The sequence below is a fragment of the Allobosea lupini genome (genome assembly GCF_900109525.1).
GTDB classification, from domain to species: Bacteria; Pseudomonadota; Alphaproteobacteria; order Rhizobiales; family Beijerinckiaceae; genus Allobosea; species Allobosea lupini.
Genome location: NZ_FOAN01000003.1, coordinates 615,354 through 671,534 on the forward strand (window position 1 = coordinate 615,354; position 56,181 = coordinate 671,534).

The 56,181-nt window shown below is 66.0% G+C and carries 49 protein-coding genes and 1 tRNA gene (2 of these 50 running past the window's edge); 25 read left to right on the top strand and 25 right to left on the bottom strand.

Annotation, left to right across the window (positions count from 1 at the left end; translation table 11 throughout):
- A protein-coding gene (locus BMZ21_RS12270; RefSeq protein WP_091834034.1) for a CoA-acylating methylmalonate-semialdehyde dehydrogenase crosses the window boundary here: on the bottom strand, window positions 1–976 show its 5' portion. Its footprint begins 521 nt before the window's first position; only the first 976 of its 1,497 coding nucleotides appear in the window; its start codon is at window positions 974–976; its stop codon lies off the left edge, out of view.
- A gap of 121 nt (window positions 977–1,097) precedes the next feature.
- On the opposite strand from BMZ21_RS12270, the gene BMZ21_RS12275 reads away from it, so the two are divergent.
- The gene (locus BMZ21_RS12275; RefSeq protein ID WP_091834038.1) at window positions 1,098–2,036 is read left to right on the top strand and encodes a LysR family transcriptional regulator; all 939 of its coding nucleotides are present in this window, start codon (window positions 1,098–1,100) and stop codon (window positions 2,034–2,036) included.
- A 10-nt stretch (window positions 2,037–2,046) separates the two neighbouring features.
- On the opposite strand, the gene BMZ21_RS12280 is transcribed toward BMZ21_RS12275, so the two are convergent.
- From BMZ21_RS12280 to BMZ21_RS12290, 3 genes are all read right to left on the bottom strand, one after another.
- Window positions 2,047–3,351, bottom strand: coding sequence for a diguanylate cyclase (locus BMZ21_RS12280; protein ID WP_091834043.1), 1,305 nt, complete (start codon window positions 3,349–3,351; stop codon window positions 2,047–2,049).
- Window positions 3,352–3,535: 184 nt separating this feature from the next.
- A complete protein-coding gene (locus tag BMZ21_RS12285; protein WP_091834046.1) occupies window positions 3,536–5,281 on the bottom strand; it encodes an ABC transporter permease in 1,746 nt (581 codons plus the stop codon).
- Between the two features lie 33 nt (window positions 5,282–5,314).
- Complete coding sequence (locus tag BMZ21_RS12290; RefSeq protein WP_091834049.1) at window positions 5,315–6,301, bottom strand: ABC transporter substrate-binding protein; 987 nt, start codon at window positions 6,299–6,301, stop codon at window positions 5,315–5,317.
- A 310-nt stretch (window positions 6,302–6,611) separates the two neighbouring features.
- Between BMZ21_RS12290 and BMZ21_RS12295 the strand changes: the two genes are divergently transcribed.
- From BMZ21_RS12295 to tal, 4 genes are all read left to right on the top strand, one after another.
- Complete coding sequence (locus BMZ21_RS12295; protein WP_425285439.1) at window positions 6,612–7,982, top strand: ABC transporter substrate-binding protein; 1,371 nt, start codon at window positions 6,612–6,614, stop codon at window positions 7,980–7,982.
- Window positions 7,983–8,089: 107 nt separating this feature from the next.
- Window positions 8,090–8,977: a carbohydrate ABC transporter permease gene (locus BMZ21_RS12300; protein ID WP_091834056.1), complete on the top strand. Its 888-nt coding sequence runs from the start codon at window positions 8,090–8,092 to the stop codon at window positions 8,975–8,977.
- Window positions 8,977–9,813, top strand: a complete 837-nt coding sequence (locus BMZ21_RS12305; RefSeq protein WP_244543815.1) for a carbohydrate ABC transporter permease — start codon at window positions 8,977–8,979, stop codon at window positions 9,811–9,813. Before BMZ21_RS12300 ends, BMZ21_RS12305 begins: the two co-directional genes overlap by 1 nt.
- Window positions 9,814–9,941: 128 nt before the next feature.
- Window positions 9,942–10,925, top strand: a complete 984-nt coding sequence (gene tal / locus BMZ21_RS12310) for a transaldolase (RefSeq protein WP_091834061.1) — start codon at window positions 9,942–9,944, stop codon at window positions 10,923–10,925.
- Window positions 10,926–10,986: 61 nt separating this feature from the next.
- Here the strand turns inward: tal and BMZ21_RS12315 are convergent, their stop codons facing one another.
- The 5 genes from BMZ21_RS12315 to amaB form a co-directional block, all read right to left on the bottom strand.
- Window positions 10,987–11,496: a hypothetical protein gene (locus tag BMZ21_RS12315; protein ID WP_091834064.1), complete on the bottom strand. Its 510-nt coding sequence runs from the start codon at window positions 11,494–11,496 to the stop codon at window positions 10,987–10,989.
- A 115-nt stretch (window positions 11,497–11,611) separates the two neighbouring features.
- Window positions 11,612–13,282 carry a thiamine pyrophosphate-binding protein gene (locus BMZ21_RS12320; RefSeq protein WP_091834067.1) on the bottom strand — a complete coding sequence of 557 codons (1,671 nt, stop codon included), beginning with the start codon at window positions 13,280–13,282 and terminating at the stop codon, window positions 11,612–11,614.
- The gene (locus tag BMZ21_RS12325) at window positions 13,275–14,465 is read right to left on the bottom strand and encodes a CaiB/BaiF CoA transferase family protein (protein WP_091834070.1); all 1,191 of its coding nucleotides are present in this window, start codon (window positions 14,463–14,465) and stop codon (window positions 13,275–13,277) included. The genes BMZ21_RS12320 and BMZ21_RS12325 overlap by 8 nt, the downstream gene beginning before the upstream one ends.
- Before the next feature lie 121 nt (window positions 14,466–14,586).
- Window positions 14,587–15,804: an acyl-CoA dehydrogenase gene (locus BMZ21_RS12330; protein WP_091834073.1), complete on the bottom strand. Its 1,218-nt coding sequence runs from the start codon at window positions 15,802–15,804 to the stop codon at window positions 14,587–14,589.
- 127 nt (window positions 15,805–15,931) lie between these two features.
- A complete protein-coding gene (amaB, locus tag BMZ21_RS12335; protein ID WP_091834078.1) occupies window positions 15,932–17,452 on the bottom strand; it encodes an L-piperidine-6-carboxylate dehydrogenase in 1,521 nt (506 codons plus the stop codon).
- A 254-nt stretch (window positions 17,453–17,706) separates the two neighbouring features.
- Between amaB and BMZ21_RS12340 the strand changes: the two genes are divergently transcribed.
- The 3 genes from BMZ21_RS12340 to BMZ21_RS12350 all read left to right on the top strand — a co-directional run bounded on the left by BMZ21_RS12340 (window position 17,707) and on the right by BMZ21_RS12350 (window position 20,436).
- Window positions 17,707–18,621: a LysR family transcriptional regulator gene (locus tag BMZ21_RS12340; RefSeq protein ID WP_091834081.1), complete on the top strand. Its 915-nt coding sequence runs from the start codon at window positions 17,707–17,709 to the stop codon at window positions 18,619–18,621.
- Window positions 18,622–18,693: 72 nt separating this feature from the next.
- Window positions 18,694–19,914, top strand: coding sequence for an NAD(P)/FAD-dependent oxidoreductase (locus tag BMZ21_RS12345; protein ID WP_091834084.1), 1,221 nt, complete (start codon window positions 18,694–18,696; stop codon window positions 19,912–19,914).
- A 15-nt stretch (window positions 19,915–19,929) separates the two neighbouring features.
- Complete coding sequence (locus tag BMZ21_RS12350; RefSeq protein ID WP_091834087.1) at window positions 19,930–20,436, top strand: DinB family protein; 507 nt, start codon at window positions 19,930–19,932, stop codon at window positions 20,434–20,436.
- 15 nt (window positions 20,437–20,451) lie between these two features.
- On the opposite strand, the gene BMZ21_RS12355 is transcribed toward BMZ21_RS12350, so the two are convergent.
- Window positions 20,452–20,988 (bottom strand): hypothetical protein, encoded by a 537-nt coding sequence (locus BMZ21_RS12355; protein WP_091834091.1) that lies wholly within the window; start codon window positions 20,986–20,988, stop codon window positions 20,452–20,454.
- A gap of 176 nt (window positions 20,989–21,164) precedes the next feature.
- Between BMZ21_RS12355 and BMZ21_RS12360 the strand changes: the two genes are divergently transcribed.
- A complete protein-coding gene (locus BMZ21_RS12360; protein ID WP_091834094.1) occupies window positions 21,165–21,797 on the top strand; it encodes a LysE family translocator in 633 nt (210 codons plus the stop codon).
- Window positions 21,798–21,904: 107 nt separating this feature from the next.
- Window positions 21,905–23,095, top strand: coding sequence for a pyridoxal-phosphate-dependent aminotransferase family protein (locus tag BMZ21_RS12365; RefSeq protein WP_091834408.1), 1,191 nt, complete (start codon window positions 21,905–21,907; stop codon window positions 23,093–23,095).
- A 34-nt stretch (window positions 23,096–23,129) separates the two neighbouring features.
- On the opposite strand, the gene BMZ21_RS12370 is transcribed toward BMZ21_RS12365, so the two are convergent.
- Complete coding sequence (locus BMZ21_RS12370; protein WP_091834097.1) at window positions 23,130–24,596, bottom strand: methyl-accepting chemotaxis protein; 1,467 nt, start codon at window positions 24,594–24,596, stop codon at window positions 23,130–23,132.
- A 234-nt stretch (window positions 24,597–24,830) separates the two neighbouring features.
- On the opposite strand from BMZ21_RS12370, the gene BMZ21_RS12375 reads away from it, so the two are divergent.
- Complete coding sequence (locus BMZ21_RS12375) at window positions 24,831–26,039, top strand: M20 family metallopeptidase (protein ID WP_091834100.1); 1,209 nt, start codon at window positions 24,831–24,833, stop codon at window positions 26,037–26,039.
- Between the two features lie 172 nt (window positions 26,040–26,211).
- On the opposite strand, the gene clpB is transcribed toward BMZ21_RS12375, so the two are convergent.
- The gene (gene clpB, locus BMZ21_RS12380) at window positions 26,212–28,833 is read right to left on the bottom strand and encodes an ATP-dependent chaperone ClpB (RefSeq protein ID WP_091834102.1); all 2,622 of its coding nucleotides are present in this window, start codon (window positions 28,831–28,833) and stop codon (window positions 26,212–26,214) included.
- Between the two features lie 181 nt (window positions 28,834–29,014).
- Here clpB and BMZ21_RS12385 point away from each other — a divergent pair, with 181 nt between their 5' ends.
- Together BMZ21_RS12385 and BMZ21_RS12390 are read left to right on the top strand one after the other, a co-directional pair.
- Window positions 29,015–29,344, top strand: a complete 330-nt coding sequence (locus BMZ21_RS12385; protein ID WP_091834411.1) for a DUF2293 domain-containing protein — start codon at window positions 29,015–29,017, stop codon at window positions 29,342–29,344.
- A 103-nt stretch (window positions 29,345–29,447) separates the two neighbouring features.
- Window positions 29,448–30,236, top strand: a complete 789-nt coding sequence (locus tag BMZ21_RS12390) for an MOSC domain-containing protein (protein WP_244543816.1) — start codon at window positions 29,448–29,450, stop codon at window positions 30,234–30,236.
- Between the two features lie 56 nt (window positions 30,237–30,292).
- Here BMZ21_RS12390 and BMZ21_RS12395 read toward each other — a convergent pair whose 3' ends face one another.
- From BMZ21_RS12395 to BMZ21_RS12420, 6 genes are all read right to left on the bottom strand, one after another.
- Window positions 30,293–31,336, bottom strand: coding sequence for a DUF4167 domain-containing protein (locus BMZ21_RS12395; protein WP_167561617.1), 1,044 nt, complete (start codon window positions 31,334–31,336; stop codon window positions 30,293–30,295).
- A gap of 392 nt (window positions 31,337–31,728) precedes the next feature.
- Entirely contained in the window at window positions 31,729–32,613 is an 885-nt protein-coding gene (gene prmC, locus BMZ21_RS12400; RefSeq protein ID WP_244543817.1) for a peptide chain release factor N(5)-glutamine methyltransferase, read from the bottom strand.
- Window positions 32,614–32,641: 28 nt separating this feature from the next.
- A complete protein-coding gene (locus tag BMZ21_RS12405; protein WP_091834108.1) occupies window positions 32,642–32,887 on the bottom strand; it encodes a hypothetical protein in 246 nt (81 codons plus the stop codon).
- Between the two features lie 61 nt (window positions 32,888–32,948).
- Window positions 32,949–34,034 carry a peptide chain release factor 1 gene (prfA, locus tag BMZ21_RS12410; protein WP_091834112.1) on the bottom strand — a complete coding sequence of 362 codons (1,086 nt, stop codon included), beginning with the start codon at window positions 34,032–34,034 and terminating at the stop codon, window positions 32,949–32,951.
- Window positions 34,035–34,096: 62 nt separating this feature from the next.
- Entirely contained in the window at window positions 34,097–36,364 is a 2,268-nt protein-coding gene (ptsP, locus tag BMZ21_RS12415; RefSeq protein ID WP_199777405.1) for a phosphoenolpyruvate--protein phosphotransferase, read from the bottom strand.
- 118 nt (window positions 36,365–36,482) lie between these two features.
- Complete coding sequence (locus BMZ21_RS12420) at window positions 36,483–38,039, bottom strand: alpha,alpha-trehalose-phosphate synthase (UDP-forming) (RefSeq protein WP_091834115.1); 1,557 nt, start codon at window positions 38,037–38,039, stop codon at window positions 36,483–36,485.
- 225 nt (window positions 38,040–38,264) lie between these two features.
- On the opposite strand from BMZ21_RS12420, the gene otsB reads away from it, so the two are divergent.
- Both otsB and BMZ21_RS12430 read left to right on the top strand, forming a co-directional pair.
- On the top strand, window positions 38,265–39,053 hold the full coding sequence (otsB, locus tag BMZ21_RS12425) for a trehalose-phosphatase (protein WP_091834423.1): 789 nt from the start codon (window positions 38,265–38,267) through the stop codon (window positions 39,051–39,053).
- A 14-nt stretch (window positions 39,054–39,067) separates the two neighbouring features.
- Window positions 39,068–40,906, top strand: coding sequence for a glycoside hydrolase family 15 protein (locus tag BMZ21_RS12430; RefSeq protein ID WP_091834117.1), 1,839 nt, complete (start codon window positions 39,068–39,070; stop codon window positions 40,904–40,906).
- Between the two features lie 6 nt (window positions 40,907–40,912).
- Here the strand turns inward: BMZ21_RS12430 and metW are convergent, their stop codons facing one another.
- Together metW and metX are read right to left on the bottom strand one after the other, a co-directional pair.
- Window positions 40,913–41,536: a methionine biosynthesis protein MetW gene (metW, locus tag BMZ21_RS12435; protein ID WP_091834120.1), complete on the bottom strand. Its 624-nt coding sequence runs from the start codon at window positions 41,534–41,536 to the stop codon at window positions 40,913–40,915.
- A gap of 2 nt (window positions 41,537–41,538) precedes the next feature.
- Window positions 41,539–42,717 carry a homoserine O-acetyltransferase MetX gene (metX, locus tag BMZ21_RS12440; RefSeq protein ID WP_091834124.1) on the bottom strand — a complete coding sequence of 393 codons (1,179 nt, stop codon included), beginning with the start codon at window positions 42,715–42,717 and terminating at the stop codon, window positions 41,539–41,541.
- Between the two features lie 421 nt (window positions 42,718–43,138).
- Between metX and BMZ21_RS12445 the strand changes: the two genes are divergently transcribed.
- From BMZ21_RS12445 to BMZ21_RS12460, 4 genes are all read left to right on the top strand, one after another.
- A complete protein-coding gene (locus BMZ21_RS12445) occupies window positions 43,139–43,972 on the top strand; it encodes a chorismate mutase (RefSeq protein ID WP_091834127.1) in 834 nt (277 codons plus the stop codon).
- Window positions 43,973–43,995: 23 nt separating this feature from the next.
- The gene (gene hisC / locus BMZ21_RS12450; protein ID WP_091834130.1) at window positions 43,996–45,105 is read left to right on the top strand and encodes a histidinol-phosphate transaminase; all 1,110 of its coding nucleotides are present in this window, start codon (window positions 43,996–43,998) and stop codon (window positions 45,103–45,105) included.
- Window positions 45,102–46,046: a prephenate/arogenate dehydrogenase family protein gene (locus BMZ21_RS12455; protein WP_091834133.1), complete on the top strand. Its 945-nt coding sequence runs from the start codon at window positions 45,102–45,104 to the stop codon at window positions 46,044–46,046. Before hisC ends, BMZ21_RS12455 begins: the two co-directional genes overlap by 4 nt.
- Window positions 46,047–46,162: 116 nt before the next feature.
- Window positions 46,163–46,238, top strand: a tRNA-Thr gene (locus tag BMZ21_RS12460).
- Window positions 46,239–46,671: 433 nt separating this feature from the next.
- Here BMZ21_RS12460 and BMZ21_RS12465 read toward each other — a convergent pair.
- Window positions 46,672–46,875 (bottom strand): hypothetical protein, encoded by a 204-nt coding sequence (locus tag BMZ21_RS12465; RefSeq protein ID WP_091834137.1) that lies wholly within the window; start codon window positions 46,873–46,875, stop codon window positions 46,672–46,674.
- 1,446 nt (window positions 46,876–48,321) lie between these two features.
- Here BMZ21_RS12465 and BMZ21_RS31140 point away from each other — a divergent pair.
- The 5 genes from BMZ21_RS31140 (at window position 48,322) to BMZ21_RS12500 (ending at window position 51,981) form a co-directional block, all read left to right on the top strand.
- Window positions 48,322–48,444 (top strand): BrnA antitoxin family protein, encoded by a 123-nt coding sequence (locus tag BMZ21_RS31140; protein WP_091834147.1) that lies wholly within the window; start codon window positions 48,322–48,324, stop codon window positions 48,442–48,444.
- 227 nt (window positions 48,445–48,671) lie between these two features.
- Window positions 48,672–49,448 carry a hypothetical protein gene (locus tag BMZ21_RS12485; protein WP_167561618.1) on the top strand — a complete coding sequence of 259 codons (777 nt, stop codon included), beginning with the start codon at window positions 48,672–48,674 and terminating at the stop codon, window positions 49,446–49,448.
- Between the two features lie 127 nt (window positions 49,449–49,575).
- On the top strand, window positions 49,576–50,289 hold the full coding sequence (locus tag BMZ21_RS12490; RefSeq protein WP_091834153.1) for a hypothetical protein: 714 nt from the start codon (window positions 49,576–49,578) through the stop codon (window positions 50,287–50,289).
- A gap of 155 nt (window positions 50,290–50,444) precedes the next feature.
- Entirely contained in the window at window positions 50,445–51,176 is a 732-nt protein-coding gene (locus BMZ21_RS12495) for a TIGR02391 family protein (RefSeq protein WP_091834156.1), read from the top strand.
- Window positions 51,177–51,201: 25 nt separating this feature from the next.
- On the top strand, window positions 51,202–51,981 hold the full coding sequence (locus BMZ21_RS12500) for a hypothetical protein (RefSeq protein ID WP_091834162.1): 780 nt from the start codon (window positions 51,202–51,204) through the stop codon (window positions 51,979–51,981).
- 330 nt (window positions 51,982–52,311) lie between these two features.
- Here the strand turns inward: BMZ21_RS12500 and BMZ21_RS12505 are convergent, their stop codons facing one another.
- The gene (locus tag BMZ21_RS12505) at window positions 52,312–52,794 is read right to left on the bottom strand and encodes a helix-turn-helix domain-containing protein (RefSeq protein ID WP_091834164.1); all 483 of its coding nucleotides are present in this window, start codon (window positions 52,792–52,794) and stop codon (window positions 52,312–52,314) included.
- Window positions 52,795–52,859: 65 nt separating this feature from the next.
- Between BMZ21_RS12505 and BMZ21_RS12510 the strand changes: the two genes are divergently transcribed.
- Window positions 52,860–53,201: a hypothetical protein gene (locus tag BMZ21_RS12510; protein WP_091834167.1), complete on the top strand. Its 342-nt coding sequence runs from the start codon at window positions 52,860–52,862 to the stop codon at window positions 53,199–53,201.
- A 77-nt stretch (window positions 53,202–53,278) separates the two neighbouring features.
- On the opposite strand, the gene BMZ21_RS12515 is transcribed toward BMZ21_RS12510, so the two are convergent.
- The 3 genes from BMZ21_RS12515 to BMZ21_RS12525 all read right to left on the bottom strand — a co-directional run.
- Entirely contained in the window at window positions 53,279–55,051 is a 1,773-nt protein-coding gene (locus BMZ21_RS12515; protein WP_091834170.1) for a hypothetical protein, read from the bottom strand.
- Between the two features lie 2 nt (window positions 55,052–55,053).
- Window positions 55,054–55,602 (bottom strand): hypothetical protein, encoded by a 549-nt coding sequence (locus BMZ21_RS12520; protein ID WP_091834173.1) that lies wholly within the window; start codon window positions 55,600–55,602, stop codon window positions 55,054–55,056.
- A gap of 109 nt (window positions 55,603–55,711) precedes the next feature.
- Window positions 55,712–56,181: the 3' portion of a DUF4376 domain-containing protein gene (locus tag BMZ21_RS12525; RefSeq protein ID WP_244543819.1), read on the bottom strand. Its footprint extends 121 nt past the window's final position; the window shows 470 of its 591 coding nt (coding positions 122–591); its start codon lies off the right edge, out of view; it ends in the stop codon at window positions 55,712–55,714.

Consider the following 56,181-nt stretch of genomic DNA (forward strand, 5'->3'; position numbering starts at 1 on the left):
TGACGACCGGGCCGTAATCGGCCGAGGTGTCGGTCGAGGGGCCGATCTTCAGGCTCTCGACGCGGGGAATGAGCCGCTTGACCAGCTCGTCCGCGGTGGCCTTGCCGACCGGGACGGCGACCGAGATTGCCATGCAACGCTCGCCGGCCGAGCCGTAGCCGGCGCCGATCAGCGCGTCGACGGCCTGGTCCATGTCGGCGTCGGGCATGATGATCATGTGGTTCTTGGCGCCGCCGAAGCACTGCACGCGCTTACCATTGGCGCAGCCGCGAGCGTAGATGTACTCGGCGATCGGCGTCGAGCCGACGAAGCCGACGGCCTTGATGTCGTGGTCGTCGAGGATGGCGTCGACCGCCTCCTTGTCGCCGTTGACGACATTGAGGATGCCGGGAGGGCCGCCGGCCTCGATGAACAGCTCGGCGAGGCGCATCGGCACGCCGGGATCGCGCTCGGACGGCTTCAGGATGAAGGCGTTGCCGCAGGCGATGGCGGGGCCGAGCTTCCAGAGCGGGATCATCGCCGGGAAGTTGAACGGGGTGATGCCGGCGACGACGCCGAGCGGCTGGCGCAGCGAGTAGATGTCGATTCCGGGGCCGGCGCCGTCGGTGAACTCGCCCTTCATCAGGTTGGGCACGCCGAGCGAGAACTCGATCACCTCGACGCCGCGCTGGATGTCGCCCTTGGCGTCGGGAATGGTCTTGCCGTGCTCGCGGGCGAGCAGTTCGGCGAGCTCGTCATTGTTCTGCGCGATCAGGTCGAGGAACTTCATCAGCACGCGGGCGCGGCGCTGCGGATTGACCGCCGCCCATTTCGGCTGGGCCTCGGCGGCGTTCTCGACCGCGGTGCGCATCTCGGCGGCGGAGGCGAGCGCGACCTTGCCGATCACCGAGCCGTCCATCGGCTGGTAGACGTCGGCCGTGCGGCCCGAGGTGCCAGCGACGTGCTTGCCGCCGATGAAGTGACCGATCTGACGCATGGCATCCTCCCCTAAAGTCGTGTGACGCTGATTTGAGCTACCCCTATCATTATCGTTTGCGCACGGCTATAGGCGGATATCGGCGGGCGTCGTGCAAAAAAACAGATACGGGAGGAGCGCCATGGAACGGTTCGACTGGGACGACCTGCGTTTCTTCCTTGCCGTCGCCCGCTCGGGCCGGCTCACCGCGGCGGCGCGCCGTCTTGGCGCGGACCACGCCACCGTCTCGCGCCGCATCACCTCGCTGGAGGAATCGCTCAAGGCCAAGCTGTTCGAGCGCCGCCCGCAGGGCTATGCGCTGACCGGCCATGGCGAGCAGTTGCTGGCGAAAGCCGAAAGCATGGAAACCGAGGCGCTGGCGATCCAGAGCGAGATCGGCGGCGCCGACATGGCGCTCTCCGGCACGGTCCGGATCGGCGCGCCCGATGGTTTCGGCTCGACCTTCCTCGCCTCGCGTTTCGCCGGTCTCGCCAAGTCCTATCCCGGGCTGGAGCTGCAGCTCATCGCGATGCCGCGCCTGCTCTCATTGTCGAAGCGCGAGGCGGATGTCGCCATCACGCTGGCCCCCCCTAAGGAGGGCAAGGTCGTCGCCCGCAAGCTCTGCGACTACCGGCTCGGCCTTTACGCCGCGCAGAACTATCTCGACGCCATGCCGAAGATCACGGCAGCCGAGGATCTCTTCGGCCATCGCATCGTCGGCTATATCGACGACCTGATCTTCACGCCTGAGCTCGACTATCTCGACGAGGTCGCCAAGGGCTTGCGGGCCCATATCCAGAGCTCCAGCGTGCTAGCGCAGATGAACGCCGTCGCGGCCGGCGCCGGCATCGGCGTGATCCACCATTTCATGGCGGTCGACGAACCCAGGCTGGTGCCGGTGCTGCCCGAGAGCGTGTCGATCACGCGCTCGTTCTGGCTGCTCGTCCATGCCGACCTCAAGGACGTGGCCCGGGTGCGGGCGGTCGTCGACTTCATCGTGCGCGAGTCGAAGGCGAGCCGCGCCTTGTTGATGGGCGAGCTGGCGGCAGCCGGCGGCGCGCGCCTCGCCGCGGCAAGCTGACGCCGCGTGCTCAGCCCGCGAGGCGCACGCAGTTGCGTCCCTCGCGCTTGGCCGCATAGAGCGCCCGGTCCGCGGCGATCAGCTGCTGGTCGAAATTGCCGGCACCATCGATCTCTGCAACGCCGATCGACGCCGTCAGCGTGACCTGCTGACCGCCCACGGTCAGGGTCTCGTGCGAGACGTCGAGCCGGATGTGGTCGCTGAGCCGCATCGCCGCCTTGGCGTCGACACCAGGGAACAGGATGGCGAATTCCTCGCCGCCGATGCGGGCGAGCAGATGGCCGCTGCCTTCCACCGACTGGGCGAGGCAGCGCGCCACATTGGCGAGCGCCCGGTCGCCGAAATCATGACCGTGGCTGTCGTTCAACTGCTTGAAGTCGTCGATATCGAGGATGGCGACGGCACTCTTGCGCTTCTTCGCCTGCGCCTCCTCGATCAGCCTGCCGGCGTTGGCGAAGAAATGGCGGCGATTGAACAGCCCGGTCAAAGCATCGCGGGAGGCGAGGCTATGGAGTTGCTCGAGCTGTTCGAGCGTCTCGACATTGCTCGCGATCCGGCATTGCAGTTCTTCCGGGATGAAGGGCATCGAGATGAAGTCGTTGGCGCCGGCCTTGAGGAAGCCGACCGAGACCATGCGGTCGCTCGACGAGGAGACGCCGATCAGGCGCAGCCGGTCGGAGGCGAACTCGCGGCGAATGCGCCGCGTCAGCTCGTAACCATCCATATCGGGCATGTAATAGTCGCTGACGACCAGCTTGATGTCGGGATCGTCCTTGAGAAGGGCCAGCGCCTCGTCCCCGGAGGCGACCTCGATCACCTCGTATTGCTGGACCTTCAGCATATGGGCGAGCAGCTTGCGCGTTGCCGAGGTGTCGTCGACGACGAGGATGCGGGTCTGGCGGTTGCCGAGCGCACGCCTGGCGGTCCCGACCACTGTCTCGAGCGTGAAGGCGCTGTCCTTCGGGACGTAATCGATGACGTCGCGCTCCATGATCCGGTTGCGCGTCTCGATGTCGAAGCTGGCGGTGTGGACGATGGTCGGTATTCCGCGCTGGACGGTGAAGTCGATGGCTTCGCCGCGTGGCGCGTCGGGAAGGTTGAGGTCGACCACGGCCAGGGTGAAGGCGGCGCGATCCTCGGTGACGACCTCGTGCAATTCGTTGAGCGACTGGCAAACGACGATGGGCAGCTGAAGCTCGGTCTCGAGGCGGCGCGAGAGCGCCAGCGCGTAGGTCCGTGAATCCTCGACGAGAAGGACCTTGAGCTCCTGAGTGATGGGTTCGCTCTCGCGGCGTCCGGTTGCGCGATAGGCCATTGAGCTCACGAGTCCCTGGTCGATGCCAGCAGGGTTTGCGGCAGGTTTCGAGCTCTGCTTTGCGATGAAAAGGCGAACTCCATGCGGCAGACCTTCCTGCCGCAACGTTAATTTGGGTTTAACCAGCACCCTGTCGCCCGGGGGTGATAGGGGGTGCTTATCGGTGTTGCGGGAGTGCTGCAGTTCAAATCCGCCAGGGCAGGATGTTGGCCGGCAATTTGCGGCCGAGCGCGTCGAGCCCGAGCATGACCGCGAGGATCACCGCGCAGGCGCTGATCGCCACCGCCGCTGCCTCGCCGGCGAGCCCGGCTTCCTTCAGGCTGAACAGCACGACGCCGAGCGTCTCGGTGCCGGAGGACCAGAGCAGGGCCGAGACGGTGAGCTCGTTGAAGGCGACGAGGAAGACCATCAGCCCGCTGACGGCGGCTGCCGGCGCCAGGATCGGGGCGACGATGAAGCGCAGCATCTGCCAGAGCGTGACGCCGTCCAGCTTCGCGGCTTCCTCGTGATGCGCCTCGATCTGCGCCATCGCCGCGACCGGGGCCTTCAGCGCCAGCGGCAGGAAGCGTGCGACATAGGCGAACAGGATGATGAAGGGCGTGGCGTAGATGCTGACGCCGATCAGCGGCAGCGGCTTCAGGAACATCAGGATGCAGGCGATGGCCAGCACGACGCCGGGCAGAGCATAGGGCAGCTCGATCACCACCTCGACCACGCGCCGGAGCTTGCCCATGCGCCGCTCCAGTCCATAGGCGAAGGCGATCGAGAGGAGGGCCAGCAACACTGCGGCCGAGCCTGCAAAGAAGAAGGAGTTGCGGAAGGCGCGCACCGTCACGTCTTGCCGCAGCAGCACCTCGGCGAACTTGTCGAAGGTGAGGTTCTGCCAGGTCAGCGCGACGCCGAGTGCTGGCGTCAGCGCCTCGCCGAGCAGTGCCAGCAGCGGCAGGCCGAGCTTGAGCGCGATCAGCAGCCAGAGACCGGCGGCTACGAAGGGACGCGCGGCTCCCAGCTGCCAGAAGGGTTGCAGCGGCCGTTCGATCTCGACCTTGCCGCCGCCGCGCCGGGTTGCGAGCAGGCCGGCGACGATGCCGAGGCCGGCGACGAGCACGACCAGCAGCGAGAGCGCGGCCGCGTCCGGCAGCCCGGCCGGGCCGAAGCTCGACAGCCGGCGATAGATCAGCGTCGGCAGCGTGAGGTAGTTCACCGGCAGGCCAAGCAAAGCCGGGATGCCGAAATTGCCGATGCCGGCGACGAAGGCGAGCAGGGCCGCGGCCATGATCTGCGGCCGCAGCACCGGCAAAAGAATGCGCGCGACGATGGTGGCGGGCGCCGCCCCCTCCATCTGCGCGGCCTCGACCAGCGTATGTGGCACGCTGCGCAGACCGGTCCAGAGAGTGATGGCGACCAGCGGCGCATGATGCAGGGCCATCACCAGGATGATGCCGCCGCGTCCCAGCAGCGGATTGGGCGTGCCCGGCGCCGGCGCCAGCCCGAGTATGCCCAGCAGGGCCGAGTTCGGCGCGAACAGGCTGAGGAAGGCCAGCGCCGCCACCTGCGGCGCGACCATCATCGAGAAGACCAGCGCGAAGGCGAGCGGGCGCTTGCCGCGGACATCGGTGACGGCGAGCAGGATCGCCGCCATTCCACCGATCAGCAAAGCACCGAGCGCTGAAAGCCCGGCCGTCTCGAAGGTGTGCAGGGTCGCGTTGACCGCGGCGCGGCTGGAGATCTCGGCCAGGGCCGCTTCGGGTGCGAACTGCCAGCCCGGCGCGAAGGCGGCGACGAGCAGCCGCAGGAAGGGCAGGGCGCCGAACAGGGTCGCGCAGAGCAGGACCAGCGCCGGCAGGCCGAGGCCGGCCGGCAACGCGAGGCCGGGCAGGACCGGGCGGATGCCGGTCTGCCTCAGCTCGGCGGGGGCTGCGAGCGTCATCGTGTCGGCGCCTGGGGCTGGATTCCGTCGGGCTCAGCCTTCGAAGATCGCGCTGAAGCGCTTGCGGGCGGCCGGCTCGTCGGCCAGCGCCTTGGCCGCGTCGAAAGGCATCAGCTTGATCGCGCCGCGGGCCGGGTAGCCGGCCGGCAGGGCGACATCCGGATGGGCCGAGACATAGCCCTGCTTCAGCGCCAGCTCCTGGCCGTCCTTGGAGATCAGGAAATCGACCAGAGCCTTGGCGGCCTCGGGATTCTTGCTGCTCTTCAGGATCGCGACCGGCTCGCTCACCGCCGAGACGCCTTCCTTCGGGAAGACGAATTCGACCGGGGCGCCCTTGGCTTTCTCGCGGATCGGCATGAAGTCGACGATCATGCCGTAGAGCTTCTCGCCGGTGGCGACCTGGCGCAGGATGTCGCCATTGGCGCCGGCGGCGAGCGTGCCGTTCTCCTTCAGCTTCTCGTAGAAGCTCCAGCCGCCGGGCAGGTTGCCGGTCAGCGTGATCGTGTGGATCATCGCGGCGCCCGAATTCAGCGGGCTCGGCATGGCGAGCTGGTTCTTGGCCTCCGGCTTGGCGAGGTCGAGCCAGCTCTCCGGCTTCAGCGCCGCCTTGGTGTTGTAGACGATGCCAGTGGTGATCAGCTTGGTCGCGAACCACATCTTCGCGGGGTCGTGCACGCCGGCCGGGAAGGCCGAGACATCGGCCTTGTCATGGGCGAGCAGACGGCCTTCCTTCTTCAGGCCCTCCATGGTCACGGCATCGGCGATCAGCAGCACGTCGGCCTGCGGCGCGCCGGCCTCGATCTCGGCCCGGAGCTTGGCCATCACGCGCGGCGTGCCGTCGCGCACGAAGCTGACCTCGACCTTGGGATACTTCGCCTTGAAGGCGTCGATCGTCTGCTGGGCGTCGGTGTTGGGCTGGCTCGTATAGAGCACGAGCTTGCCTTCGACCGCGCCGGCGGTGTCGACCGCCGGCAGGGCCAGGCCGAGCGCAAGGACGGCGGTGATTGCGAGGGCGCGCATGTGAAACTCCGCAGGTCTGCCGCGCGGCGAGAGCGCGCGAACGTCAGGACATGGATCTTGCGGCGCGGGGTAAGCCGCGCGCATGACATATCAGTGACATCGTCCTCTTTGACGCGGCCGGGCTGCGCCGTCAAAGCAGATTCACGTCGGTGCGGCAGAAGGGAACGAGGACACGTCCGATCGAACATCGCATGAAAATCGTGCAACCCAGCCGCTTGTGAGTTGCATGGCTCATCGACTAGTGTTTATGAGGACTAGGGCACAAAAAGCTCAATCTAAACGTTTTAAATGGGAGGATACCATGAAATTCGTGCGTTCTCTGGCTGCCGGTGCAGCCTTGGCCGCAATCGCCGCCGGCTGGTCCGGAGCGGCCTTTGCCCAGGAGACGGTGACCGTCTGGTTCACCAAGGGCTTCTACAAGGGCGAGGACGACGCGCTGCTCGCCGTCGTAGACAAGTTCCAGAAGGCGACCGGCGTCAAGGTCGATCTCTCCCTTTATGCCACCGAGGACTGCGTCACCAAGTCGGTGGGCGCGGTCCAGGCGGGCACGCCGCCCGATGTCGGCTTCTGCACGACCTACGATTTCCGCACCACCGGGCAGTGGGCCTTCGAGGGCAAGCTCGAGGACGTCACCGACGTGCTGGAGCCGATCAAGGCGCAGATCCAGCCGCAGGCGCTGGCGACGACCTTCCTGATGAACGACAAGACCAAGAAGAAGGCCTACTACGCCTTCCCGGTCCAGCAGCAGATGATGCACATCACCTACTGGAAGGACATGCTGGAAGAGGCCGGCTTCAAGGAAAGCGATATCCCGAAGGGCTGGGATGGTTATTGGGACTTCTGGTGCGACAAGGTCCAGGGCGCGCTGCGCGCCAAGGGCAAGCGCATCTATGCCGTCGGCCATCCGATGGGCGTCGCCGCTTCCGACACCTTCTATTCCTTCCTGACCTTTGCCAACGCCCACAACGCCAAGGTCGTCGACGAGGACGGCAAGATCGTGCTCGACCAGCCGGCCAACAAGGCTGCGATGGTCAAGGCGGTGAAGGATTACGCCAACATCTCCCAGCGCGGCTGCACGCCGCCCTCCTCGGTGAACTGGCTCGACCCCGACAACAACGTTGCCTTCCACAACCGCACGACGGTGCTGACCCACAACGCCACGATCTCGATCGCGGCCAAGCACCTCGACGACATGAACAACCAGGCGCTCACCCAGGAGCAGCGCGACCAGGCCAAGAAGAACTATTACGACAACATCCGCACGGCCGAGTTCCCGAACAAGCCTGACGGCTCGCCGATGACCAACCTCGCCGCGGTCAAGACGGCAGTCGTCTTCGCCGATGGCAAGAACAAGAAGCGCGGCAAGGAATTCATGGCCTTCATGATGAAGGACGAGAACCTGCGTCCCTTCGTCGAGGGCTCGGTTGGCCGCTGGTTCCCGACCACGGTCGAGGCCGCCAAGGCCGAGTTCTGGACGGGTGCGGACCCGCACCGCAAGATCGTCTACAAGCAGTACACGGATGGCACCACGCCGTTCCAGTTCGTCTACAACTACAAGTTCACCACGGTGAACGCCGAGAACGTCTGGGCCAAGGCGGTCAACCGCGTGCTGGTCGACAAGGTCACGCCGGAGCAGGCGGTCGACGAGATGATCGCCCGCATCAAGCAGATCGCCGGCTGACGCCGGCATAAGGCAAGCCGACAAACAGGGCATCCCGCAGCGCAACCTCGCTGCGGGATGCCGACCCGTCTTCGACGGCGGGGCGCGTATCGAGGGAGAACACCAGAATGACCACGGCAGCGATGGCTCCCCCAGCAACCGCTTCGAGCGAAGCAACCTCCGGACAGGCGCGCGACCGCGTGTTCTGGGGCGTGCTCATGCTCGCACCCTATCTTCTCGTCTTCGCTGTGATGGTGGTCTATCCGGTTGCCTACGGCCTCTGGCTCGGCCTCAACTGGCAGTCCTACAAGGCGCTCTTCGCCGATCCGATCTTCATCCGCACGCTGGTCAACACCGTCGTCTTCCTGTTCATCGCGGTGAACCTGAAGTTCATCATCGCGCTGTTCCTCTCGGGCTTCTTCGTCCAGCAGCGTGCATGGGTGCGCTTCATGCTGGTGCTGTTCATCCTGCCCTGGGCGGTGCCTTCGATCCCGACCATCCTGTCCTTCCGGGTGATGCTCAACCCCGAGAACGGCATGATCAACCAGCAGCTTTTCCACTGGTTCGGCATCGTCGAAGGGCCGGGCTGGCTGACCGATCCGACGCTGGCCTTCGCCTCCTCGATCATGGTTCATATCTGGAAGTCGCTGCCGTTCTGGACACTGATCCTCGTCACCGGCCGGCTCGCCATCGCGCAGGATCTCTATGAGGCGGCCAGCGTCGACGGCGCCAACAAATGGCAGCAGTTCCGCTTCATCACCTGGCCCTCGCTGGCGACGCTCTACGTCACCTCGACCCTGCTCTCGATGATCTGGACGCTGGGTGACTTCAACAGCGTCTACCTGCTCACCGGCGGTGGTCCGGGCGACCTCAATCACGTGCTGGCGACGCTCGGCATCCGCTACATGCGCAACAACAATCTCGACCTGGGCATCGCCTCGATCATCTGCGCGATGCCGCTGATCCTGCCCATGGTCTGGTTCATGGTGAAGCGTCTCTCGAAGGGATCCGAATGATGAAAAAGGTTCTCGACGAGGGCAAGCTGATCCTGATCGCCATTCCCGTGCTGATCTGGACGCTGCTGCCGATCTACCATCTCTTCGTGCTGTCGATCTCGACGCAGGAATCGATGCTCGCCGGCAAGCTCTGGCCGGAGAAGCCGACGCTGCAGAACTTCCAGATCGTCTTCAACCAGCAGCACTACTACCTGACGAACTTCTGGCTGCAGCTGTTCAACAGCTTCATGATCGCGATCGCGACCGGGCTGCTCACCCTGTTCATCGCGACCTGCGCCGCCTTCGCCATCTCGCGGCTGAAGGCGCCGGGCGGCCGCTCGATCATGAACTTCGCGCTGGCGACCTATCTGATTCCGGCCGCCTTCCTCGCCATCCCCATGTACAAGGCGATGGGCACGTTCGGGCTGCTCAACACCCGCGTCGCGCTGATCCTGGCCATGGTGGCGCTGGCTTCGCCCTATGCGATCTGGGTGCTGAAGCAGGCCTCCGACAAGCTGCCCAAGGAGCTCGACGAAGCTGCGATCATGGACGGGGCCAACTCGCTGCAGCTCTTCCGGCTGGTCTATCTGCCGCTGATGAAGCCCTCGATGGTGGTGATCGGCATCTACGCGCTGCTGCTCGCCTGGAACGAGTATCTCTACGCCTTCCTGCTGCTCTCCAGCGAAAAGGCGGTGCCGCTCGCGGTCGGCCTCGGGCTCTTCCTCTCGGCCGATGATGCGCCCTGGAACCTCTTGATGACGGCCGGCCTGATCTACGCCATCCCGCCCGCGGTGATCTATTATGGCTTCCGCAAGAACATGGTCACCGGCCTGACCGCGGGTGCGGTGAAGAGCTGACGAAAGCATCGACGAAGCGACCCGGCCGGGGCTGGTGCAGGGCCGGGTTGCTTCGCTTTCGCTCGCAATGACGGTCGGCAGGCGTCATATTGATGGCATGACAGACAGCAACCCATACGGATGACGCGATGACCGCCTCCAAGCTCGACCAGCTCCGCGCCATGACCACCGTGGTCGCCGACACCGGCGACATCGAGGCCGTACGCCGCCTCAAGCCGGTCGACTGCACCACCAATCCGACGCTGCTGCTCAAGGCGGTTGAGACGCCGGCCTATGCCGGTCTCGTCGAGGAGGCGATCGCCTGGGGCAAGCGCCAGGACGGTGCGGGCGCGGTCGAGGCGGTCTGCGACCGGCTGGCCGTCACCTTCGGCACAGAACTGACCAAGATCGTCCCCGGCCGGGTCTCGACCGAGGTCGATGCCGATCTCTCCTTCGACACCGAGGCGACGCTCGCCAAGGCGCGCGCCATCATCGCGGCCTACGAGGAGCGCGGCGTCGGGCGCGAGCGCATCCTGATCAAGATCGCCTCGACCTGGGAGGGCATCCAGGCTGCGCGCGTCTTGCAGGCCGAGGGCATCGACTGCAACCTGACCCTGCTCTTTGCTTTGCCGCAGGCGGTCGCGGCGGCCGATGCCAAGGCCTTCCTGATCTCGCCTTTCGTCGGCCGCATCCTCGACTGGCACGTCAAGGCCGGCGGCGGCCCCTACACCGCGGAGACCGATCCCGGCGTCGTCTCGGTGAAGAGCATCTATGCCTATTACAAGGCCTTCGGGATCAAGACCGTGGTCATGGGCGCCTCCTTCCGCAACATCGGCGAGATCGAGGCACTCGCCGGCTGCGATCGGCTGACGATCGGTCCCGGCCTGCTCGACGAGCTCGCTGGCGCGACCGGCAACCTCCCGCGCAGATTGTCGCCGGCAGCCTCGCCGCAAGTCGGATCCCCTGAAGGCGCGAAGAAGATCACGCTCGACGAGAAGTCCTTCCGCTTCGCCATGAACGAGGATGCGATGGCGACCGAGAAGCTCGCCGAGGGCATTCGCGGCTTCGTCAAGGACCTGCGCAGCCTGCGCAAGCTCGTCGCCGCCAAGCTCGACGAGGCGAAGGCGGCGTGAGCCTGACGGATTCGGCAAAGATCGCCGTCACCGGTCACGCCAGCGCAATCGGCCGCGCGACTTACTGAAGCTGAGAGACGGCGGTCGCGGCCGGCTGGGCAGGCGCTGCCGGGGTGGTGGAGGAGCCGCCGAAATAAGCGCGTCCACCGGCTGCCGCCTGCAGCAGATGCTGCTGTCCCTTCGGCAGTTTCCTGCTGTCGACGAGTGCCGTGAAGGCGGCCGGCCTATGCTGGGAGGTGCTTCGGCCGTCGAAGACGACGACGCCGGAACGTGTCACGACGATGTCGCCTTTGCGCAGTGTCGGGTCGTTCAGATACCAGTAGGGATCGCTCGCCGCATCGAGCTTGACGGCGGGCTCGGGCGGCTTAGTCGTCGTCGCCGCAGCGCGCGGCTTCTGCCGCTTCGGCTGCACGGTCATCTCGAAAGGGTCGGCGATTGCCGCTGGTGGCGTCGGGCGAGCCCCGAAAACGCGGGCCAGATCGTCAAAGAAGCCGGCAGCCTTGGCCGGCGCCGTCACGGATAGTCCGATCGCGCCCGCGATAGCCATCGTCAGAGCCAGTTGCCGTGCCATTGTCCTTCTCCGTTGCTCGCCTGTCTCCAACGAGGTGCGGGCCAGAAAGTTCAATGGCGTCGTCAGAGCCGAATCCGACCGGGCCGAAGCGACCCGATCGGCAGATCGAACCAGGTCAGCCTTGCGCCGCGATCGCTTCGGCGCGGATGGTCGAGAGCGATTTCGCCGGCGTGATCGCCTCGGGATCGAGCAGGCAGTGGATGATCGCCGGCTTGCCGCTGGCGACGGCGCGCTCGAAGGCCGGAGCGAACTCCTCGGTGGTCTCGACCCTTTCGCCATGGCCGCCGAAGGCCTTGGCATAGGCGGCGAAGTCAGGGTTCTTCAGCGTCGTCGCCGAGACGCGGCCGGGATAGTGCTTCTCCTGGTGCATGCGGATGGTGCCGTACATGCCGTTGTCGACGACGATGACGATCACCGGCAGGTCGTACTGGACGGCCGTCGCGAAGTCCTGACCGTTCATCAGGAAGCAGCCATCGCCGGCAAAGGCGATCACCGTCCGGTCCGGAAAGAGCCGCTTGGCGCCGATCGCCGCCGGCACGCCATAGCCCATGGAGCCCGAGGTCGGCGCAAGCTGCGTCGCGAACTTGGTGAAGCGGTGGAAGCGGTGCACCCAGCTGGCATAGTTGCCAGCCCCGTTGCATAGGATGGCGTCGGCGGGGATGTTGCGGCGCAGCCAGGTCACCATCTCGCCGGGATGGAATTTGCCGGGCACCGGTGCCGGCTGTTCGCTCCAGGCGAGATAGGCGTCATGTGCTTCGGCGGCCGCACCGGCCCACGGGATCACCTGCGGCGGGTGCACCGTCTCGATCGCGGCGCAGAAGGCGGTCGGCGAGGCGTTGATCGCCAGCTCCGGCCGATAGACGCGGCCGAGTTCTTCCGGATCGGGATGGACATGGACCAGCGGCCGGCCCGGATTGGGAATGCCGAACAGCGTGTAGGACTGGCTCGGCATCTCCGACAGTCTCCCGCCGACCAGAAGGACCAGGTCGCTGTCCTGGATGCGCTTCAGCAGCTTCGGATTGGGGCCGATGCCGAGATCCCCGGCGAAATTCGGATGATCGGCCGGGAAGACCATCTGCCGGCGGAAGGAGACCGCGACCGGCAGGTCGAAGCGTTCGGCGAAGCGCTGGAAGCGCGCGATCGCCTGCGGGTCCCATCGCGAGCCGCCGAGGATGGCGATCGGCGCCTTCGCCGCCCAGAGTCGCTTCTGCAGGTCGATCGTCTGCGAGAGCGAGGGGTGCGTCTCGGTGATCTGATAAGGCTGCGCGTCCGGGACGTCGGCGAGGTCGGTCAGCACGTCCTCCGGCAGCGCGATCACCACCGGGCCGGGCCGGCCGGCGGTGGCGACATGGAAGGCGCGGCTGATGATCTCGGGGATGCGCGCGGCATCGTCGATCTCGGTCGCCCATTTGGTCATCGTGCCGAAGACGGCACGATAGTCGAGCTCCTGGAAGGCTTCGCGCTCGCGCATGCCGCGCTCGATCTGGCCGACGAACAGGATCATCGGGGTCGAGTCCTGGTCGGCGATATGGATGCCGGGCGAGGCATTGGTCGCGCCGGGGCCGCGCGTCACGAAGCAGATGCCGGGCTTGCCGGTGAGCTTGCCGGCGGCCTCCGCCATCATCGCCGCGCCGCCCTCGGCCCGGCAGATGGTGACCTGCATGTCGGCGTCATGCAGCGCGTCGAGCACGGCAAGATAGCTCTCGCCAGGCACGCAGAAGGCGTCGGTCGCGCCGTGGATCAGGAGTTGGTCGACGAGGATCTGCCCGCCAGTGCGCTCAGCCATTGTGCGGCCCTCCCCAGGCCGGGTCGTTCAGGATTTCGTCGGCATGCTCGCCAAGGCGCGGGCTCGGCCGGCTCGCGACCTGCCTGATGCCGTCGAGCACGATCGGCGAGGCGACGGTCGGGGTCGAGCCGGCCTTGGCCGCCGGATTCTTGAGGTCGACGCGCACGCCGCGCGCTTCCACCTGCGGATCGGCGAAGACCTCCTCGATCGTGTTGATCGGGCCGGCCGGCACGCCGACCGCTTCCAGCTTCGCCAGGAGGTCGAGCTTGGCGAAGCGGCTGGTCAGCGCGTTGAGGCGCGCGGTCAGCGCCACGCGGTTGGCGATGCGCGAGCGGTTGTCGATGTAGTCGGGCTCGCTGGCAAAGCCCGCATCGCCGACGACCTCGCAGAGCTTGCGCCACTGCCCGTCATTGCCGGTGGCGATGATGATGTGCCCGTCGGCCACCGGGAAGACGTCGTAAGGCACGATGTTCGGGTGCGCGTTGCCGAGGCGCTGCGGCGCCTTGCCGGAGGTGAGATAGTTCATCGCCTGGTTGCCGAGCACGGCGACTTGCGCATCGAGCAGCGCCATGTCGAGCACGGCGCCTTCGCCGGTCGTATCGCGCCGGCGCAAGGCGGCGAGGATGCCGGTCGTGGCATAGAGGCCGGTATAGATGTCGGCCACGGCATAGCCCGCCTTCATCGGTGCGCCCTGCGGTTCGCCGGTGACCGACATCGGCCCGCCCATGCCCTGGACCAGGAAGTCGTAGCCGGCGCGCGGCGCATAGGGGCCGTCCTGGCCGAAGCCGGTGACGGAGCAGTAGATCAGCCGCGGATAGGCCTTGCGCATCGAGGCTGCGTCGAGCCCGTATTTGACGAGCCCGCCGACCTTGAAGTTCTCGATCACCACATCGGCATGGGCGGCGAGGCGATGCACCAGCGCCTGGCCTTCCTCGGTGCGGAAATCGGCCGTGATCGAGCGCTTGCCGCGATTGGCCGAGTGGAAATAGGCGGCGGAGAGATGCTCGTCGCCCGTACCCTCGACGAAGGGCGGCCCCCATTTGCGAGTGTCGTCGCCTTCCGGCGCCTCGACCTTGACGACATCGGCGCCGAGATCGGCGAGGAGCTGGCCGATCCAGGGCCCGGCAAGGATGCGCGCCAGTTCGAGGACGCGCAGGCCGGCGAGGGGAGGGGCTGAAGTCATAACGGAGTCCACGCCGTCATCCCGGCCGCAGCGAAGCGGAGAGCCGGGACCCATGCCGGAACGATTCAGGCATGGGTCCCGGGTCGAACTGCGCTCGCCCGGGACGATCCGAGAGGGAGGATCAGAAGAACGCCTGCAGCCCGGTCACCGCCCGGCCCAAAATCAGCGCATGGACGTCGTGCGTGCCCTCATAGGTGTTGACCGTCTCGAGGTTCGCCGCGTGGCGCATGACATGGTACTCGATCGAGATGCCGTTGCCGCCGTGCATGTCGCGAGCCTGGCGGGCGATGTCGAGCGCCTTGCCGCAATTGTTGCGTTTGACGAGGGAGATCATCTCCGGTGCCATCTTGCCCTCATCGAGCAGGCGGCCGACGCGCAGCGAACCCTGCAGGCCGAGCGTGATCTCGGTGACCATGTCGGCGAGCTTTTTCTGGAACAGCTGCGTCTGGGCGAGCGGCTTGTTGAACTGCTTGCGGTCGAGCCCGTATTGGCGGGCGCGGTTGAAGCAATCCTCGGCGGCGCCCATCGCGCCCCAGGAGATGCCGTAGCGGGCGCGGTTGAGGCAGCCGAACGGACCCTTGAGGCCCGAGACGTTCGGGAGCAGGTTCTCTTCCGGCACGATCACGCCATCCATCACCACTTCGCCAGTGATCGAGGCGCGCAGCGAGAGCTTGCCGCCGATCTTCGGGGCGGAGAGGCCCTTCATGCCCTTTTCGAGGATGAAGCCGCGGATCTGGTTGTCATGCGCTGCCGACTTCGCCCAGACGACGAAGACGTCGGCGATCGGCGAGTTCGAGATCCACATCTTGGATCCCGTCAGCCTGTATCCGTCGGCGACCTTCTCGGCGCGGGTCTTCATGCCCGCAGGGTCGGAGCCGGCATCCGGCTCGGTCAGCCCGAAGCAGCCGACCCACTCGCCCGAGCCGAGCTTGGGCAGGTACTTCTTGCGCTGGTTCTCGTCGCCGTAGGCGTAGATCGGATACATCACCAGCGAGGACTGCACCGACATCATCGAGCGATAGCCGGAGTCGACGCGCTCGACCTCGCGGGCGACGAGCCCGTAGGAGACGTAGTTGGCGCCGGCGCAGCCATATTCTTCCGGGACCGTCACACCGAGCAGGCCGAGCTCGCCCATCTCGTTGAAGATGCCGCGCTCGGTCTTCTCCTCGAGATAGGCCTCGGCCACGCGCGGCAGCAGCTTCTCCTGCGCATAGTCGCGCGCGGTATCGCGGATCAGCCGCTCGTCTTCGTCGAGCTGGTCGTCGATCAGGAACGGATCCTGCCAGTTGAACTCGGCCAGCTTGTGGCTATGGGCGGTCTTGCGCGCGGCTTCTGCCATGATCTCAACTCCCCTGTTCGTCTGATCGTCATGGTCGGGCTTGACCCGATCATCTCGGAAACCAGCTAGCCGGTCCTGAGATTCTCGGGTTTGCGCTTTGCTTCGCCCGAGAATGACGGCTTATCGATCACGCATCCACGTCGAAACTGACGCCCTGCGCCAGCGGCAGCGTGGTGCCGTAGTTCAGCGTATTCGTGGCGCGGCGCATATAGGCCTTCCAGGCATCCGAGCCGGCCTCGCGGCCGCCGCCGGTCTCCTTCTCGCCACCGAAGGCGCCGCCGATCTCTGCGCCGGACGGGCCGATATTGACGTTGGCGATGCCGCAATCCGAACCCTCGTCGGAGACGAACAGCTCGGCTTCGCGCATGTTGAGCGTGAAGATCGAGGAGGACAGGCCGGCGCCGACCGCATTCTGAATCGCGATCGCTTCGTCTATCGACTTGTACTTCATTACATAGAGGATCGGGGCGAAGGTCTCGCGCTCGACCGGGCCGCACTGGCTGGGCATCTCGACCAGGGCCGGACGGACATAGAAGCCGCCCGAGCCGACATCGACCTTCTCGCCGCCATGCACCTTGCCGCCCTCGGCCTTGGCCTCGGATAGCGCCTTCTGCATGCCCTGATAGGCGGCTTCGTCGACCAGCGGGCCGACCAGAACGCCGGCCTCGCGCGGATCGCCGATCTTCACGCCAGCGTAGACCTTGGCGAGCTTCGGCACGAGCTGGTCGTAGACGCTCTCATGCACGATCAGGCGGCGCAAGGTGGTGCAGCGCTGGCCGGCCGTGCCCATGGCGGCAAAGGCGATGCCGCGCAGGGCGATGTCGAGATCGGCCGAAGGCGCCACGATCGCCGCGTTGTTACCGCCGAGCTCGAGGATGGCGCGAGCGAAGCGGGCGGCGAGCTTCTGGCCGACCTCCTTGCCCATCCGGGTCGAGCCGGTGGCGGAGACCACCGGGACGCGATGGTCCTGCACCAGGATGTCGCCGAGCTCGCGGCCGCCGATCAGGATTTCCGACAGGCCGATCGGCGCCTCGGGTCCGAAGCGCTTCATTGTCTTCAGGGTGATCGCCTGCACGGCGAGCGCGGTCAGCGGGGTCTTCTCCGACGGCTTCCAGACGACGCTGTCGCCGCAGACAAACGCGAGCGCCGCATTCCATGACCAGACCGCGACCGGGAAGTTGAATGCCGAGATCACGCCGACCACGCCGATCGGGTGCCAGGTCTCCATCATGCGATGGTTCGGACGCTCGGTCGCGATGGTCAGGCCGTAGAGCTGGCGCGACAGGCCGACCGCGAAGTCGCAGATGTCGATCATCTCCTGGACCTCGCCAAGGCCCTCGGACGTGACCTTGCCGGCTTCGAGCGTCACCAGCAGGCCGAGATCGGCCTTGTGCGCGCGCAACTCCTCGCCGAGCAGGCGGACGAACTCGCCGCGCCGCGGCGCCGGCACCTTGCGCCAGGCGAGGTAAGCGGACTGGGCCCGGCCGATCGCGGCCTCGGCCTCGGCGGCGCTCGTCTCGCGCAGCGTAGCGACAGTCTCGCCGGTGATCGGCGAGCGGGCGCTGAGGCCGGCGCCGGCATAGGCGCTCTCGGGGACGCCGAGGCGCTTCAGCAAGGCGAGGGCGTCGTTCGGAAGGGAGGTCGTCATGGTGTTGATCCTGATCGCCAGCGAACCACAGCCCTCATTACGAGGAGCGCTTCCAAAGGAAGCGCGTCTCGAAGGATGCTCCAGTCGACTGCAGTGATGCAGTCTGGAGCATCCGTCGAGACGCCGCTACGCGGCTCCTCAGGATGAGGGCTCGTATTGGGCTGCGAGCTGCAGCCCGGCATTCGACCGCACAATGCCCTCTTCCAGCCGCTCTCCGCAATCGATATGTTCTCACGACTTGATGAGTTGAGATCATGACCTCCGAAATCGTTCCCGGCCGCCTCTCAGTGCCCTCGCTATCGGCGCTCGCCGCCTTCGAGGCGGCGGCGCGACATGGCAGTTTCACCCGCGCCGCCGAGGAGCTGAACCTGACGCAGGGCGCCGTCAGCCGCCAGATCGCGCTGCTGGAGCAGAATCTCGGCCTGAAGCTGTTCGAGCGCGTGAAGAAGCGCGTCAGCCTGACGCCGGCCGGCGGCGCCTACGCGGCCGAGGTGCGCGACGGGCTTTCACGCCTGGCCGCCGCGACGCTGTCCGCCATGGCCTTCCGGGGCGGCGCCGGCCTGCTCCATCTCGCCATCCTGCCGACCTTCGGCACGCGCTGGCTGATCCCGCGTCTGCCGCGCTTCACCGAGGCTCATCCCGGCGTCACCATCAACTTCTCGACCAAGCTGGTGCCTTTCGACTTCGCCCATGACGCGGCCGACGCCGCCATCCACTTCGGCCTTCCGGTCTGGCCCGGCGCGCGGCTGCACCGGCTCATGGGCGAGGAGGTCGTGCCTGTCGCTGCGCCGGCGCTGGTCGCGCGGGCCGGTCTCAAGGAGGCAGCCGATCTGCTGCGCCAGCCCTTGCTGCAGCAATCGACCCGCCCGCGGGCCTGGGCCAACTGGCTGGAGCAGCAGGGCCTGCCGCCGGAGCGGGCGCTGATGGGGCCGCGCTTCGAGCAGTTCGCCATGGTGGCTCAGGCGGCGGTGGCGGGGCTTGGCGTCGCCATCGTGCCGCGCATCCTGGTCGAGGAGGAATTGCGCTCGGGCGCGCTGGTCATCCCGGTGGATCGGCCGGTGCGCGGGTCGGAGGGGTATTACCTCGTCTATCCCGAAGCCAAGGCGAGCTTGCCGGCGGTGGTCGCTTTCCGCGACTGGCTCGTCGGCGAATGTGAGGGCATGAACTAGGCTCTCGACAAGCGCCGGTCGAGTCGTCATTCATGCGCGGAGATCACGAACCATCGCTTGCGCAGGTCATCCATGTCTTCCGCTCCAGCCTCGGCCGACATCGTCATCGTGGGAGGCGCCGCGATCGGCTCTTCCGTCGCCTATCACCTCGCCAGCGATCCCGGATTCAACGGCAAGGTCATCGTCATCGAGAAGGATCCGACGTATCGGCTTTCGGCCTCGGCGCTCTCTGCCGCCTCGATCCGCCAGCAGTTCTCCAGCGCGGTGAATATCCGCGTCTCGCTCTTCGGTATCGAGTTTTTGCGCAATATCGGCCAGCACCTCTCTGTGGATGGCGAGGCCCCGTCGATCGATCTGCACGAGGGCGGCTACCTCTACGTCGCCGGCGATGAGGGGCGTAAGGTTCTTGAGCAGAATCAAAAGCTTCAGCAGCAGGAAGGCGCCGATATTGCGCTTTATGCTGCAGAGATGCTGCGCAGCAAATTCGGCTGGCTGAATACCTCGGATCTCCTCTGCGGCACCTATGGCGTCAGCGGCGAGGGTTGGTTCGACGGCTGGGCCCTGCTGCAGGCCTTCCGCAAGAAGGCACGGTCGCTCGGCGTCGAATACCGCCAGGGCGAAGTCGCTGGTTACGTCGTCGAAGGCGGCCGCGTCACCGGCGTCGAGCTGGCCGATGGCAGCCGCATCGCCTGCGCCGCCGCGGTCAACGCGTCAGGTACCCATGGCGCCAGGCTCGCCGCGACCGCCGGTGTCACCATCCCCGTGAAGTCGATGAAGCGCTATGTCTACAGCTTCACCTGCAAGGGCGAGGTCGACAATTGCCCGCTGCTGATCGACACCTCCGGCGCTTATGTCCGCCCCGAGGGCAAGCGCGGCAATGAGGGGCAGATGTTCATCTGCGGCTCCTCGCCGCCGGAAGAGCTCGACCGCGAATGGGTCGAGACCGATGCCGATGTCGAGGATGTCGAATGGTCCTTCTTCGAGGAATATGTCTGGGCGCCGCTCGCTCATCGCGTGCCCGCTTTCGAGGCGATCAAGCCCGGCCGCGCCTGGGCCGGTCCCTATGACATGAACGGCCTCGACGGCAATGCCATCCTCGGCCCTGCCGTCGGCGTGCCCAATCTCTACCTCGCCAACGGTTTCTCCGGCCACGGCCTGCAGCAATCGCCGGCGGTCGGCCGCGGCCTTGCCGAGCATATCGCCAACGGTCGTTACCTCACGCTCGACCTCGCCGATCTCGGCCATGAGCGAATCGTCGCCGGCAAGCCGCTGCGCGAGGCGAACATCATCTGAAGGGGAGTACGCGTCATGATCGACACGGCCTATGTCGCGACGATGGCGCGCTATAATCGCTGGCAGAACCGCAGCCTCTATGGCGCCGCCGACACGCTCACCGACGAAGCGCGTCGGCAGGATCGCGGCGCCTTCTTCGGCTCGATCCACGGCACCTTCTGCCATCTGCTCTGGGCCGACCGGATGTGGCTGTCGCGCTTTGCCGGAACGCCGAAACCGACCGTGCCCAACCGCGAGTCCTCGCGGATGATCGAGGACTGGGAGGAGCTGAAGGTTGCACGCCACGATGTCGACGAGACGATCCGGGGTTGGGCGGAAGACCTCTCGCCGGAGTGGCTCTCAGGGAACGTGACCTGGTTCTCGGGCCTGACCGGGAGTGAAATGACGATGCCGGCACCGATTCTCGTCATGCACTTCTTCAATCACCAGACCCATCACCGCGGCCAGGCCCACGCCATGCTGACGGCGGCAGGGGCGAAGCCGGATGATACCGACCTGATGCTGGTCGAGCTGAAGGCCTGAGCCGCCGATTCCCGGTCAGGCCTTTGCACGTTGCGGACGTCGTGGCGGCCGTGACGACTTTGGGCTCTCAACTTTCTTCGGCTCGTCTTCCTCGTCCCCGACATCGTCGGGGATCGCCGCCGTCGCATGCTGGCTGAGCTTCTGGAACAGGCCGAGCCCGACCAGCGCCGCCACCGCGACGAGCATCAGCAGGGACGGGAACAGGATGTCGGCCGGCTTGTCGCGCGCCGCCTTCGTGATCAGCACCAGCGACTCGAGGCTGAGCGCGACGATGATGATCGTCATGAACTTGGTCAGCGAGCCGCGCGCTTCCGCCGGCCGCCGCAGTTCGCGGTCGGCGATGACCTCCTCTTCGAACAGGAACTTGCCGACATCGGCGACGGCGACCGCGATGATCACCAGCCCGATCCCGTCGAGCATCGTGTCGAGCGCACCTTCGCCGGTTCGAAAGCCGACGAAGGTGCGCGAGATCGCGACCGCCATCAGCAGCAAGGAGGCCAGCAGCAACGAGCCGGCGATGCCGGAATAGAGCAGGCGGCTGAACAAGGTCATGGCGTGGATCCCCCCGAGATGATGCCCATGAACCCGGCAGGCGGCGACTCGTTCCCGCCACCTGCTGCCAGGGAAGCCGGAGCGGGATGGCGGCGATGCAGCCGCGTCATAGGTTGCGCCTTGCGGGCGTTTCGCCGGCAATGCCATGGTCGCGCACCTTGCGGCCGGAGCGCGCCATGATCGATACGAGCAACCTGATCGCCTTCATCCTGCTCGCCTTCGGCATGGTGCTGACGCCAGGGCCGAACATGATCTACCTGATCTCGCGCTCGATCGCGCAGGGGCCGGCTTCCGGGCTGATCTCGCTCGGCGGCATCGCGCTGGGCTTCGTCTTCTATGTCTTCTGCGCGGCCTTCGGCATCACCGCGCTGCTTTTCGCCGTACCCTTCGCCTATGACGCGCTGCGGCTGGCCGGCGCGGCCTACCTGCTCTGGCTCGCCTGGCAGGCGGTCCGGCCGGGCGGCAGCTCGCCCTTCCATGTGCGCGAGCTCAAGCATGACGGGCCGCGCAAGCTCTTCATGATGGGCTTCCTCACCAGTCTGCTGAACCCGAAGATCGCGATGTTCTACCTGGCGCTGCTGCCGCAGTTCATCGATCCGGCTGCGGGCAGCGTGCTGACGCAGTCGATCGTCCTCGGCTTCATCCAGATCACCGTCTCCGTCAGCGTCAATACGCTGATCACCTTCGCCGCCGGTGGCATCGCGATCTTCCTGCGCACGCGCCCGTTCTGGGCGCTGGTGCAGCGCTGGGTGATGGCGACGATGCTCGCCGGCTTTGCCGTGCGCATGGCGGCCGAAGCGCGCCGCTGACAAGCCGCGCGCAACGATTTCTGCACCGTTCATAGGGTTTGTGCATCGCGCCGTCGGATTGCTGCTTGTTCAGCGGGTCCGATCCGAAGCGTAAGGCGGGGGTCTTCATGAGTGTTGCCAATGGCCGGGTCCTGCTCGCAATGCCGGGGCCGACCAATATTCCCGATCGCGTTCTCCAGGCGATGATGCGCCCGGCCGAGGAGCTTGCCTCGAAGACGATCGTCGACCTGACCGAAACTTTGCTGGCCGATCTCAAGGCTGTCTTCCGCACGACGGGCGAAACGTTCCTCTACGCTGCCAATGGCCATGGCGGCTGGGAGGCGGCGCTGACCAATGTCCTCTCGCGCGGCGACAAGATCCTGGTGCTCGCCAGCGGCCGCTTCGCCATCGGCTGGGGCGAGATGGCCCGGTTCATGGGCGCCGATGTCGAGGTGCTCGCCGGTTCCTGGCGCGCGGCGGTCGATCCGGCGGCAGTTGAAGAGCGCCTGCGGCAGGACAAGGACCACGCGATCAAGGCTGTGCTGACGGTCCAGATCGACACCGCCTCCGGCGTGGTCAACGACATCCGCGCGATCCGCCGCGCCATCGATGCCGCCGGCCACCCCGCGCTCTACATGGTCGATGGCGTCGCGGCCCTCGGCTGCATGCCGTTCGATATGGACGGCTTCGGCGTCGATGTCGCGATGTCCGCTTCGCAGAAGGGGCTGATGACCCCGCCGGGCCTCGCCTTCGTCGCAGCGAACGCCAAGGCGCTGCATGCGCACCGGCAGGCGACCATGCGCACGCCCTATTGGGACTGGACCGCGCGGATGGACCCGCTTCTCTACATGAAGCATTGCGGTACGCCGCCCGAGCATCTGATGTTCGGCCTGCGCGCCGCGCTCGACATGATCTTCGCCGAGAGCCTCGACGGCGCTTGGCGGCGTCACGCCCTGCTGGCGGCTGCGACGCAGGCCGCGACGTCGAAATGGGCTGAAGGCCAGGCGCTGAGCTTCAACGTCGTCGAGCCGTCGCAGCGCGCCCCCTCGGTCACCACCATCCTCGTCGACGGCGATCCGACTGTCATCACCGACTATGCGAGAGAGGTCTGCGGCGTCACGCTCGGCCTGGCCATCGGCGATCTTACCGGCAAGGCTTTCCGCATCGCTCATATGGGCCATGTCAACGCGCCGATGGTGCTGGGCAGCCTGAGCGTTGTCGAGATGGCGCTGCAGGCGAAGGGCATCCCGCACGGGGAGGGCGGTGTCGCGGCTGCCATCGCCTACCTTGGCGCCCATGCGCGCGAGGTGGCGGCCTGATCGCGCCGCCGAGGCGGATCGCTGGGCTACCGTTTCAAGCCGCCGAGACGCGCTGCAGGAACTGGTGAACGGTGCTTTCGAGCTCTTCGGCCTTGCCTTCGAGTGCCGTGGTCGAGGCGAGCACCTCGCTCGCGACCTCATGGGTCTGGTTGGCCGAGCCGCGGATGTTGTTGGTGGTCTGGGCCAGATATTCCGTGCCGGTCGCGACCTCGGCGATGCTGCGGCTGATGACATGGGTCATCTGGCCCTGTTCCTCCAGCGCTGCAGCGATCGAGATCGTCCGTTCGTCCATGTCGGCCATGCCGGCGGTCAGCTTGGCGATGGTCTCGACCACGCCGGAGGTCGCCTGCTTGATCTCGGCGATCTGTCCGGCGATGTCCTGCGTCGCGATCGCGGTTTGATGCGACAGGCTCTTGACCTCGCCGGCGACGACGGCAAAGCCCTTGCCGGCGTCGCCGGCGCGCGCCGCTTCGATCGTCGCGTTGAGCGCCAGAAGATTGGTCTGCCCGGCGATGCCGCGGATCAGGGCGACGATGCCGTCAATGCGCTGCACCGCGCGGTCGAGCACGTCGACCGAGCCGGCTGTGGTTCGGGCGCTGCCGTTCATGTCGGCGACCAGCGCCTGGGTGGTAGCGAGCTGCCGGTCGATCGCCGTAATCGCGGTCGAAAGCTGTTCTGTCGCGGTGGCGACATCCGAGACGTTGCGCGATGATTCCTCCGAGGTCGAGGCGACGGCGGTGACCTCGCCATTGGCGATATCGGCGATCTCGTTCAGGGAGGCGGCGCGGCCCTTGAGGTCGCGGATATCCTGCAGAACCGTGTCGAGCGTCGCAAGGAACTGCGTGTTGAAGCCGGCGACGATGTCCCGGGTCGTCTGGCGCCGGGCAGCTTCGCGCTCCATGTCGTGCAGTTGCGCCTGGTGCAGTTCCTCGGCTTGAGCCATGGCGTCGTCCCGCGCCTGCGCAGCCATGTCGCCTGCGGCCGTGAGTGTTTGGCTCTGCTGCCGGATGATCCAGAGCAGCAGCCCGAGCTGGACGATGACTCCGATGAGGAAGAGCGCGTCTCCTTGCAGGCTCGTGCCTGACCGGGAGAGCAAAGCACCTATGAGGCTGCCATGGCCAAGCGCCAAGACCGCCGTGGCGACCAGCGGCTGCCAGGCGCACCAGCCGGCCGAGAGCGTCAGCATGATCAGCAGCACGGAGTCGCTCACCTCATGCCAGCCAGCGCCCTTGAGCGCGTATGTGAAGGCAAGGGCGCTACCGGTGCTGCTCAGCGAGAGGATGATCTGCGTCACCATGCCGGTCGGGTTGTACCGCCAGAGCAGGGTCGCGAAGGCCGCCAGTCCGATCGTGATCAGGAGGGGCGTGAGTGAGCCGGCGCCCCCGGTGACGAACCAGGACAGCATGGTGAGCGGCACGAAGAGCCAGAGCAGCAAGGTCAAGGCGCCGCCGACGCGCAAACGCAGCTGCGTCAGATAGGTCGCGGCGGAATCGGTCTGCATGCGGGCGTTGGCCTGTGAGCGCTGTTCGGAAATGGCCGATAGCGGTCGACAGGCCAGTCCCCCTTGTCAGCCTGTCCCATCACGCTGAATTTTCGCTTAACCATAGGTTCGCTGTCGGCGGAATCGCCGCATATTCCGGCCGCGCCCGAGGTCTGGCGGGCTTGCACGCTGCTCCTATCGTCGCCGGAACGGCTTGGGTAAGCTCGCCGCCATCTCACGAGACGGAAGTCGACCATGACCGACACGACACAGGAAGAAGCCCGCATCCTCGCCTGGCTCGGCGAGCGCAAGCAGGCGATGATCGATCTGCTGCGCGAGATGGTCGATACCGACTCGGGCTCCTATGACAAGGCCGGCGTCGACCGGGCCGGACAGGTGCTGGCCCGCTTCCATGAGGCGAACGGCCTCTCCGTCGAGATCGTGCCGGATGCGCGCTATGGCGATGCGGTCAAGGCGCGCCTGCCCAATCCGACCGCGAACGACCAGCGGCCGATCCTGCTGCTCGGCCATCGCGATACGGTCTTCCCCAAGGGCGAGCCGAGCCGCCGGCCCTTTACCCTCCGCGATGGCCGCGCCTATGGGCCAGGCGTCGCCGACATGAAGGCCGGGCTCGTGATCGAAGCCTTCGTCGCCGCCGCCTTCGCCGCCAATGGCGGCCTCAAGGCGCCGCTGCTGATGCTGACCACCAGCGACGAGGAGATCGCTTCGCCGTCCTCACGGCCGGTGATCGAGGCGGCGGCGCGCGAGTCGCGCTGCGTCTTCAACGCCGAGCCGAGCCGGCTGCCGACAGGGACGGACTACGGCCGCGATCAAAAGCAGTCGATCACGTCGGGCCGCAAAGGCGGCGTCTTCATGCGGGCCGAGTTCCTGGGCAAGGCGGCCCATTCCGGCGCCAACTACGAAAAGGGCATCTCGGCCATCGTCGATCTCGGCCACAAGATCCCGCGTCTGCAGGGGCTAACCGATCTTGCCGCCGGCGTCACCGTCAATGTCGGGCTGATCGGTGGCGGCCAGACCGTCAACACCGTCGCGCCCTCGGCCTGGTGCGAGATCGACCTGCGCTACAAGACGGCGGCTCAGCGAGAAGAATTGGTCGAGGCGATCCGCGGCATCGTCGAGACGCCGGTGGTCGAGGGCTCGTCGGCGAAGCTGATCATCAAGGGGGAGTTCGTGCCGCTGGAGCAGACGCCGGATTCGCTCGTGCTCTACGACACCTATCGCGAGGCGGCGGCGAGCCTGGGTATCGCGGTCACGGCGGAATACACTGGTGGCTGCGCCGATTCCGGTTTCACGGCGGCGCAGGGCTGCCCGACGCTGTGCAGCGTCGGCCCGGTCGGCGGCATGGCCCACACGCCGGACGAGTTCCTGGAGGTCGAGAGCATCGTTCCGGCGGCGCAGACGCTGGCGCTGGCGGTGATGCGCATCGCGGCGCGGATGGAATGACATACGTCATGCTCGGGCTTGACCCGAGCATATCGGCGAGAGGAGGCTCCGCTCAACGCCTTCTCATCCCGAGATTCTCGGCTCTACGCTTCGCTGCGGCCGAGAATGACGCCCCAGAAAGAAAAGGGCGCCGCGTGAGCGGCGCCCTTCGTCTTGATGACTGAGCGAAGGTTCAGTTCAGCGCCACCCCTGCCGGCCGGTGCTCGGTCGCGGCGGTGAACTCGCCGAGCATCAGTCCGGCCGGACCGACCGTGACCGGCACGGTCTCGCCATCGCGGATCGCACCCGCGAGCAGCAGCTCCGCCAGCGGGTCCTGCACCGACTTCTGGATCACGCGCTTCAGCGGGCGCGCGCCATAGGCGGGGTCGTAGCCCTTCTCCGCCAGCCAGTCGCGCGCATCCTCCGAGAGGTCGAGCGTGATCTTGCGGTCGACCAGGAGCTTGCCGAGGCGAGCCATCTGGATGTCGACGATCGCGCCCATGTCCGACCGCCGCAGGCGATGGAACAGGATGATGTCGTCGATCCGGTTCAGGAATTCCGGCCGGAAGGCGTGGCGGACCACGCCCATTACCTCGTCGCGCACGACGTCGCTGTCCTGCCCTTCCGGCTGGTTCACCAGGAACTCCGAGCCGAGGTTGGAGGTCATGATGATCAGCACGTTGCGGAAGTCGACCGTGCGGCCCTGGCCGTCGGTCAGGCGCCCGTCGTCGAGCACCTGCAGCAGGACGTTGAACACGTCAGGATGCGCCTTCTCGACCTCGTCGAACAGCACGACCTGGTAGGGCCGGCGCCGGACCGCTTCGGTCAGTGCCCCGCCTTCCTCATAGCCGACATAGCCCGGAGGCGCCCCGATCAGCCGGCTGACCGAGTGCTTCTCCATGTATTCGGACATGTCGAGGCGGACCATGGCGGTATCGTCGTCGAACAGGAACGACGCCAGCGCCTTGGTCAGCTCGGTCTTGCCGACGCCGGTCGGGCCGAGGAACATGAACGAGCCGATCGGCCGGTTCGGATCCTGCAAGCCGGCGCGGGCGCGCCTGACAGCCTTGGAGACGGCTTCGACCGCTTCGGCCTGGCCGACGACGCGGTTGCCGAGGCTCTGCTCCATATGCAGCAGCTTCTCTTTCTCGCCCTCCAGCATCCTGTCGACCGGCACGCCGGTCCAGCGGCTGACGACCTGCGCGACATGGTCCGGCGTTACCGCCTCCTCGACCATGCCGGAGGTGTCGCCCTTCGCCTCGATCTCGGCGAGCGCCTTCTCGAGCTGGGGAATCTCGCCATAGGCGAGCTCGCCGGCGCGCTGGTACTCGCCCTTGCGCTGCGCCTGGGCGAGCTCGTTGCGGGCGCTGTCGAGCTTGGTCTTGATCTCCGCTGCGTGGCCGAGCTTGTCTTTCTCGGCCTTCCAGGTCGCGGTGATCGCGGCCGAGCGCGCTTCGAGCTCGGCGAGCTCGGATTCGAGCCGCTTCAGCCGCTCTTTCGAGCCGGCATCGCTTTCCTTCTTCAGTGCCTCCTGCTCGATCTTGAGCCGGACGATCTCGCGGTCGATCGAGTCGAGTTCCTCGGGCTTGGAGTCGACCTGCATGCGCAGCCGCGCCGAGGCCTCGTCGACGAGGTCGATCGCCTTGTCGGGCAGGAAGCGGTCGGTGATGTAGCGGTTCGAGAGCGTCGCGGCCGAGACCAGCGCCGAGTCGGTGATGCGCACGCGGTGATGCTGCTCGTATTTCTCCTTCAGGCCGCGCAGGATCGAGATCGTGTCCTCGACCGTCGGCTCGTCGACGAAGACGGGCTGGAAACGCCGCGCCAGCGCTGCATCCTTCTCGACATACTTGCGATACTCGTCGAGCGTGGTCGCGCCGACGCAATGCAGTTCGCCGCGAGACAGGGCGGGCTTCAGCAGATTGGAGGCATCCATGGCGCCGTCGGTCTTGCCGGCGCCGACCAGGGTGTGCATCTCGTCGATGAACAGGATGACTCCACCAGCCGCGGCCGAGACCTCGGAGAGCACGGCCTTCAGCCGTTCCTCGAACTCACCGCGATATTTCGCGCCGGCGATCAGCGCGCCCATGTCGAGTGCGAGCAATTCCTTGTCCTTCAGGCTCTCGGGCACGTCGCCATTGACGATGCGCAGCGCGAGCCCCTCGGCGATCGCGGTCTTGCCGACCCCGGGCTCGCCGATCAGCACCGGATTGTTCTTGGTGCGGCGGCTCAGCACCTGGATGGTGCGACGGATCTCCTCGTCGCGTCCGATGACCGGGTCGAGCTTGCCGTCGCGGGCCGCGGCGGTGAGGTCGCGCGCATACTTCTTCAGGGCGTCATAGCCTTGCTCGGCAGAGGCGGAGTCGGCGGTACGGCCCTTGCGGATCGCTTCGATCGCGGCATTCAGCCCCTGCGGCGTGACGCCGGCCTTGGCGAGGATCTTGCCGGCCTCGCTGTCCTTCTCGATCGCCAGCGCAAGCAGCAGCCGCTCGACCGTGACGAAGCTGTCGCCAGCCTTCTCCGCTGCCTTCTCGGCCGTGTCGAAGACGCGCGCCAATGCGGGCGTCAGGTGCAGGCTGTTGGCGCCTGCGCCGCTCACCTTCGGGAGCTTGGCGAGCGCCGCGTCGATCTGCTGCTTCGCGAGCCGCGACTGCCCGCCGGCTCGGTCGACCAAGCCGGAAGCCATGCCCTCGCTGTCGTCGAGCAGTGCCTTCAGCAGATGCTCTGGCGTGAATTGCTGATGGCCTTCGCGCATGGCAATCGTCTGCGCGGCCTGCAGGAAACCCTTTGCCCGGTCGGTATATTTCTCGATGTTCATTCGGCTACCTCCGCACGCCAGTCGCGCCCCGAAGCGGCGGAGCCGGCTGCTTTTCGATGGGATAGGGCCCCCTGATGGGCGGCCCCTCGTCCTCAAAGATAGTGTTGCTTTCGCGCAACGTAAGGGGAAGGACGCAGCTTTGACATTGACGATCGTCAACGCCTGCGCCCAGCCTGCCGGCATGGTCGGCACGAAGCGGCAGCAGGCGATTCGAAAGGCGTTGCGGACGCTCGTGCCCGGCATCCCGCTGCTCGACGCCGAGGCGGTGCTGGCGCTCGCCGGCCGGGTCCAGATGAAGGCGCTGCCGCCTTCGACCGCGCTCTGGCTCGCGCTCGGTTCCCATGTCCGGCACGCCCATACCGACTACGACAGCCTGCTCGCCGAGGGCTATGAGCGCGACGCCGCCCGCTTTTTCGTCGTCGACGCCATCGATGATGTGCTCTCGGGCTGGGGCTGCCAGCGCTCGATCCTGGACGAAGAGGCCGAGGAGGGCGCGGAGCAGTCGCATTGATCGGATCGATGCAATCCTTTCATCGACCATGAGGCCCGTGGGCGGTGGCGTCGCGGTGCCCTGCATGGCACTTTCCGCCCTCGCAATCGGAAGGGCAGGGCCCATGCGCGTCGCTTCGCTGTATCGCTATCCGGTCAAAGGCCTGTCGCCGGAGCGGCTGAGCCGGGCCGAATTGCCGACAGGTGGCTACTTCCCCGGCGACCGGCTCTTCGCCATCGAGAACGGGCTCTCCGGCTTCGACCCGGCCGAGCCAGCGCATCAGCCGAAGATCAAATACCTGATGCTGATGCGCAACGAATCGCTGGCGCGCCTGCGCACGCGGTACGAGGACGCCAGCGGCGATCTCGTCATCGGCCATGATGATGGAGAGACCAGGATCGCCACCCAGACCGCTGCCGGCCGCGAACAGCTCAGCGCCTTCTTCAAAGCCTTCATGTCGCAGGAACTGCGCGGCGAGCCGCGCCTGCTGGCCGCGCCGGCGGGCTACCGTTTCACCGATTCACGCTCGGGCTTCGTCTCGATCATCAACCTCGCCAGCGTCGCCGACCTGGAGACGCGGCTCGGCGTTCCCGTCGATCCGCTGCGCTTCCGCGGCAATGTCATGGTCGAGGGCCTGCCGGCCTGGGCCGAGCTCGATCTGGTCGACCGCGAACTTGTTGCGCCGTCGGGCCTGCGACTCCAGGTGATCAAGCGGATCGAGCGCTGCGCCGCGACAAATGTCGACCCTGTGACGGGCGCGCGCGACCTGCAGATCCCGAAAGCGCTGATGAAGGGCTACGGCCATGTCGATTGCGGCATCTATTGCCGGATCGTCGGTGGTGGCGCACTGGCCGAGGGTGAGCGGCTGACGCTGGTCGAGGTCAGCGAGCCGGCAGCGCTCGGCGTCGCCTGAAAAGAAAGAGGGCCCTTTCGGGCCCTCTCTGAACGATCCTGATGTCTTTGGCGGGATCACTCGGCCGGGGGCTCGCCGCCGTCGCCGCCAAGCGCGTCCATCACCTCGCGCGGCGAGCGCCGCCGGGGCGCCCGGCGCTTTGGCTTCTCGCCAGTCTCGGGCGCGCCTTCCGCGGCTTCGGCCGGGGCAGCTGTAACGACGACCGGAGCTGCAGGCTCTTCCGCGATTGCGATCGGCACGCGGGTCGGCGTGGTCAGGAAGGCCGGAAGCGCCGGCGCGACATCCTGCTCCTCGTTTGTGTTGCTGGCGCGAGCCTCATCGCGGTCGCGGCGCGAAGGACGCTCGCCGCGCGGCGGACGGTCCGGGCGCTCGAAGCGACGCTGCTCGACCGGCGGCTGGACGGGTGCGATGTCCGGCTGCTCGGCACCGGGCTGAGCCTCGGGGCGCGGAGCGTAGGAACCGTTCTGGCCCTCGGGGCGCTCGAAGCGACGCTCGCCGCGGTCCTGGCGTTCGCCGCGATCCGGACGATCGCCACGATCCTGGCGGTCGTTCCGATCGTTCCGGTCGAAGCGGCGCTGGCCGTTCCGGTCGAAATTGCGCTCAGGGCGGTTATTATTGTTATTGGGCCGGTCGAAGCGCTGGCCGTTGTTCTGGCTGCCGCCTTCGCCTTCCTCGCCTTCCTGGCGCTGGCCGCCATGGCCGTTCACGCCATTGCCATTGTACTGGCGCTCGCCCTGCTGCTGGCCGCCCTGGAAGTTGACGTCTTCCTCGCCTTCCTCCTCGCCGTCGTCAGCGTCTTCGACGAAGGCACGGTTCGGTTGGAAGCTGTGGCCGAACTGCTGCGTCATCTGCTCCTGGGCAGCGAGCAGAATGCGATAATAGTGTTCGGCATGCTGGAAATAGTTCTCAGCGGCAACCGGATCGCCGGAGGATTGCGCATCGCGAGCGAGCTGGAGATACTTCTCCGCCACATTCTGCGCCGTGCCCCTGACCTTGACGTCCGGGCCGTTCGACTCGTAGCTGCGCTGCAGCGGATTGGGTGACTTACGATTGCCGTTGTTGCTGTTGTTATTGTTATTATTGTTGCTACGGCCGCGCATGCGCCGGTTCTGACCTGGTCTCATTCGCGTCTGTCTCGCGTTCCGTTCATTCAAAGCAACCTTGAGGTCGTCATGCGCGTCGTGACACGCGGCGGGTTGCGACGCCGTGCGTAGGAAATTCGACCTGAAAGGGCTCTGCGCCGATATGGGTCTTCACGCGCTCTTTCCATTGGAGCCTTACCGGCTCCCCCTCCGAATGGCTGTCTCGCGCATTCGAAGTCTCGGTCTCGCTATGTCAGTAACGTCGATTCTCGCAGTGATCCGAGGGCTTGGTCTGCTCGGCAGGGCCCAGCCAAAGGTCATGAGCTGTCGACACTGTCTTCAAGACCATGCGTGCATAGCTGGTTTTGCGGCCTGTTCCAAGCAAATTCGCGCAGCTTGCTGTGCACGGCTCATCGACGATGCCCGAAGACGAGGCCGCGAATATGGCCGCCGAGATCGCGATGGGACGCGAGATGGTGCAAGCCCGCCTGCTCCATCAGTGCGATGACAGCCTCTTCCTGTCCGGCGCCGATCTCCAGGATGACGAGACCGCGAGGATGCAGATGGTCGGGCAGGGCAGCGGCGAGGGCGCGATAGGCGGTAAGGCCGTCCGGGCCGCCGTCGAGGGCGAGTAACGGATCGTGCTCGCGCACATTGGGGTCCAGGCCAGCGATCTCGGCGCTGCCGATATAGGGCGGATTCGACAGGATGAGGTCGAAGCGCTCGTCGATCCCGGCAGTCCAGTTGCCCTGACGAAAGGCGGCGCGCTCGGCGACGCCGTTGCGCGCGGCATTGCCCGTCGCGGTCGCGACCGCATCCGGCGACAGGTCGATCCCGAGCCCGGTCGCCTGCGGAAATTCGCGCAAGGCTGCGATCAGGAGGCAGCCCGTTCCGGTGCCGAGGTCGAGCGCGCGCAGCCTCTCGTGCCGGCGCGGTGCGAGATGGCTGAGCGCCGCCTCGATCAGGGTCTCGCTATCCGGACGCGGCTCCAGCGTGCCCGGCGAGAGGGCAAAGCTCAGGCCCCAGAACTCGCGGGCGCCGAGGATGCGCCAAAGCGGGGCGCCGGCGAGGCGCCGAGCAAGCGCATCGTTGAGCCTGATGGCAGCAGCCTCGTTGATCGGATCGCTGCCGCCGGCGAGGTCCTCGATCAGGATACGGGCTTCGAAGGTGAAATCGGCGATGCCGCCGCGCTTCAAGACGAGCGCGATCGCCTTCCGGGCTGCAGAAATGCTTTCGCCCGCTGCCGGCAAGGCAACGGGCGCGTTTCCGTCGGTCGGTTTGGCCGTGCCGGTCAAGCGTATCCTTGGGCCGGCACGCGGCCGGTCAATTGCCCTGCATGCCTTCCTGGACGCAGGCGTTGATCTTGATCCGCAGGGCGGACTTGCTTTCCTTAGCGCCGCGATACTGACGCTGACAATCGCGCCGGGCCTGCGACTGCGTTTTGGCTTTCTGCAGCGTTGCCGGTTCGCCGCTCAGAACCTTCTTCGCGGTCCGCTCCTGGGCGCCCGCGGACACCGGCACGAAGGCGACGGCGGCGGCAAGGGCAATGGCGCTGAACAGGACTTTCATCTCTCGATCCTCCCCGTGGAAACAGTCGATGCATCCAGAACGCGGGAGAGTGGCGAAGGTTTCACACGCTGCCTTGCTCGGCGAGCAACTCGGCCTGCCGCTGGGCGGTCAGCGCATCGATGATCTCGTCGAGCACCAGCCCCTGCATCATCTCGTCGAGCTTGTAGAGGGTGAGGTTGATGCGGTGGTCGGTCACGCGCCCCTGCGGGAAGTTGTAGGTGCGGATGCGCTCCGAGCGGTCGCCGGAGCCGACCTGCGAGCGCCGATCGGCCGAGCGCTCGGCATCGGCGCGACTGCGCTCCATGTCGTAGAGCTTGGCCCGCATCAACTCGTAGGCGCGCGCCTTGTTCTTGTGCTGCGAGCGCTCGTCCTGGACCAGCACGACGGTGCCGGTCGGGATGTGGGTGAGGCGGACGGCCGACTCGGTCTTGTTGACGTGCTGGCCGCCGGCGCCCTGCGCCCGCATCGTGTCGATGCGCAGATCCTTCTCGTCGAGGTTGACGTCGACCTCGCCGGCGAGCGGCAGCATGGCGACGGTCGCGGCCGAGGTGTGGATGCGCCCGCTCGTCTCGGTGTCCGGCACGCGCTGCACGCGGTGCACCCCGGATTCGTACTTCAGCCTGGCATAGACACCCTTGCCGGCGATTTCGGCGATGACCTCCTTGAAGCCGCCCACCGTGCCCTCGCTCTCGGTCAGGATGTCGACGCTCCAGCTCTTGCCGGCCGCATAGCGCTGGTACATGCGCAGGAGGTCGCCGGCGAAGAGCGAGGCCTCGTCGCCGCCCGTGCCGGCGCGGATTTCGAGGATGACGCCGCGCTCGTCGGCAGCGTCCTTGGGTAGCAGCGCGATCAGGATTTCGCGGGCGCGCCCCTCGATCTCGGCCCTGGCCGCATCGCGCTCCTCATAGGCGAGATCGCGCATCTCGGCGTCGGTGGCGGGGTCGTCGATCATCGCCAGCGCCTCCTCCAGCCCGGACTGAGCCTTGCGCCAGGCGGCAATCGCCGCGACGACGGGATCGAGCTCGGCGAGTTCCTTGGACAGTTCGACGACGCGGGCCGCCTCTGTCGCATGGTTGATGGCCTCGCTCGCCGCGGCATGGCGGGCGACGATCGAGTCGAGGCGGTCTTGCGGGAGCTGGAGCGACATGATGCGGAAACGATCTGAACGGAAAAACGGGGAGGCGTGCGCGATCGGCGCGTAAAGCGTCGCTAGACCGGCACCTTCATCTCGGCGGCGAGGGCGGCGAGCAGTGGGCGCAGGCTGGCGGCGCTATCGGAAGAGGACATCCAGGCGTCGAGGCGCTGGCGCGCCTTGCCGGCGTCGAGCGCGCGCAGCATCGCCTTGACCGGGCCGACCGACGCTGCCGACATTGAAAACGAGCGATAGCCGAGCGCGATCAACGCCAGCGTCTCGATCGGCTTGCCGCCCATCTCGCCGCAGACGGTGACCGGGCAGTTCGCCTTGCCGGCTTCTTCGACGATGTTGCGCAGCGCGCGCAGGCCGGCAATGCCGAGCGGGTCGAAGCGATCGGAGACACGCTTGTTCTCGCGATCGGCCGCGAACAGGAACTGCATCAGGTCGTTGGTGCCGATCGAGAGGAAATCCGCTTCGCGCGCGATTTCCGGCAGCTCGAACAGCAGCGAAGGCACTTCGACCATGACGCCGAGCTTCAGGCTGGCCGGCGCCGGGCGGCCGTCGCGCTCCAGCATGTCCAGCTCGCGCCGCACCAGCGTGCGTGCGCGCAGGAACTCGTTCACCGTGGCCACCATGGGCAGCATGATCTTCATATCGCTGCCGGCGCCGGCCCGCAGCAGGGCCCGCACCTGCGCACGCAGCAGCCGGGGGCGGTCGAGGCCGATGCGGATGGCACGCCAGCCCAGCGCCGGGTTCTCCTCTTCCAGCCGCTCCATATAGGGCAGCACCTTGTCGCCGCCGATGTCGAGCGTCCGGAACGTCACCGGGCGGCCGTTCGCGACCTTGAGCACCGCATCGTAGAGCGCCTGCTGCTCGGCCGTGGTCGGCATGTGCTGTGCCACCATGAACTGCAGTTCGGTGCGGAAGAGGCCGACGCCGGAGGCGTTGGTCTCCTCGAGATTGGCCATATCGACCAGCAGGCCGGCATTGATCTGCAGCTGGATCTCGACGCCGTCCTTGGTTACCGCGGCCTGCGTCTTGAGCTTGCGATACTGCTCCTGCTTGCGGGCGCGCAGGCGGGCCTTGTCCTTGTAGGCGTTCTCGACGTCGGGCTGCGGCCTGATCTGCACCTCGCCGGCCTGGCCGTCGACGATGACCGCATCGCCTGCCTGGATCAGTGCGGTGGCGTTGGCGATCTCGCCGACCGCCGGGATGTTGAGCGCGCGCGCCACGATGGCGATATGGCTGGTCGGGCCGCCCTCCTCGAGCACGACCCCGCGCAGATGCCGGCGGTCATAGTCGAGCAGCGCCGCCGGACCCATCGAGCGCGCGATCAGGATGGCATTCTCGGGCAAATCCTCGCGTGTGACGCCATTGGACTTGCCGACCAGCGTGCGCAGCAACCGGTTGGCGAGGTCGTCGAGATCGTGCAGGCGCTCGCGCAAATAAGGGTCGGTCTGGCGCAGCATCTTGGCGCGGGTGTCCGACTGCACGCGTTCGACCGCGGCCTCGGCGGTGAGTCCGGTCATCACCACTTCGCGCATCCGCCGCAGCCAGCCCTGGTCGTGCGCGAACATGCGGAAGGTCTCGAGCACATCGCGATGCTCGCCGGTATGGGCGACGTCGCCGCGCTCGATCAGCTCGTCGATGGCGAGCCGCATCGTCGCGATCGCCGCCTCCAGCCGCTGCACCTCGCGGCCGGGGTCCTCGGCGATCAGGTTGGTGATCGCGACGCGCGGTTCGTGCAGTACGGCATGGCCGAGGCCGACCCCGTCGGCGAGGGTGGTGCCGATGCTGTGGATTGGCCGGTCGAGCCCGATGGTCGCGCCGGGTTTCGACAGCGCCTTCAGGCCGCCGGCGGCGATCATCTCGGCCATGATCATGGCCGTGGTCTGCAGCGACTCGACCTCGTCCTCGCTGTAGACGCGCGAGGCCCGGTTCTGCACGACGAGCACGCCCATCACGGCTCCACCGCGCAGGATCGGCACGCCGAGGAAGGAGCGATAGATCTCTTCGCCGGTCTCCGGGCGGTAGGAGAAGGCCGGGTGCGATTGCGCGTCGGATAGCGCGAGCGGTTCCGCCTCGCTGGCGATCAGGCCGACGAGGCCTTCGCCGGCTCGCATGGTGGTGAGATGGACCGCCTCGCGGTTGAGGCCTTCGGTGGCGTAGAGTTCGAGCGAGGAATCTTCACGCAGGACATAGACCGAGCACACCTCGGCCACGAGGTTGCCGGCGATCACGACGACGAGCCTGTCGAGCCGCTCCTGCGGACTGACCGGTGCCGCCATCACCTCGCGGAGACGGCGCAGCAGCACGCCCGATCCCCCGAGTGCGCCTCGCATCAACAAAGCCCTCCGCCCGCCTCCACGGCTGTTTCAGCCGGATACCCCCCGCAGACCTGACACCGCAACCGCTGAGTCGCAAGCGCAAGCTGGGTTGACTGCCCCTAGCGGGCTGCTTCTAGCCAGCGGAGGGAGCGTTCGGCAAGGCCTTGCCGCGCGCCGCGCCGCCTTTGCCGTGTGTCGGTTGGGAGGCCTGAGGAAGCATATCCGCGCGTGCGAGGCTGTTAGTAATGCCCGATTTGCGTGTGTTGCGCCGCGTTTTGGGTCGCCCCGGCGGCACGATGTCGCCGCTGGGGATATCGAGGCCGGAGAGGGCAGCGAGATAGCGCGACGTCCACCAGTCGATGTCGGTCGAGGAGATCGTCGCGTAGAGCCGCTCGAAGCGGCGCTGCCGTTCCGATAGCGGCATGGCGAGTGCGGTCCGGATCGCCTCGGCCACCTCATGGGTGTCGAACGGGTTGACGATCAGCGCCTCGCCGAGTTGGTGGGCTGCGCCGGCGAAGCGCGACAGCACCAGCACGCCGGGATTGCTGGGATTCTGCGCCGCGACATATTCCTTGGCGACGAGGTTCATGCCGTCGCGCATCGGCGTCACCAGCCCGACCTGCGCGCGCCGGTAGAGACCGGCGAGAGCGCTGCGCGAATAGGCCTTCTTCACCACCCGGATCGGCGTCCAGTCGAACTCGCCGAGCGCGGCGTTGAGGCGGCCGGCGACTTCGTCCGACATCCGGTCGAGCTCGGCATATTCGGGTACGTCGCTGCGCGAGGGGGGCGCGATCTGCAGCAGGCCGACATCGCCGCGGTATTCCGGATGGTTGCGCAGGAAGGTCCCGAAAGCCTCCAGCCGCTGCACGATGCCCTTGGAATAGTCGAGCCGATCGACACCGATCACCAGCTTGCGGCTGCCAAGAGGGGCAGTCGTCGCCCGCACCGGCTGAGTCGCCGCCCGGATCGACGCCTGGGCGAGTTTGCGGAAACCCTCGACGTCGATGCCGATCGGGAAGGCCTGCACCACCGCTTCGCGCTGGCCGGTTCTGACCCGGTTGCCGTCGCGGTGCGCACCGCAGAGCGCGACCAGCCCGCCGATCAGGTTGGCGACGTCGTTCTGGGTCTGCAGGCCGATCAGGTCGTAGGCCGTCATCGTGCTGATCAGGGTCGATGAGAAGGGCAGGGAGCCGAACACCTCGGCCGGCGGCCAGGGGATATGATGGAAGTAGCCGATCCGGTTGGTGACGCCGCGCCGCCGCAACTCGGCCGCGAGCGGGATCAGGTGGTAGTCATGGATCCAGATGACGTCGTCGGGCTTGAGCAGCGGGATGAGCAGCCGGGCGAAACGGCGGTTGACGCCGAGATAGCCGGCATAGTCGGCGCGGGTGAACTCGGTCAGGCCGAGCCGGTAATGCATCAGCGGCCAGAGCGCGCGGTTGGCGAAGCCGAGATAATAGCTCTGGCGCTCGGCCTCGGTCAGGTCGGTGACGGCGTAGCTGACCTTGCCGTGCTTGACCGGCTCCAACTGCGCCGCAGGCTCGCTGCTGACCGCTCCGCTCCAGCCGAACCAGAGGCCGCCATGTTGCTCGAGGGCCGAACGCAATGCGACTGCCAGGCCACCTGCCGCCACCTTTTCGCCGCGTTCGGGCATGGTGACGCGGTTGGACACGACGACAAGACGCATGATGCCTCACATTTTGCTGACGCTGCCGCAAAGGCGCGGGAACAGAACGCGCGGGCAGGCGTAATGTTTCGTGTGACGCCGGCTTTGCCGGCCGCTTCGCGTCGCCGCCGTGACCGGATCTTGGCGACCTCGCGCCAAACTGAACCTCGAATGTGGCGAGGAGGGGACGCTTTCACGATTGTCGTCCTTTCGCCCGTTTCACCCTCTAACCAGGTCGTCATGTCACAGATGCTGAGTCCCGGGGTCGCTGAACCTCCCGCAAAAGCCGTTGCCGTCAGCGGGCAGATCGCGCTGTTCCTCGATTTCGACGGAACCCTGGTCGAGATCGCGCCCTCGCCGGAGGATGTGCGGATCGACCGGCGCCTGCCTGAAGCCCTGGACGCATTGCGTCAGCGGCTCGGCGGCGCACTGGCCCTGGTCTCCGGGCGCCCAGTGGCGCTGCTCGACAAGATGATGGCGCCCTATCGCTTCGACGCTGCCGGTCTGCATGGCGCCCAGATCCGCCTTGGCAGTGAGGATGCGCCGGTCGCCGCTCCCGCGGAAGCGCTCCACGCTGCGCTCCGCGCCATGGTTCGCTTCGCCAACTCCAATGTCGGCGTCATCATCGAGGACAAGCGCCAATCGATCGCGTTGCACTGGCGGCTTGCGCCTGCGCTCGCCGACGAAGCGCTCGCACTGATGGAAGGCCTCGCCGCCGAAATCGGCCCGACGATGCGCCTACAGCGCGGCAAGGCTGTCGCTGAGTTGGTCCCGGCGAGCGCAAGCAAGGGCGGCGCTATTACCTGGCTGATGCAGCAGGACGCCTATGCCGGGCGCACGCCGGTCTTCGTCGGCGACGACGTTACCGACGAGGATGGCTTTGCCGCGGTCAATGCGGCCTCGGGTCTGTCGATCCGGATCGGCGATGGCCAGACCTGCGCCCGCCATCGTCTGGCCTCGCCTACGGCACTTCGCCAGGTTCTGCTCGCTGCCGCCGACGGCGGCGACCTCACGCTCGAAACCTTTCTCCAGAACTGACTTCAGGAACCGGCATGACTGTGACGACCACCGCTTCGCCGCGCGTCGCCTCGCTCGATCTCGGCGTCATCGGCAATTGCTCGATCGCCGCGCTGATCGACCGGCGTGCCCATATCGTCTGGGGCTGCTTTCCGCGCTTCGACCGCGACCCCGTCTTCTGCTCGCTGATCGACAACCAGATCGACGACGGCGACGCCGTGCCGAAGAAGGGCGTTTTCGCCATCGAGATGGTCGGGATGACCCGCTGCGAGCAGAGCTATCTCGACAACACCGCGATCCTCTCCTCGGTGCTGTCAGACGACCAGGGCAATGCGCTGGAGATTCTCGACTTCGCCCCGCGCTTCGTCCGTTTCGAGCGCTTCTTCCGGCCGCCGCAGCTGGTGCGCCGTGTTCGCCGCATCTCCGGGCGCCCGCGCATCCGCGTCGTGGTCAAGCCTTGCCTCGGCCTCGGCGAGGAGCCGGACGAGATCACCCGCGGCTCGAATCATGTCCGCTTCGTCGGCGCCGACCAGACGATCCGGCTGACGACGGACGCGCCCGTTTCCTATGTGCTGGAGAGCATTCCGTTTGCGGTCGAGAAGCCGTTCTCCTTCTTCATCGGCTCGGACGAGGCGCTGCGCGCCGAGATCGAGACGACCTCGCGCGAATTTCTCGACAAGACCACCGACTACTGGCGCGACTGGGTCCGCTCGCTCTCGATTCCGTTCGAGTGGCAGCGCGAGGTCATCCGTGCCGCGATCACGCTGAAGCTCTGCTCCTTCGAGGAGAGCGGCGCCATCGTCGCGGCGCTGACTACCTCGATCCCGGAGGCCCCGGGCACGCAGCGCAACTGGGATTATCGCTTCTGCTGGCTGCGCGACGCCTATTTCGTCGTGCACGCCCTCAATCGCCTGGGCACGACGCGGACGATGGAGGACTATCTCGGCTTCATCACCAACATCGTCGACACCTATTCGGAGAGCGGCGCAGAGCACCTGCCGCCGCTCTATCCGATCACGCGCGGCGGCGAATTGCGTGAGTTCGAGGTGCCTAACCTCGCCGGCTATCGCGGCCATCAGCCCGTGCGCGTCGGCAACGGCGCCGCCACACAGATCCAGAACGACGGCTATGGCGCCGTCGTGCTCGCCGCGACCCAGTCCTTCTTCGACCGCCGCCTGATCCAGCCGGGCAAGGAGGCGCTCTTCGCGCAGCTCGAACGCATGGGCGAGCGCGCCATCGCGGTCTTCGACAAGCCCGATGCCGGCCCCTGGGAGCTGCGGGAGAAAGAGGTGGTCCACTCATTCTCCAGCGTGATGTGCTGGGCGGCCTGCGACCGGCTTGCCCGCATCGCCGGCACGCTCGGCCGCGCCGATCGCAAGGAATACTGGCGGGCTGAGGCCAAGCGCCTGAAGGGCATCATCACCGAACGGATCTGGAACCAGGAGAAGGGTCATTTCGTCTCGACCTTCGACGGCGCCGATCTCGATGCGACGCTGCTGCTGATCGCCGAGCTCGGCTTCGTCAAGCCGGACGATCCGCGCTACATAGCGACCGTGGAGTCGATCGGCCGCGAGCTCGGCCGCGGCGACCTGATCCTGCGCTATGGCACGCAGGACGATTTCGGCTTCATGCACACCGGCTTCCTGATCTGCGCCTTCTGGTATGTCGATGCGCTGCACGCGATCGGCCGCAAGGACGAGGCGAAGGAGCTCTTCGGCCGCATCCTGCAGCGCCGCAACAGCTTCGGCCTGCTCTCGGAGGATGCCGATCTCGAAACCGGCGAGCTCTGGGGCAACTTCCCGCAGACCTATTCGATGGTCGGCCTGATCAATTCGGCGATGCGGTTGAGCAGGAACTGGGAAGAGGCGTTCTGAGCGAGGCTACCCCCGCTTCAGCAGGAACACCGCCTGCGCACCGAAGAGGTTCCAGAACCACCAGGGCGCGCTGACGCCAACCCTGCCGCCCGAGACGTCGAGCGCGACGGCACGTTCCTTTTCCGCGCCGACGGCGTCGCACAGCGCAACGAAGTCGCGGATGGTGCAGAAATGGATGTTGGGCGTCTCCCACCACGCATAGGGCAGGGAGTCGGTCACAGGCATCCGACCCATGAAGAAGACCTGGGTGCGCATGCGCCAATGCCCGAAATTCGGGAAGGAGACGATGGCGCGCCGGCCGATGCGCAGCATGTGTTCCAGCACATCGCGTGGATTGCGGGTCGCCTGGATGGTCTGCGAGAGGATGACGTAGTCGAAACTGTCGTCGGGATAGTCGGCTAGATCCGTGTCGGCATCGCCCTGGACGACTGAAAGGCCGCGCGCGACGCAGCCGGCGACGCCTTCGCGCGACAGTTCGATGCCGCGCCCGTCGACGCCGCGCGTCTCGGCGAGCAGCGACAGCAACTCGCCGTCGCCGCAGCCGACATCGAGCACGCGGGAGCCCGGTGTCACCATCTCGGCGACGAGCCGCAGGTCGATGCGGTTGGTCTGGGTGTCCGCCAGCGCCATGCTCAGATCCCCCTGGCCCGCGCCGCGGCGCCAATGAAGCCGCGCGTCGTCGCGAACAGGTTGGGCTCCTCCAGCAGGAAGGCGTCGTGGCCCTTGTCGCTTTCGAGCTCGACGAAGGAGACCGAGGCGCCGGCCGCGTTGAGGGCGTGCACAATGGCGCGCGAGTCGGCGGTCGGGAACAGCCAGTCGGAGGTGAACGAGGCGACGCAGAACCGAGTCCGCGTCCCGGTGAAGGCCTTGGCCAGCACGCCGTCGTGGTCGTCGGCGAGGTCGAAATAGTCCATCGCGCGCGTCACGTAGAGATAGGAATTGGCGTCGAAGCGCTCGACGAAGCTGACGCCTTGATGGCGCAGGTAGCTCTCGACCTGAAAATCAGCGTCGAAGGTGAAGGTCGGCGCGCTGCGCTCCTGCAGCTTGCGGCCGAACTTGCGATGCAGTGCCGGCTCCGAGAGATAGGTGATGTGCGCGCCCATGCGCGCCACCGAAAGCCCTTTCGAAGGCCTTGTGCCCTCGTCGAGATAGCGGCCCTGGCGCCAGTCCGGATCGGCCATCACCGCCTGGCGGCCGACCTCGTGGAAGGCGATGTTCTGGGCCGAGTGCTTGGCGGCGGTGGCGAGCGGCAGGGCGCTGAACACCCGCGTCGGATAGCTCGCCGCCCACTGCAGCACCTGCATCCCGCCCATCGAGCCGCCAGCGACGCAGAACAGGCTGTCGATCCCGAGCGAGTCGACGAGATGCGCCTGCGCCCGCACCATGTCGCGGATCGTCACCATCGGGAAGGACAGGCCCCACGGCTTGCCCGTCGCCGGATTGGTCGAGGCCGGGCCGGTCGTGCCCATGCAGCCGCCGAGCACATTGGCGCAGATGATGAAGAAGCGGTCGGTGTCGATCGGCTTGCCCGGCCCGATCATCGCCGTCCACCAGCCGCCCTTGCCGGTGACCGGGTTGCGGCTCGCGACATACTGGTCGCCGGTCAGGGCGTGGCAGACGAGGACGGCATTCGACCGGGACGCATTCAAGGTGCCGTAAGTCTGGTAGGCGATCTGCCAATGCTCGAGCACCGCGCCGGAATCGAGCTGCAGGGCCTTGTCCGGCCCGAACTGGACGAGCAGGCTCGACGGCTGATTGGCTTCGGCCAGCGGATCGGCGAGGGGTTCGGGAGCTTGCGTCCGGTTCGGCATTCGGATTTGTCTTGTCGCCCGGTCCGTTCGTAATAGCGGATATTACCGATGGCGCGGCTCTTCCCGTCTGTCAACGCAGCGATGCGTCGCGAACGCTTTGCCAAGCCCCTCGGTGACCGCTAAGAGACCGGCACGATTGAGAGCCTCGAACAAAACCTGAGCAGGTCTGGATGGGTCTTGGAGGAGTCGGATGCCACGAGGAGCGCGCAGCCGATATCCTTCGATATCGGCAAGTCGCTTCGACGCCGCAGGCGGCCCTCCAAGGCCCACCTTCGGCGCTGGGAATTCGCCCGCCCGCGGCGTCGCGCCGCTTGCCGATACCAACGGTATCGGCTGCACGTCGCTCCTGGCGGATCGGACGAATTGCCGGCGTCCAGACCTGCTCAGGTTTTGTTCGAGGCTCTAACGAAGTCTGGCCATCATGACGCAAGCCGCTCCGACCACGCTCGCCGACCTGCGCAGCGAGATCGACCGCATCGATGCGGCGATGCACGGCCTGCTGATGGAACGCTCGCAGATCATCGAGACGCTGATCGCGATCAAGAAGACGCAGGTGTCCGGCTCGGCCTTCCGCCCTGGCCGGGAGGCCGACATGATGAAGCGCCTCGCCTTGCGCCATCAGGGGCTGCTGCCGCTCGACACGGTCGAGAGCATCTGGCGCATCATCATCGCGACCTTCACCTTCGTGCAGGCGAACTATTCGGTCCATGCCGACATCTCCGGCGGCGATGCGGCGATGCGCGACAGCGCTCGCTTCCATTTCGGCTTCACCGTGCCTTTCGTCACCCATGAGGACGCCCGCGCCGTGATCGCGGCGGTGGCGGATTCGGCCGGTGATCTCGGCATCTTCCGCATGGACCTGGGCGCCAGCGCCGGCGTCTGGTGGCGCGACCTGATCGGCCCCGCCCAGCCCAAGATCATCGCGCGCCTGCCCTTTATCGAGCGGCCCGACCATCCCGCCGGCACGCCGGTCTACTGCATCGCCAAGCCGCTGACCGACGCCGCCGTGCGCGAGATCGTGCTCTATGCCGCCCGGGTCGAGCGCTGGTCGGAGCAACTTCGCCACGGCCTCGCCCAGCATCTCGCCGAAGTCTCGGCCAGCGCCGCCGACGGCTCGCATCTGGCGCTGCTGGTGGCGGCGTCCGGCGAGACGCCGGTCGACGCCATCCGCAGCGCACTCGAACCCGCGGGCCTCAAGGAGCTGACCGAGATCGGCAGCCACGCCGCCCGCTTCGCCTTCAAATCCGTCCGCTGATCACTCCTTCAAGGTCCAGCCCCATGGCTCTGCCCGCTTCCCGCCCCGTTCCGCGTCCCGGTGTCCTCGACATCGAGGCCTATGTCCCCGGCAAGTCGTCGGCCCCGGCCGGCGTCAAGCTGCACAAGCTCTCTTCCAACGAGACCCCGCTCGGCCCGAGCCCGAAGGCGATCGCGGCTTATGGCAACCTCGCCGGCAAGCTGGAACTCTACCCCGACGGCTCGGCCACCAAGCTGCGCGAGGCGATCGCCGGCCGCTACGGGCTCGACGCCAACCGCATCGTCTGCGGCACCGGCTCGGACGAGTTGCTGCAGCTGATCACCAAGGTCTATCTCGGCGATGGCGACGAGGGCGTGTTCACCGAGCACGGCTTCCTCGTCTACAAGATCGCGATCCTCGCCGCTGGCGGCAAGCCGGTGATCGTGCCCGAGACGAACCTCACCGCCGATATCGATGCGATCCTCGCCGCGGTTACGCCGCGCACCAAGATCGTCTTCCTCGCCAACCCCAACAACCCGACCGGCACCTATCTGCCCTTCGACGAGGTCAAGCGCCTGCAGGCCGGCCTGCCGCCGCATGTCCTGCTGGTGCTGGACGCGGCCTATGCCGAATATGTCCGGCGCAACGATTACGCCTCGGGCCTCGAACTGGTCGCGACATCAGAGAACGTCGTGATGACCCGCACCTTTTCGAAGATCTACGGCCTGGCGAACCTGCGCCTCGGCTGGGCCTATGGTCCCGCCCACATCATCGATGCGCTGAACCGCACGCGCGGCCCCTTCAACGTCAATGGCGCCGCGATCGAAGCCGGTGTCGCTGCTATCGCCGACGAGGCTCACATCGCCTCGGCGATCGAGCACAACGACAAATGGCTGGCCTGGACCACGGCCGAGCTGGAGAAGCTCGGCCTTATCGTCACGCCTTCGGTCGGCAACTTCCTCCTGATCCATTTCCCGGCCGCGGCCGGCAAGACCGCCAAGGAGGCGGACGCCTTCCTGAGCCAGCGCGGCCTGATCCTGCGTTCGGTCGCCTCCTACGGCCTGCCGGATGCGCTACGCATGACCATCGGCAGCGAGGAGGCCAACCGCCTCGTCGTGGCGGCCCTAGCCGAGTTCCTGGGCAAGGCTGCGTGAGCGCGCCGGAAACATTCGCGCCGCGCCGCGATGAGCCGCTCTTCGGGCGGCTCGCCATCATCGGCATCGGCCTGATCGGCTCCTCGATCGCGCATGCGGCCAAGGAGCTCAACCTCGCCCGCCATATCGTGCTGAGCGACGCCGACCCCGATGTCCGCCGGAGAGCTCGCGAGCTCGATCTCGGACATGAAGTCGCCGAGAGCGCGCTCGAGGCTGCGCGCGACGCCGACCATATCGTGCTCTGCGTGCCGGTTGGTGCCTGCGGTGCAGTCGCGGAGGAGATCGCGCCCGTGCTGAAGGCCGGCGCGATCCTGTCGGATGTCGGCTCGGTCAAGCATGCGGTGGTCGAGGCCGTGAGCCCGCATCTGCCCGAGGGCGTGCATTTCGTCCCGGCCCATCCGGTCGCCGGCACCGAGAATTCCGGCCCCGATGCCGGCTTCCCCAGCCTATTCCTCAATCGCTGGTGCATCCTGACGCCGCCGCCCGGCACGGACGAGGCTGCGATCGCCCGCACCCGTCAGTTCTGGGAGGGCATGGCGGCAATCGTCGAGGTGATGGGCTCGCAGCACCATGACCTCGTCCTCGCCATCACCAGCCACCTGCCGCATCTGATCGCCTACAACATCGTCGGCACCGCCGAGGATCTCGCGGCGGTGACGCAGTCGGAGGTGATCAAGTTCTCGGCCGGCGGCTTCCGCGACTTCACTCGCATCGCTGCGTCCGACCCGACCATGTGGCGCGACGTCTTCCTCGCCAACAAGGAGGCGGTGCTGGAAATGCTCGGCCGCTTCAACGAGGATCTCGCGCTGCTCACCCGCGCCATCCGCTATGGCGACGGCGAGACCCTGCACAAGCATTTCACCCGCACCCGCGCCATCCGCCGCGGCATCGTCGCCCTCGGCCAGGAGAAGGCCGAGACGGAAAAGCTGAAGAAGCGCTGAGCGGCAGGCGCGCTGGTGTCCCCGCGGGATTCCCACAGCCGGGCGTGAATTCCATGCCTCCGGTGGGCTTGTCTGCCTTGTCAAAACGGGGTCGGGCTGATACAGCCCCACCCGTCGCCGCAATAGCTCAGCTGGTAGAGCACCTCATTCGTAATGAGGGGGTCGGGGGTTCGAATCCCTCTTGCGGCACCAGCGAATTCGGTAGTACTTTCAACAATATATGAGAGCTGGGCGCCCGAGCGGTTGTCCAGCTCTTTTTGTCTCTGGGTGGTGATCAGGGTAACGATTCGCCCGCAGATGCGGTGTTCAGCCAGCTTGGCCGAGCTCTGCGATCACCGTGGCCATAGATTCGCAGAAGTTCACCGTAATCATCTATGGGGAATGATTGGGCGACAGCACGCTTGCCGAAGCGGATCAGGAATTCAGCCTGCCGCTGATCGCGACCGCCATGCGCCGATCAAATGGGCGCCCCGTGTCGGGATGCCCCGCCCAACGCCACAAGTCGGGGCTGCCAGGGATGCGCCATTCAGCGGCGACCCACCCTGGGGAATCTTCGACGATCGCGTAACACGCACCGATGGCGTCGAGCCGCGCGAGATGCGCGCGGACGCGCTGAGCGACCGGCCTACGCATCTTCCAGCACCTTCAACGCGCCGCCGCTGATCGGGGCCGGCTTGGGAGCCGGGACCGCGAAGGCTGCGCCGTCGTCGCGCTCGGCGCGCTCGAAAGCGCGGCGCAGAGCGGGATCGCGGAAGAGAGACGAGAGGGGCGAAAATCCCGTGCCGTTAGACGGCGCGGGCGTGCTATTACGCTCGACAGCTTGGGCCATGGGTCACTCCATCGGCTCGGGTTAGGGCCGGCGCGAGAGGTGGTGCTCTTGCCCGGCCTGTTTTTATGTGTCACCGTTATTGCGCAATGTCAATATCGGTAACACCAAAAAAGAGAGGGCGCCCAGCGACAGGGCGCGATCCTCACCTGACGCTCCGGATGCCGCCGAGGATCACGGAGGCTATCGATGCGTTCGCGGCTGATCAGAAGCCGCCTCTGTCGCGCTCGGAGGCCGTGCGCACACTGGTCGCCGAGCAACTGACCACACTGGGCCTGCTGCCTCACCGCGAGAATTCCGAGGGCGCTAACTGATCATGCGTGCCGTCAAATTCGGTGCTGCTGCCTTCGTCGCGACCTTGATTTTCCTCAATCTGATCTCTGGTCCCCTGACCTGCAATTCCGGATGGGGCTCGCCCTCCATCGGTTCTCCAGGCGCGTGCTCGCATCACGGCGGTGTGGATCGGACTCCCGTGTTCCTGCGCTTTCTAGCTAGCGCGGCGGCGGGAATAGCCGTCGGTCGGTGGGCGGCGAAACGAGGAGAGGCGCCCGTGCGGCAGCCCGCAAACGTCGTTGCGGCTCAACGAAAGCGTGACGAGCAACTGGAGCTCCAGGATGAGCCGTTGCGCCGCAACCTGGAGGCAAGGCTGGCTCCGCCCAACGCGACGACCAACTGCTCGAAATGCTCGGGTCCGATGACCGGCATTGTTGAAGCAGGCGTGATTTTCCTACGGTGCACTGACGTAGATTGTGGGCATGAAATGGCGATCGACCCGTCCAGGGTGAAGCGGAAGAGGCGCCGCTAACCATGAGCGACTTGGTTGAAGGCATAAAGCTGTTGGGCGGCATAGCGGGCCTGGGTACAGCCGCATTCACAATTTACGATCGTCTCGTGAAAAGCAGGCCTATCGTGAGCTTGATGGCGGCCGCTGACCGATACGACGGGGTCGGCGATCTCTATCTTCGCGTCGTAAATAGGTCCGACAGGGAGATCGTGATAACAGGGATCCGGTCCAACCCCGACCTTTCAGTTCGGTTGCATGACGACACCGAGAGCATAATCGAGGGCGAGTTGGGCTATGAAGCAGCCCGGTTGGTAGCTCCTGACGAGACCGTGTTTATACAGGTCTTTCTCGATGACGAGCTTCGGGAGACGCTACCTGCATCCGTATTGGAGCTTCGTTTCTCGGTAGACTGGCATCGAGCCGCGGGGCCAACTTGGCTGAAGGGACTGCCCCTGCGAGCTACAATTCGGGGCGATGACCTTGCTCGCGTCCTAAAGGACGCGGCCCGCCGCAATGTGCGGTCGCCGACGGCGCCTCTATCCCCCCGCGACCTATAGAGTTGCCACAAGCGCGCGCGACAAGGCCGAGGCCTTGTTCAAGGCTCCTGCGCCGGCTGCTGCCCCGGGCCGGCCGCAAAGCACACTGTGGTGCCTGGAGCCAAGGAGATGGTGACTCTGCGGATCGACACCGCGGTGCTTGCCCATTTCCAAGACGGCGGCCCAGGTTGGCAGGATCGGATCAACGACGTCCTGCGCCAGGCGGTGCCGTCGCCCGTCGACGAAGGTTAGAATCCCGACGAGCTCAACTCCTTAAATGACGGGTGACCCTACAGGGGATTACCGAGCCATTTATCCCGTTGCGCGGTTCTCCGAGGTGAGATCGACTGCCATAACGGCGGCTCGCTACCAGCGGGGCCGGCATTGGGGTAGGTTTCGTGCGCATTGTCTCCGAAAATTCCGACGAGGACCTCGCGACGAGGCAAGCTGAGCGTCAGCTTGGGTTCGAGCTTCGTGAGATGGCCGCCAACCTGCTCCGCGTGATTAGGGGCGCCGGCCGCCCTGGCGATCTCAGGATGCAGTTGCTGCACTGCCTGCAGACCTACGAAGCCCACGGCGAAGCTTCAGGCTATTATCCGATGCCTGAGGTGGTTGCGCGGATGCTGGACGCCGATCGACCGTGGCCTCCTGCTGCCGGGGGTGATCGGCGGGAAGACGACTGGAGCGCCGACCTGGACAAGGCGGGGGAACTCTACTTCGAGCAGAAGCTTTATCAGCGGAAGATCAGGAAGGCGGCTCTTCAGATCGTCGCCTCGAGCCTGGCCGGACAGCGCACCCAGCAGAGCCGCGGCGAGAGCGACCTCATGGAAGCTCTGGGTGGCCATCAGAAGGCGACGCTAGAACTGTCCGCCCATTGGGCGTCTCAACGCGAAGCATCATTACCTTCCAGGAAGCCGAGGGCGAGCAAGCCAAAGAAGGCCGAGATTAAGGCCGTGGTCGCGCTTCCACCGACAACCGCGGCCAAGGTTGCGACGCCGATCGCTCCGCCTCGACCTCAGCCCAAAGCCAAGCCGGCGCCGGACCCGTTCAAGCCGCCTCCGTATGAGGTCCGTCAGGACTTCGGTCTCCCTGCGGATATCAGGGCCGAGTTCGGCGTTGGATCGGTGCTCGAGCTGGTCGACCTGCTGAACGAGGAGTGGAAGGCTCAGAGTCGGCGCCCGTTGGCTCAGGGGAGCTTCCCCCGTAACGCTGCCACGCTGGCTTTCGTCGTCAAGGAACTCAGGCGCATGCGATAGGCGGGCTCTGCTACAGGGACAGAACTGGTGCCCAGGGGGACAGTTCCGGCCGCGACAGGGACGTTTGACGGGGACAACCAACTCTTGGCAAAGGCCCTCCCCTTGCGGAAGCCCCGAGCACTCCCGGATGCTGCGCCAGGTGCGCAGCAAGGAGATCGACATGGAGGCCGCTTACGCCGCGTTCGCGGGGGCATTGGGGTGGGCTTTGCCCTTTGCGGCCGCGGCAGTGATCATCGTTCTGGCTTTCAAAGCGAAGCTCGGATCCTTGATCGACCGCGTGAAGGGCTTCAGCTTGTGGGGTAACAAAGCTGAATTGGCGGAGACCCAACAGCAGCAGGTGGAACAGGCGGCGGCCCCAGCAATCTTGCCTCCCCCCGCGCCGGGCCGCCGTGAATTGCCCCCAGAGCCGATCAGCACGATCGCACCGATAGAGCAGGACATGCGTGAGCGCCTGCAAACCGGATCTCCAGGCGATATTGAGGCTCAGTTGGCATGGGCTATCCGCGTCGCAGCCAGCGCGATTATGGATCGCGATATGGAGGTGATCTATCGTGTGATCTTTGGATCGCAGATCGCCGCTATCAAGGAGGCGAACCTGCGGGGCGGCGCTATCACGGTCAAGCGAGCAGAGGAGATTTTTGAGCAAGCCAAGGCTCGGTTTCCCGCGCTACACGAGAGCCGCCCCCTCGACCAATGGGCCGAATTCATCTTCCAACGTGGGTTGGCCACACGGCCTGAAGAACCTGTGGGCCCCGACTCACTGTCGCACCTTACCGATCTTGGAAAGCAGTTCTTGCTCTTTCTGACGGCCAAGGGGCTATCTGAGGACAGATACGGTTGACCCTACCTGACCGCCACTCCTTCACGACGAAGCCCGGCGGCCACCGCCGCCGCGGCGATTGACGGTCCCTCGCCGTCGGGGCGGTGCTCTCGCTTGCTCTCCGCGGCGGCGCCAGGATGATAGAGGATTTGATTTGGTGAGGAGGAAGACGCCCAGTGCACCTCGTCGATCTCATACCTGATTCCGACACGCTCCTTGCTCTGTCCCCGGAAGAACTCGGGCTAGCGATGCTCCCCTCTATCGAGGCTTGGAAGGACGGCGCTCACGGAATCGAGCTGTCGCGCTTTCTTTCGACCGTATTCGGACCAGGCGCGGGCAATTACCCATCCGGCAATCGGACAGAGATTTCAGACGCGTTACGCGAAGCCTGGGCTTGGCTGGAGGGGGCGGCGCTGATCATTTCTGCCCCAGGACTGGGAGGAATACACCCGAACCGAGTGCTAAGCCGTCGAGCTCGGCAGTTGGTGACGGGTGGCGATCCGCGGGGTACCTTTGCAGTTCGAAGCTTGCCGAAGATGCAGCTCTTCGAATCAATCAGAGAAGATGTCTGGCACCTTTTCCAGCGCGGCAAATACGACACTGCGGTCTTCGAAGCGATGAAGGCTGTTGAGATAGCTGTCAGAGAAGCCGGCGGCTTCGGTCCTGATCTGGTCGGCGTCGGCTTAATGAGCGAAGCCTTCAAGGCCGGCGGTCCGCTCGCGGATCCTGATGCCGAGCGGGGCGAGCAGGTGGCGCTTATGAACCTCTTTCAAGGGGCGATCGGCTCTTTCAAGAACCCGCATTCTCACCGCAAAGTAGCGTTGGGACCCGACGAGGCGGCCGAGATACTGCTCCTTGCCACGCATCTCCTCCGGATAGTCGCATGGCGCAGGATGATGATGACGTGATCCGCCTCTCCAGCCGCACGCCCTGATGCCATTCTTCTCACCCGTCGCCCTTGTGGACATGCGCGACAAGCTGGATTGGGCAGGGGCCCGCCAGCGGCAGCTCACCGAGGAGCTCATCGGGCGCGACTGGGCAACTGACTTAGGCAGGGAGCACGCGCAGCATGGAGCAGCCAGGCGGCTTGCAATCCTCTACCAATGCATCGAGTCGGTCTTCGAACTTATTCCACCGAGCGCGGACGACATACTTGATCGTGAGGTTAGGCTGCGGGGGACCGTCTTCATCCAGTCCTTCGTTCTCAACGCCTTTGGCCTTGTAGATAACCTTGCTCACGTCTGGGTGGCGGAGCGGGCCATCAGGGGACCCAATGGGCGTCCACTGGCCCGACGGGAGATCGGCCTCCGTTCGCTGAATGCTGCCGTGCGCGCTTCCTTGTCTGTTGAGGGACAGGCCGAGCTAGCGGCGTTTGACAATTGGTTCGCCTATCTAACGGACTTCAGAGACCACCTGGCGCATCGTATACCGCTATACATCATACCCTTCATCGTCGCTCCAGAAGACGAAGACGAGCACAAGAGGCTATCAGGCGAAGTAGTAAGCGCGATCCGGCGAGGAGAAGCGGATGAGGCCCGGGCGCTCAAGGCCCAACGTCGGCGCCTCGAGCATTTCCGGCCGTGGATGAAGAGCTCCATTCATGACCCAGGACCACCTGTCGTCTTTCATCCGCAAATGCTAGCTGACTTCGCAACGATCGAGCGCATCGCGGTACTGATACTGCGGGAGCTGGATCAGACTGCGGGCTTATGACGAAGAGGTTGGGGTAGCCGCGATGCACCATGCCGGCCCGAAGGCTCCCGGTGCGAACGTCCGAAACGCTCACGACCTTACTGCCGCGATGCTCGATGTCGCCTTTTGCAAGGCCCCCGTGCTGTACGTCCGAAAACGGCTCGCGGTTTTGGTAGTCGCGATGTCCAATGCCGGCCTTGCGGCCCCCCTGGACTGAACGCCCGAAACGCTCACGACGTGAGAACAATATAGGCGCCCGATCGGCAAACCTCAACGCTGGCATCGTGGAAAGCTGCAGCGTTGCTCAACATAGTGGCCGAGGAGGGAAGGGGGCTAGGGCAATCGCGCGGTTCACTGCACGCTGTCTGTTGGCTGATGATGGCCGCCGGCCTCGCGCTCCGGTCGCTCGACGCCGCAGGCCTTGCTCATCAGCCCCTCGAACAGAAGCAGCTCCTCCATTGTGAGGTCCGTGATCTTCGGGAAGCGCTCTGGCATCAGGCGTTCGCCGTTCTTCCCAGTGTGCTCCGCCGCATATCGCTCCTTGTACTTCTCCGGCCGGCGCGCCTTCAGCATGAAGATCATGAGCGTGTCGGACGTGCTCATGGCCCGGCGCCGTGCCTCGTCCTCGAGATTGTCGGTACCCGTCTCGATAGCGTCGTCCCAGGCCGCAGCGAACTCGCCGTCTCGTTTTCGCCAATCATAGACCGTCTGCCGGCCAATGCCCGCCAGCTTTGCCGCGCCAGCGACAGACAGGCCCTCGCCAAGCGCGGCCAGAAAGCGCTCGCGCGGCCCTGTCCCGGCCGTCAGCGGGGTAGCCAGGGGGTTCTCTGTCATGACGAACTCCCCTCTTGAAACGTGTTCAATTGCTGGTCTACTGCGTGCCGACGCAGGAGGGCCGAATGAGATTCATCAGCCTGGTTATTGCCCTGACAGTTTTCGGACCTGCCGTCGCATGCGACACAAACGACATCGAGATTCAGCAGTCTAGCTGGCGCGTGGATGGCGAATATACCCGAGTGGTCGGGGAATTTAAAAACGGCTGTACTGAACCAACCGGCGCTCAACTCCAGCTCGTATTTCGGCGAAAGTCTGGCGAGATCGTCCATGTCAAAGATTTCTGGCCTGCGTCGACGAATAATGTGAAGGCGGGAGCGCTCCATGCCTTCGGTACCATGGATCGTCTTGCCGGTCTCTCGTTCGACCAGGTGGACGTTAAAGTGATCGCGGTAAAGCGCTGGTAGTAGGGTCAGCTGCGATCGTCCGCGCATCACCGCGTCGAGCTTCACCGGGCCGATCTTGCGACTGATGACGATGCAGGTCACGGCGATGCGGCTGACGCCGTCCCGGAGTTGGAGCCCTTCGCAGAGATAGCGCCAAGAACGCCGGCGCCCTGCGCTTTCAGCTTGCCGGCCGCCTGCTGGATGCTCTGATCAATCATCTGTTGCACTTTCCGTGCGGCCGTCTCGTCGAAGATGCCGTTGAAGGTGGCCGTCGCCGTCGCGGTCGCGGTCAAGTTCTGGTCGACCTTCGTTTGCGCCGCGGCGTTCTTCATCTTCGACGCGTTCATCTCAGGTGAGAGATCCGCCTTAATCTTCGGCACAGACTGGAGAAGCGACTTCAGCCCGTCCAGCCAACCCGGCGTCGGAGCGGGCATGGACATCGCGGGGGCGGTTGGAGCGCCAGGGCCCATACGAGCTGGCGCCGCCGCCAGCGCCACCGGGCGAGGGTTCCATTCTGGCAGCGCGCCGAGGGGCGAGGCCGAAGTATCTGCACGCTTCGGCGGCAGCGGCGCCTCGGTGGGCGTGCCATAGCGCTTACGGTCCTCTTCCATCTGGCGCTTGAAGAATTCGGACTGTGAGCGATTGCGAGCGGCCTGCGGGGTATCGGTCTGATCCAGGTCGTTCGTGGAACGCTCAGCTCGCATGCCTTCGGCACGCTTTGAAGCAGCCTCGTACGACTCGCGATCCCGCTTTTCCTTGGCATTCTCCGAGATCAAGCCGATCCGTTTCGCAAATCCGACGACGCTATCGAGAAACGTGTTGAGCGGTGGCAGAACCTCTGTAGCGATGGCGACGCCCAGTTCGGTGAAGCGCGTAGCTACGCCCTGAAGAACGGCATCGACCTTCAAGCCGGCTTCGACAGCCTGCTTGGCAACCTCCGCCTGCTGGCGTTCGCTCTCAGGGGACGTCGTCGGCGTGCGGGACGCCGTCTTCTCGTTGCGCTCCCGGATTTCCCGCATTGAAAGCTCGTCGAGCAAAGCCTTCAGTTTGCCTTCGATCCCAGTGTCGTCAGCGAGCTTGTCCGCCTTCCGCTCTTGCTCCAGCGCCTGCGCGCCGATCTTCCGCTTCTGCCTCGGGTTGGTGGTCGTCTCCTGCTTCTTGCGAAGCGCTTGGGCTTTCTCCTGGGCGGTTTTGTAGGCCTCGATCACGTCGAGCAGCAGCGCGGAGGAATCGCGCATCTTGCCGTCAGCGCCGATCGCAAGGCTGCTGTCGATGCCGAAGCCCTTGAGCTTCTTCTTGGCCTCCTCGCCTTCCTCGCCGCCCTTCTTGATAGCCTTGGTGAGCTCGTTCATCTTCTCCACCGCGGCCTGGGCGGACTTCTCCGCTTCGTCGCCGAGACCGAGGCCCTTGAAGATGTTGGTGACGGTTTCAAGGTTTCCGGCGGTCGTGCCGGCCGTCTTGGCCGTGAGCGCCATCTCGCGGCGGGCAAGCGCGGCCTTGGCTCCGATCGCCGCCAGGACACCAGCCAAAACGCCGCCGCCGGCAACCAACCCGGCGAACGCTGGGATCAAGCGCAGCGCGACCATCAGAACGCCGCGCAGCACGCTCATGGCTACGGAGCCTGCACGCTTCAATCCGCTCAAGGCAGTCGATAGCAGGAGCACACCACGGCTGCTCTTGCGCGACTCGTTCCCCAGCCGGCCGATCGCAACAGCGGTGACGCCGGCGGACGCGCCGGCCTGCTTCAGCGGGTTGGCCGACTTGATGACGTCGTCCTTGACGCCAGCGAAGGCCTTGGCGGCCGCCTTGAGCTTGGCCAGACCCTCGACTTCGAACCCAAGCCTTGTGGTCAATTCCTCAAGAATCGCCATCTTCAGCTCCTTCCGATTCCACGAATAGCGGCTGAGGCCGCAACGACAGGCGCATCGCTGATGCGGAAGCGGGCGGGCGGACCGCGATGCTTAGCGGCTTCCCATGCCTCATCGATCGCAATCATGCCGGTGCAGTCCTTGGGCGCCGTCTCCAGGGCGATGCCGGCCAGTACGACAGCCCAGCGCACGCCGCAGGTACATAGCAGGCAGAACGGCGTCTGTTTGATCAGCTCGGCCGCGGCGAAAGCTAAGTTGTTAGGCCTCACTCCGGGCAGCAAGTCCGCGAGCTTGGTCGTGATCTCTCGAGGGATATCGAGCGCCGCGGCGAGCTGCAGCACGGCGTCCGCATTGTCGCTGCCCCGCTCGCTCGAAACGATGACGAAGCCGGGGCTGCTGCAGCCCCGCACAACGATTGCTACCGCCTCCGGGTTCTGCACGCCGGCCGCCCTCGCCTCAGCGGAAGTCGGCGGCCGGAAGCGGAACGGCGAGGCGGGATGAGCTGCGAGCCAAAGGCGATCCTTTACCGTGAGAGGCAAGAGTTCCGGGTTCATTCGATCTCCGATCTGAGGATGGGGCCGGCGCTGAAGACGGACGCCGGCCCCTTGACCGGGGACCCTCTTCCCGGCCCCCTCAACGCGGTAGTGACCCCGCGCGAGCTCGTTATTCGAAAGCTGCATCGACCTCGGCTGTCGTGGTGATGGTCCCTGCGTCGATCGCGGCCTTGACCGCGGCGAAGGTGGCGAATGTCGCGTTGACGTGCGCCTGCACGTCGTCGCTGATTGCGATCATCGCTGTCGCGTCGATCGGATAGGTGTTCTGGTCCGATCCGTGCCAGATCGTCGACCACTCCGGGTCAAGCATCGCGGCAATTCGTGCGCCGGTGATCATCAGCTTGGAGCGGTCATCCGTTGCGACCGGGACGCCAGCGACAACAACGCCGCCAACTTCCTTCTGCCATCGCGTGGACGCCGCATAAGCCAGTAGCTCATCCTTCGCTCGGGCGGTCGGGTCATAGGCTGCCGCGGCAGCATCGAGCGCCGCCTGCGTCACGTTCCGGACGTAGAAGCGGCCCGCATCGATGATCATGTCGGACGGTCCGGCCGCGCTTCCGGCAGCCAGCGCCAGAGCGC

Coding starts and splice junctions, on each gene's coding strand:
- BMZ21_RS12490 (WP_091834153.1), top strand. CDS start 49,576: ATGCTGCGCCAGGTGCGCAGCAAGGAGATCGACATGGAGGCCGCTTAC.
- BMZ21_RS12300 (WP_091834056.1), top strand. CDS start 8,090: ATGACCACGGCAGCGATGGCTCCCCCAGCAACCGCTTCGAGCGAAGCA.
- BMZ21_RS12355 (WP_091834091.1), bottom strand. CDS start 20,988: ATGACCTTGTTCAGCCGCCTGCTCTATTCCGGCATCGCCGGCTCGTTG.
- BMZ21_RS12360 (WP_091834094.1), top strand. CDS start 21,165: ATGATCGATACGAGCAACCTGATCGCCTTCATCCTGCTCGCCTTCGGC.
- ptsP (WP_199777405.1), bottom strand. CDS start 36,364: ATGCGAGGCGCACTCGGGGGATCGGGCGTGCTGCTGCGCCGTCTCCGC.
- BMZ21_RS12350 (WP_091834087.1), top strand. CDS start 19,930: ATGATCGACACGGCCTATGTCGCGACGATGGCGCGCTATAATCGCTGG.
- BMZ21_RS12305 (WP_244543815.1), top strand. CDS start 8,977: ATGAAAAAGGTTCTCGACGAGGGCAAGCTGATCCTGATCGCCATTCCC.
- BMZ21_RS12430 (WP_091834117.1), top strand. CDS start 39,068: ATGACTGTGACGACCACCGCTTCGCCGCGCGTCGCCTCGCTCGATCTC.
- BMZ21_RS12275 (WP_091834038.1), top strand. CDS start 1,098: ATGGAACGGTTCGACTGGGACGACCTGCGTTTCTTCCTTGCCGTCGCC.
- BMZ21_RS31140 (WP_091834147.1), top strand. CDS start 48,322: ATGGTGACTCTGCGGATCGACACCGCGGTGCTTGCCCATTTCCAAGAC.
- BMZ21_RS12290 (WP_091834049.1), bottom strand. CDS start 6,301: ATGCGCGCCCTCGCAATCACCGCCGTCCTTGCGCTCGGCCTGGCCCTG.
- prfA (WP_091834112.1), bottom strand. CDS start 34,034: ATGTCGCTCCAGCTCCCGCAAGACCGCCTCGACTCGATCGTCGCCCGC.
- BMZ21_RS12465 (WP_091834137.1), bottom strand. CDS start 46,875: ATGGCCCAAGCTGTCGAGCGTAATAGCACGCCCGCGCCGTCTAACGGC.
- BMZ21_RS12445 (WP_091834127.1), top strand. CDS start 43,139: ATGACGCAAGCCGCTCCGACCACGCTCGCCGACCTGCGCAGCGAGATC.
- BMZ21_RS12375 (WP_091834100.1), top strand. CDS start 24,831: ATGACCGACACGACACAGGAAGAAGCCCGCATCCTCGCCTGGCTCGGC.
- metX (WP_091834124.1), bottom strand. CDS start 42,717: ATGCCGAACCGGACGCAAGCTCCCGAACCCCTCGCCGATCCGCTGGCC.
- BMZ21_RS12520 (WP_091834173.1), bottom strand. CDS start 55,602: ATGAACCCGGAACTCTTGCCTCTCACGGTAAAGGATCGCCTTTGGCTC.
- BMZ21_RS12280 (WP_091834043.1), bottom strand. CDS start 3,351: ATGGCCTATCGCGCAACCGGACGCCGCGAGAGCGAACCCATCACTCAG.
- BMZ21_RS12340 (WP_091834081.1), top strand. CDS start 17,707: ATGACCTCCGAAATCGTTCCCGGCCGCCTCTCAGTGCCCTCGCTATCG.
- BMZ21_RS12505 (WP_091834164.1), bottom strand. CDS start 52,794: ATGACAGAGAACCCCCTGGCTACCCCGCTGACGGCCGGGACAGGGCCG.
- BMZ21_RS12510 (WP_091834167.1), top strand. CDS start 52,860: ATGAGATTCATCAGCCTGGTTATTGCCCTGACAGTTTTCGGACCTGCC.
- BMZ21_RS12500 (WP_091834162.1), top strand. CDS start 51,202: ATGCCATTCTTCTCACCCGTCGCCCTTGTGGACATGCGCGACAAGCTG.
- BMZ21_RS12390 (WP_244543816.1), top strand. CDS start 29,448: ATGCGCGTCGCTTCGCTGTATCGCTATCCGGTCAAAGGCCTGTCGCCG.
- BMZ21_RS12330 (WP_091834073.1), bottom strand. CDS start 15,804: ATGGCAGAAGCCGCGCGCAAGACCGCCCATAGCCACAAGCTGGCCGAG.
- BMZ21_RS12285 (WP_091834046.1), bottom strand. CDS start 5,281: ATGACGCTCGCAGCCCCCGCCGAGCTGAGGCAGACCGGCATCCGCCCG.
- amaB (WP_091834078.1), bottom strand. CDS start 17,452: ATGACGACCTCCCTTCCGAACGACGCCCTCGCCTTGCTGAAGCGCCTC.
- BMZ21_RS12515 (WP_091834170.1), bottom strand. CDS start 55,051: ATGGCGATTCTTGAGGAATTGACCACAAGGCTTGGGTTCGAAGTCGAG.
- metW (WP_091834120.1), bottom strand. CDS start 41,536: ATGGCGCTGGCGGACACCCAGACCAACCGCATCGACCTGCGGCTCGTC.
- BMZ21_RS12345 (WP_091834084.1), top strand. CDS start 18,694: ATGTCTTCCGCTCCAGCCTCGGCCGACATCGTCATCGTGGGAGGCGCC.
- otsB (WP_091834423.1), top strand. CDS start 38,265: ATGCTGAGTCCCGGGGTCGCTGAACCTCCCGCAAAAGCCGTTGCCGTC.
- BMZ21_RS12405 (WP_091834108.1), bottom strand. CDS start 32,887: ATGAAAGTCCTGTTCAGCGCCATTGCCCTTGCCGCCGCCGTCGCCTTC.
- BMZ21_RS12385 (WP_091834411.1), top strand. CDS start 29,015: ATGGTCGGCACGAAGCGGCAGCAGGCGATTCGAAAGGCGTTGCGGACG.
- BMZ21_RS12365 (WP_091834408.1), top strand. CDS start 21,905: ATGAGTGTTGCCAATGGCCGGGTCCTGCTCGCAATGCCGGGGCCGACC.
- BMZ21_RS12485 (WP_167561618.1), top strand. CDS start 48,672: ATGGCCGCCAACCTGCTCCGCGTGATTAGGGGCGCCGGCCGCCCTGGC.
- clpB (WP_091834102.1), bottom strand. CDS start 28,833: ATGAACATCGAGAAATATACCGACCGGGCAAAGGGTTTCCTGCAGGCC.
- BMZ21_RS12315 (WP_091834064.1), bottom strand. CDS start 11,496: ATGGCACGGCAACTGGCTCTGACGATGGCTATCGCGGGCGCGATCGGA.
- hisC (WP_091834130.1), top strand. CDS start 43,996: ATGGCTCTGCCCGCTTCCCGCCCCGTTCCGCGTCCCGGTGTCCTCGAC.
- BMZ21_RS12325 (WP_091834070.1), bottom strand. CDS start 14,465: ATGACTTCAGCCCCTCCCCTCGCCGGCCTGCGCGTCCTCGAACTGGCG.
- BMZ21_RS12320 (WP_091834067.1), bottom strand. CDS start 13,282: ATGGCTGAGCGCACTGGCGGGCAGATCCTCGTCGACCAACTCCTGATC.
- tal (WP_091834061.1), top strand. CDS start 9,942: ATGACCGCCTCCAAGCTCGACCAGCTCCGCGCCATGACCACCGTGGTC.
- BMZ21_RS12395 (WP_167561617.1), bottom strand. CDS start 31,336: ATGCGCGGCCGTAGCAACAATAATAACAATAACAACAGCAACAACGGC.
- BMZ21_RS12370 (WP_091834097.1), bottom strand. CDS start 24,596: ATGCAGACCGATTCCGCCGCGACCTATCTGACGCAGCTGCGTTTGCGC.